The sequence below is a fragment of the Ruegeria sp. HKCCD9138 genome, assembly GCF_057220975.1.
This window is the reverse complement of the sequence record NZ_JBWVAZ010000007.1, coordinates 1-54,768: the sequence shown is the minus strand read 5'-3', so window position 1 is coordinate 54,768 and position 54,768 is coordinate 1. Positions and strand designations below refer to the sequence as shown.

Sequence of the window (54,768 nt, the reverse complement as noted above, 5' to 3'; positions counted from 1 at the left end):
TGAACGAGATAAGCAGTATCGAGCAGGCAGCGGCGCAGATTCAAAACGCAGAAACAATGCCGCACTCCATCGAGGCCGAGCAGCAGCTTCTGGGCGCGATCCTGACGAATAACGATCTGTATGACCGGGTGGCCTCGATCATCGGGGCCGAGCATTTTTTCGACCCGGTTCACGCCCGGATTTACGAGGTGGCGGCCGCACGCATCGCCAAGAATGCGCTGGCCTCACCCGTGACACTGAAATCCTTCATGGCCGAGGATGAGGGCCTGAAAGAGCTCGGCGGCCCGGCCTATCTGGTCAAACTGGCCGGTGCTTCGATCAGCGCCTTTGCGGTGCATGATTACGCCCAGATGATCTATGACCTCGCCATCCGTCGCGAGCTGATCCGATTAGGCCGGGACATTTCGGACAAGGCAGCTCGGGTCGATGTGTCGAGCGAACCCAAGGAACAGATTATCGAGGCCGAGCAGCAGCTTTATCAACTTTCCGAGCAGGGCCAGACCGAACAGGGTTTTCAATCCTTCCTCAAGGCGGTCACAGAAGCCGTCAACGTCACCAACGAGGCGTACCAGCGTGGTGGCGGCATGGCAGGGATATCCACCGGTCTGGCCGATCTCGATAAACAGTTGGGTGGCTTGCACCCGTCCGATCTGATCATTCTGGCGGGGCGTCCATCAATGGGTAAAACCTCGCTGGCGACCAACGTGGCGTTCAACGTGGCCAAAGCTTACAAGCGCGGCACAAAACCGGATGGTACTGAAGGCGCGATTGACGGAGGAGTTGTGGGCTTCTTCTCGTTGGAGATGAGCGCCGAGCAACTTGCAGGCCGCGTTCTGGCCGAAGCGTCCGAGATTTCGTCGCACAAAATCCGCCAGGGTGACATGACCGAGGCCGAGTTCCGACGTTTCGTCGATGCGGCCAAGGAATTGGAAGCCTGCCCCCTGTTCATCGACGACACCCCGGCCCTGCCAATCTCGCAACTGGCTGCCCGTGCGCGCCGGTTGAAACGCACACATGGGCTGGACCTTTTGGTGATCGACTACCTGCAGCTCTGCCGAGGTATGGCGGACAATCGCGTGAACGAGATCGCCGAGATATCGATGGGCATGAAGGCCATCGCCAAGGAGCTAAACATCCCGGTGATCGCGCTTTCCCAGCTGAGCCGTCAGGTCGAAAGCCGCGACGACAAGCGCCCGCAACTGTCCGACCTGCGGGAATCTGGATCGATCGAACAGGATGCCGACGTGGTAATGTTTGTGTTCCGCGAGGAATACTACAAGGAACGCGAAAAGCCGGGCGATCACGAGCTGGAGAAGATGGAAGAGTGGAAGCAGGCCATGGAGCGCCTGCATGGCAAGGCCGAGGTCATCGTCGGTAAGCAGCGTCACGGACCCATTGGCACGGTCGAGTTGTCGTTCGAAGCGCAATTCACCCGCTTTGGCAATCTGGTTAAACCGTGGCAGCAGGGCGGCCAGATCGAAAGTTACTGATCCGCAGATGCGATACGGACGGATGTTGCCCAAGCAGCATCGTGCAGTCGACCGTTTGGGTCGTGAACGATACAGCTTTCCGAACCTCTTTGACCCGCATGCGAATACAATAATACAACCCTTGCCAGATGTCGGTTAACCCCGTTTCAACCCGCTGATATTTGCCGATTTTCTAAGTTCTGAACCGGAAGCTGCCTACGAGGCGCACCAACCGGGAAAGAAATAGGGTATTCCCCCCTTGACCTGCGACGATCCAATGTCATGAACGACGCATGAGTACTGCACGATTAACGATCAATCTTCAGTCGCTTGCCCATAACTGGCGCGCGCTGGATGCCAAAACGAATGTCGAAACCGGCGCTGTGGTCAAGGCGGACGCCTATGGGCTGGGCGCCGGACCGGTATCCTGGACTCTGGCTGAAGAAGGCGTTCGCAAGTTCTTTGTCGCTGCGGCCGAAGAAGGGGTCGAAGTGCGAAAGGCACTGGGGCCGGGCCCGGATATTTTTGTTTTCTCGGGCCATATGGACGGCGACAACGAGCTGATATCCGACCATAGTTTGATCCCGTTGATCAACTCTCCGGAACAGTTTCAGCGTCACCGCGAGGCCCTGCCCGATCACCCCTTCGGTATCCAACTGGACAGCGGTATGAACCGGTTGGGGATGGAACCCACGGACTGGGCCGAACTGCGGGACTCTGCCTTATCGCTCAATCCAGTCGTGGCGATGTCGCATCTGGCCTGCTCGGACGAGCCAGACCATCCGATGAACCTGCAGCAGTTGCAGACCTTCCGGGGCATGACCGAAGGTCTTTCGATACCGCGGTCCTTGGCGGCAACGGGTGGAACGTTGCTGGGGCCCGAGTTCCATTTTGAATTCTGCCGACCGGGGATTGGCCTCTATGGTGGTCTGCCCTTTGCCGAGGCAAAGCCTGTCGTTACCGTCGATTTGCCCGTCATTCAGGTCCGTCAGGTCGAGGTGGGTGAAACCGTCGGATACGGCAACACCTGGACCGCTCGTCGCCCGTCCCGGATCGCGACCGTCTCGGCAGGCTATGCGGACGGGTTGCATCGCGCCATCGGAGGCGGCATCGATACCTTCGCGGGGGAATTGCCCTGCCCCGTCGTCGGTCGCATTTCGATGGACCTGATCACGGTCGACGTGACCGACCTGCCCGAAGACCCCGAGCGCCTGCGCATCCTGAACGGACATCAAACCGTCGATGACTTGGCCGAAGCCGCCGGCACGATCGGATATGAGATCCTGACCTCGATGGGCAGCCGATATTCGCGAGGCTACGTGGAATGAACCCAATCACCGCGCTGGGGGGGCTGGGCCGGGCCGTGCTGAACGCGTTTGCGTCGTTTGGCCGGGTGGCGTTGTTTGCCGTGGACGCAATCTCGCACATATTCCGCCCGCCGTTCTATCCGCGGGAAATCATGATCGCGCTGCTGAATATCGGCTGGCTGTCCCTGCCCGTCGTCGGCCTGACTGCCATCTTCACCGGCGGTGCGCTGGCCCTGCAAATCTACGCCGGGGGTGCGCGTTTCAATGCCGAGGCCGTTGTGCCCCAAATCGTCGCTATCGGCATGGTGCGCGAGCTTGGCCCCGTGCTGGTCGGCCTGATGATCGCGGCGCGCGTGACCTCCTCTATCGCGGCCGAGATCGCGACGATGAAAGTGACCGAACAAATCGACGCCTTGGTCACATTGTCGACCCATCCGATGAAATACCTGACCGCACCCCGCGTGCTTGCGGCCGTTCTGACAGTTCCGGCTCTGGTTGCGGTCGGCGACATCATCGGCATCGCCGGCGGGTACACGGTTGCAACGCAAAACCTGGGCTTCAACCCGGCGGCTTACCTGAAAAACACGGTCGACTTCCTTGAAATCCGGGACATCGTATCGTCGCTGGTCAAAGGTGCCGCCTTCGGCATGATCGCCGCCATCATGGGGTGCTATTACGGCATGACCTCAGGCCGCGGCGCGCAGGGTGTGGGGCGCGCCACCAAGGGCTCGGTCGAGGCTGCCGCCGTTCTGATCCTCGCCGCCAACTTCGTTCTGACAGGGGTGTTCTTCTCGCTATGATCCGGATGGAGAACGTACATAAAGCCTTTGACGACAACCATGTGCTGCAGGGCATGAATCTTGAAATCCCCAAGGGCACGTCGATGGTCATCATCGGTGGCTCGGGCACTGGGAAATCCGTGGCGTTGAAGTGTATCCTCGGCCTGATCAAACCCGACAGCGGAAAGATCTATGTGGACGGCAAGGATGCACAAAAAGGCGACCGGGATGCATTTCTGGCCCGATTTGGCATGCTGTTTCAGGGCGGTGCGTTGTTTGACTCACTCCCCATCTGGCAGAACGTCGCCTTCAGGCTGTTGCGCGGACCGCTGAAACGTCCCCCGGAGTACGCCCGCGAAATCGCCATCGACAAGCTGCGCCGCGTCGGTCTGAGGGCCAAGGTGGCCGATTTGTACCCATCGGAACTGTCGGGCGGTATGCAAAAACGCGTGGGCCTGGCCCGCGCCATCGCCGCCGACCCCGAGATCATTTTTTTCGATGAGCCCACCACCGGCCTCGACCCGATCATGTCCGGCGTCATCAACGACCTGATCCGCGAAATCGTGACCGAGATGGGCGCCACCGCCATGACCATCACCCACGACATGAGCTCGGTCCGCGCGATTGCCGACAACGTGGCGATGCTGCATGACGGCGTGATCCAGTGGACCGGGCCGGTTGAGCAGATGGATGCGTCGGGTGATCCCTATGTCGAGCAGTTCATCAGTGGGAGTGCTGAGGGGCCGATTGAGGCGGTGCGCTAAACTTTCCCCGCCTCGCGTTCATGCTTTATCTGGTCATATGCGCGCTTGGCGTAGTCACAACGCAACAGGTATTGTCCGGAATTTACAATAAAATCAGGGGTTTGGATGCGAATTGCATCAAACACTTGTCGAAGATGTGTGCCGGAAACTGGAATGTAGTCGGGATCTTCACCGGAAAACTTGTTGTAGAGGCGGCCACCAATCCATCCTGCTCTTTTTCTTGCGCGATCCGTTTCATATAGCCGGAAATGCAAAACACCGAAAAGCTGCTCTCGGTCAAACGGTAATCTGTCTGCTGCAGCACTCCCAGCAGAAAAGACAGCATTTAAGCCGTCAGTTCCCGCAGCAGCGATTCCTTTGCTCAACGCGGATGGGCCATTTACGATCTTTATTATAGGGTCAGACACTGCAATCTAAAGCTGATTAATTTATGAGTTACCTAAACTTACACTCAACTCAAGCGACCGCAACTCAGAACTTGCCGCAGATACCTGCACTCACTAAGTATTCAGTTGCCTTACCAAAATCTTGCACATGACCCTCCGCCTCGCCACCCTCTCGCTCCTGATCCTCTACCCCATCGCGTGGTTCGCCCCGCTGATGCGCGCGGGCCTGCTGCCGATCTTCGGCCTCAGCGAAATCAGCGTCATCACCGGGCTCCAATCGCTGTGGAAATCGGACGTCTTCCTGGCGCTGATCGTCACCGTCTTTGCCCTCTTCGCCCCTTACCTCAAAACCATCGGCACCGCGCTGATCCAGTGGAACCTTCTGGACGCCCGCGTTCAGCCCGCCCTGCACATTCTCGGCAAGCTCGCCATGGCCGACATCTTCCTGATCGCACTCTACATCACTCTGGCCAAGGGAATTTCCTACGCGACCATCGAAACTGCGTGGGGTCTTTACTTTTTCACGGCCTGCATTCTGGCGTCGATTGCACTGGGTTACATTACCGAAATGACATCCAGTTCACGAAATCCTCAGCCCTAATTGATTGAAAACATTTATCTGAGTATCATTTTTGTATTTCGAGCAGCAACGTTTTCGTAGTTACGGGTCCGTAGCGGATCGCTTTACCTGTTTGATCTGTCCTCCGCTTCGGCCCGGTGTGTATCGGTTTGAAAAGGAGTTCGACGACCATGGCCGCCCTCCACAGTGTTACCTTGCAATTCCAGAATGCTTTCCTGAAACTGACGTTTTTCCTTATTTGCGCGGCGGCGCTTTTTGCCGTGACCGCCACCCTGATGTCCGCGTTTGGTGTCCTGCCCTGGCTGTCCATACAGGCCGGTCTGGGCGGCGGAGCAACCATTGATGCGGGTATCTACGTTCAGACCGGCCTAACCGCGTTGATCCTGATGCTCGCCTTCTACCTGCCGTCCAACGCCCGGATGATGGCGCTGGAAAACGCACACCGCAAATTCACACTCAACATGCAGGATGTGGCCGAAGCCTATCAGGTTGCCCATGCCGCTGATCGCAGCGGTGCCTTTGCGCTGGCGTCCGAGTTCGATGCGGTCAAAGAGCGGATGGCCTATCTGCGCGACCATCCCGATCTCGAGGCGCTGGAACCCGAGGTGCTGGAACTTGCGGCACAGATGAGCCAGGTCAGTCAGGAGTTGGCGGAAACCTACGGCGAAGCCAAGGTCGCCCGTGCCCGTGCGTTCCTGCAACAGCGTCAGGAAGAGGTTGAGCGCTTCCAGAAACGGATCGAAGACGCACAAACCATTCAACACGAATTGCGCCAATGGACCCGCGACATCGAAATCGAGGAATCCATCGCCCGATCGCAACTCATTCGCCTGCGGGACGAACTGTTCGAACTGTTGCCCGAGTTGACAGCCCAACTGCAATCACCACCGGATGGAAGCGATCCGACCGCGTCCAGCGTCATCGCGATGACACCTCCGCGCGCCGCCGAATAGCTACGCGGCATCGGCGCGTCAGCGCCCGCTGGGATCGACGGCCCGTTCGGGCCCGAGATCGCAGCGCATATCGGCAGTGATGAAAGCCCGTAAGGGCTTGAAGAACTGCCAATCCTCGGGCACCAAGGGCCGCATGGCCAAGACTGTTTCGTTCTCATGCTCCGCCTGCGGCGCCTCTCACACCCGATGGTCCGGACGGTGCGACGCCTGTGGTGAGTGGAACACTATCATCCAAGACGTGCCCCTTTCTGCTGGTCCGGCAAGAAAATCGCTGGGTGGTAAGCGGGGCAAATCCCTCACGCTCACAGACCTTTCGACCGAAGAGACACCCCCGCCGCGTACACTTTGCGGGGTCGAGGAACTGGATCGCGTGCTTGGCGGTGGTCTCGTCCCGGCGTCGGCCCTGCTGGTTGGCGGAGACCCCGGCATCGGCAAATCCACCTTGCTGCTACAGGCCGCAGCCCGGTTTGCCCGCGCGGGTGTGAAAACCATCTATGTCTCGGGCGAGGAAGCCAGCGCGCAGGTGCGAATGCGCGCCCGCCGCTTGGGGCTTGAAGACGCCCCCGTGCAACTGGCCGCCGAAACCAACCTGCGCGACATCCTGACAACGCTCGAAACCGAAAAACCCGGTCTTGCCATCATCGACTCGATCCAGACCATGTGGGCAGACAATGTCGACAGCGCGCCGGGTTCCGTCAGTCAGGTCCGTGCGGCCGCGCACGAATTGACGACATTTGCCAAACGGCACGGCGTTTCCATCGTGATGGTCGGCCATGTCACCAAGGAAGGCCAGATCGCCGGCCCACGGGTTGTCGAGCATATGGTCGATACCGTCCTTTATTTCGAGGGCGAGCGCGGCCACCAGTTCCGCATCTTGCGCGCGGTCAAGAACCGCTTTGGCCCGGCGGACGAGATTGGTGTATTTGAGATGACCGGCAAGGGCTTGGCACAGGTTACGAACCCGTCCGCCCTCTTCCTGTCGGAACGCGGCACACCCAGCCCCGGCTCGGCGGTATTCGCGGGCATCGAAGGCACCCGCCCGGTATTGGTAGAGCTTCAGGCCCTTGTCGCGCCCTCGCCCCATTCCCAACCCCGCCGCACGGTCGTGGGATGGGACAGCGGACGGCTGGCGATGATCCTCGCCGTGCTCGAGGCGCGTTGCGGCATCCCGTTTGCGGGCCTCGATGTCTACCTGAACGTCGCCGGAGGCCTGAAGGTCAGCGAGCCTGCTGCGGACCTCGCGGTTGCCGCAGCACTGCTCAGCGCGCGCGAAGATACCGCCCTGCCTGCCGACACGGTCGTTTTCGGAGAAATCTCGCTATCTGGGGCACTTAGACCGGCTCCGCAGACCGAAAACAGGTTGAAAGAGGCGCAAAAACTTGGTTTCACAGCGGCAATTGCTCCGGCCGGAGGCAAAACCGGCACTGTGGCAGGTCTGACACTCACCCGACCCTCTGATTTGGTGGGGTTTGTTGGCGAAACCTTCGGAGCAGGTTAAAGTCGCGCCCTGAGGGGCAGAAACGAACAGGCGAGGGCCATGGAAGGTTTTACAATTATTGACGGGGTCGTTGCCCTGATCGTCGTGGTGTCGGGCATTCTCGCCTACTCTCGCGGCTTCATGCGCGAGGTTCTGGCCATCGCAGGCTGGGTCGCAGCCGCCGTTCTGGCCTTTATCTTCGCACCCCAGGTCGTTCCACTGGTCAAAGAAGTCCCGGTGGTTGGCGAATTCCTGCGCGACAGCTGTGAATTGTCCGTGATCACCGGCTTTGCCGCCGTGTTTGCCGTAGCACTTATCGTGGTCAGCATCTTTACCCCGCTCTTCTCATCGCTGGTGCAGCGCTCTGCCATTGGCGGGTTGGACCAAGCCCTGGGGTTCTTCTTTGGCGTTGCCCGCGGCATCCTTCTGGTGGCCATCGCCTTCTTTGTCTACGACACCGTGATGACCGGGCAGTCTTACACAATCGTTGACGAAAGCCGTTCGGCCAAAGTGTTCGAACAGTTCAGCAACAAAATCGAAGAGCAAAACCCCGAGGCCGCTTTGGGCTGGATTACCGCTCAGTACGAAGAACTGGTCGCCTCGTGCACCGCTGACAATGCGCCGGACGCCACGACGCCGGACACCACAAACGAGGAGTCTCAGGACGACTCGCAAGGTTGAGACCGCGACCTTTTCAGAGCCATTCGAAAGCCCGGCATTGCCCGGGCTTTTGCTTTAACGGGGACCGGAGCGTTCAGACAAACCCCTCTCCTCCGCAAACCGTGCAACGAATGGTTTTCAGTCCAAAACAACCGTCGCAGCGGCTGGAAACCGGTTTACCGTAAATATCCCTGCTCTTGACGACTTCCCCGGCGCCTTTGCAGATTTCACACGATGCCCGCCCTGCCCCGCGGCACCGATGGCATCGGCGTTTGGCCGGGGGTTCTTTTGGGGTGTTGGGCTTGTGTTCCCACATGGCTGTTTTCCACTCGCTACGCTACGGTGGACGATCAGCCACCATTCCGGCCATGACACCACACGCGGGCGGCCTTGTCATCAATTCCAACCCTCGTGCCCGTTTTTTGCCTGCGTCAAAAGGTAAATGTGATCCTTTGATGACAGGCGCGCGATTTGCCATTATGTGAAGGCCAAACCGCCACGGAATCGGAGCTGCCGATCTTGTTCTTTCTGTTCTCATGCGCCTGCGCCGCAATGATGACCGCCACTCTGGCACCAGGAACAGCAGCACCCGGGCACATTGCCCTGAGGATGCCGGGCAACCGGAACCGCTCGTCGGTCAAACCTCACGCCAAAACGTCATAGAATATTGGAGCCCCGTACATGTGTGGGATTTTGGGAATCGCAAGCCGGACACATGATGTGTTTGCGGAGATCTATGACGGGCTGCTGATGTTGCAGCACCGGGGTCAGGACGCTTCGGGCATCGTGACCTATAACGGAGAGTTCTTCCGCGAGAAGAAGGCAAATGGTCTGGTCAAGGATGTGTTCACCGCACAGGATGCCGAGGTGCTTCTGGGTCAGGTCGGCATCGGTCATGTCCGCTATCCCACCGCCGGATCACTCAGCGCGGCCGAGGCGCAGCCGTTTTTCGTGAATGCCCCGTATGGCATCTATCTTGTGCATAACGGCAATATCACCAATACCGCCGAACAGCGCGAGAAGGTCACCGGCAAATACAGCCGTCACCTTCGAACCACCTCGGATTCGGAAATTCTGTTGAATGTGCTGGCCGACAAAGTGGCAGACGCGATCAAGGTGAACGGCAATTCTGACCCAATCCGCAACATTTTTGCCGGTGTGAAAATGACGATGGAACGTGTTCAGGGTGCCTATTCGGTGATCTGTCTGGTGGCCGGTGTCGGCATGCTGGCTTTCCGCGACCCTTACGGCATCCGTCCCTTGTCCGTCGCCAAGCGCGCGATCGAAGGTGAAGGCGACGATTATGCCTTTGCCTCGGAAGACGTGGCCTTTGGTATCAACGGGTTTGACAAGATGCGCGACCTGCGCCCCGGCGAGGCGATCCTGATCGATCTGGACGGCAAAATGCACGAGTTCCAGGCGGTCGAAGGCCAACTGACCCCCTGCATTTTCGAGTATGTCTACCTGGCGCGCCCGGATTCGCTGCTGGATGGCGTGTCGGTCTACAAAACTCAGATGCGCATGGGTCAGACACTGGCCAAACAGATACAGGAATCGGGGCTGGACATCGACCGGATCATCCCCGTTCCCGACAGCGCCCGCCCGGTGGCGCTTGAGGCGGCCAAGATCACCGGCATTCCCTACCGTGAAGGTCTGGTCAAGAACCGCTATGTCGGGCGGACTTTCATCATGCCCGGTCAGGCCGAGCGGCAGAAATCCGTTCGCCGCAAACTGAACGCGGTTCCGCTGGAGTTCGAAGGCCACAATGTCCTGCTGATCGACGATTCGATCGTGCGCGGCAATACGATCAAGAAGATCGTGCAGATGTGTCGTGAAGCAGGTGCGAAAAAGGTTTATGTCGCCAGCGCCTCACCGCCGGTGAAATACCCCAATGTCTATGGCATCGATATGCCCACCAAGCATGAACTGATCGCCAACGGCAAAGAGATCGAAGAAATCCGCGAGGAACTGGGCGCGGATGCACTGTTTTATCAGAACCTTGACGATCTGATCTGGGCCGCCAAGGAAGGCAACCCTGAGATCGAGGCGTTTGACTGTTCCTGCTTTGACGGCAACTACATCACCGGCAGCGTCAGCGAAAACTATCTGGACAGCCTGGAGAACAGCAGCCGCGTCAGCAAAAAGCGGGAAGATATGCAGGTACCGGGCGGGTCATGGAACGCCGCCAAGCTGGCCTCAGGATAAGCGCTTCGGCGAACGTTTCGCGCCTTTCGCGAATCAGCTCGGCACTACCCAGAATTGTTTGTGAGTGTGACAACACTGCGTTGGCGAGTGCATCCAGCGGCGCCCGGTGAAAATCCGCCCACAACCCTTCGATGAACCTGCCGTAATTGCAAAGGTTTCTCCAAAACCGCCTCCGCGTGGTCTTTCGTGCCATGCCGTGTGAGCTTTTGTTCCCCTCGTCACTTTGATACCCGACGGGCTCAAATCACTCACCAAAAGGGGTCCGGGAATTTCCCGGACCGCAAAGAATGCCAAACGCTACGGTCAAAGTCACAGCGACCCAGAAGGGAGCGCTGAAAAAGAACTCAGTCTCTCTATTGGGCGTCTTTGGCCCCAAGGCAGAGATGCAGGCCCTGATGCGTTTGTCCTCGGGCCGTATCAAGAAGGTGAAACTGGGCAGCCGTGTAGCCTCGGGGACAGTGGTTGCCATCGATGAAGACGGTATCGTGCTGCGACAAAGCGGCCAGACCAAGCGCATGAGCATACCTGGTAGCTGATCCAGTCTTGACGCCCCGCGCATGGGCGTTCAAACCGCACTTATGACCGATCAGACCAAAATCGCCCTCATTACCGGGGCTTCACGCGGGTTGGGTGCTGCTCTGGCCGAAGCGCTGGCCCCCGACTACCACATCGTCGCCGTCGCCCGCACCACAGGCGGGCTGGAAGAGCTGGACGATCGCATTAAAGCCAAAGGTGGTTCGGCTACACTGGCACCAATGGACATTGCCGATCCGAACGCCATGGCAACACTGTGCCGCGGAATTCACGATCGCTGGGGCAAAGTGGATCTTTGGTTGCACACGGCCGTTCACACCTCGGCTCTGACGCCCGCGCATTTCGTCGATCCCAAGGAGTGGACCAAGGCGATCAACACCAACGCGACCGCAACCTCCGTGCTGATCCCTTATATCGCTCCTCTATTGGGAGACTCCGGCCACGCCGTGTTCTTTGACGATCCCAAAGCGGGAGAGAAGTTCTATGGCATCTATGGCGCAACCAAGGCCGCACAGATGGCGCTGGCGCGAAGCTGGGCGGCCGAGACGGAACGTACTGGCCCGCGTGTGTCCATCGTCGAGCCGGCGCCGATGCCCACAGCTGTCAGGGCTCGGTTCCACCCCGGTGAGGATCGGGAGGCCTTGACCAGCCCGGATGATGAGGCAAAGCGCATTATTTCGACGTTGTGAAAGAGGATGGCCCTGCGGGCCATGCCTCCGGCGGGGATATTTTTGGCCAGATGAAGCGGCGGATCAGGCGATGTGAACGCCGTTTCGGCCAGCCAGGTCGACAAAAAACTGCCAGGCCACCCGGCCCGAGCGCGCACCGCGTGTGGCCTGCCACTCGATAGCCTCGGCGCGCAGGGTTTCCGCATCGACGCTGACGCCATAGGCCGCGCAATAGCGATCGATCATCGCCAGGTATTCGTTCTGGTCGCAGGGATGGAAGCCCAGCCACAGACCGAAGCGGTCCGACAGCGAGACCTTCTCTTCTACCGCCTCGGACGGGTTGATGGCGCTGGAGCGTTCATTCTCGATCATGTCGCGCGGCATTAAATGGCGGCGGTTCGACGTGGCGTAGAAAACGACGTTTTCAGGCCGCCCTTCGATACCACCATCCAGCACTGCCTTGAGCGACTTGTAGTGCTGGTCGTCGTGGCTGAATGACAGGTCATCGCAGAACAGAATGAAACGGTGCGGGGCTTCGCGCAGGTGGTTCAGAAGCCGCGCGACCGAGGCCATGTCCTCGCGCTGTAACTCCACAAGCTTCAGGTCCGGATGATCAGCTTGCAACGTGCCGTGGACCGCCTTGACGAGGCTGGACTTTCCCATCCCGCGCGCGCCCCACAGAAGCGCGTTGTTGGCCTTGTATCCGGCCGCAAAGCGGCGCGTGTTATCGAGCAGGGTATCGCGCGAGCGGTTGATGCCCACCAGAAGGTCCAGATCGACCCGGTTGACAAGCGTGACCGGTTCCAGCCGATCCGGGTCAACATGCCATACAAACGCCGGCGCTGCGTTGAAATCCGGCGCAGCTAAAGGCGCGGGCGCCATGCGGTCCAGCGCATCGGCGATTCGGTTCAGGGCTTGATCGTCCATCGGCGTCTCCGGTCTTGTCTGGATGGGTTCAAACCATGTTCCATCCCGCGCAACAAGAGGCGGAAAAGAAAAAGGCGCACCACCAATTGGCGCGCCTGATCCAGTTTTTTCTACAGGTTACTTGCCGTTGTCGTGTTCATGCACCATCTCTTCGTCCGTTTCGGCTTCGTCGTCATAGTAGCCGTCCGCCCGCAATTGTTCTTCGCGTTTCTTCTCGACACGTGCGACCAGGAAGATCGAAACTTCGTAGAGACCGTACACAACCGTGAACAAGATGATCTGAGTGATGACATCCGGGGGCGTCACGACCGCTGCCAGAACCAGAATACCGATCACAGCGTACTTGCGCACTTCGCCCAAGCCCTGGGCGCTGACGAGGCCCGCTTTTCCCATGAGCGTCAGAAGAACCGGCAGTTGGAAGCAAAGGCCAAAGGCCACGATGAACTTGATCGTCAGGTTCAGATACTCCTGAGCCGAACCCTGGAACACCACGCTCAGCGGTGCTGTTGAGGCTCCCTCCACGACGGCCTCACCTTCCGTTCCGAACTGTTGGAAACCTAGGAAGAAGTCGTAGGCCAGCGGCGTCACAACATAAAAGGCAAAGCTGGCGCCCAACAGGAACATGAAGGGCGAAGCCAACATGAAAGGCAAGAACGCGTTCTTTTCCGAACGGTACAGACCCGGTGCAACAAACCGCCACATCTGCATTCCGATGTAGGGGAAGGCCAGTATGAAGCCGCCCAGAAGTGAGACCTTGATGGCGACAAAGAAACCTTCCTGAGGCGAGATGAATATCAACCCGCAATCCTGCCCCCGTTCGGTCAGAACCTCACACAACGGGTTGGTCAGGAAATTAAAAATCGGCGTCGCGACCGAAAAGCAGATGATCATTCCGATCAGAAAAGCCACCACGCTGTGGATCAACCGCGTGCGCAGCTCCGTCAAATGCTCGATCAACGGGGCCGAGGAATCTTCTATTTCGTCGGTCTTCGTCATGTTTTGCCTTCACTGTTCAGCGCGGCTTCGGCTTCTTCGGCTTTGGCCAGCGCTTCAGCAGCTTCCCTGGCCTTGCGCTCGGCTGCGGCGCGTGCGGTCGAGGCCTGGATTTTCTTGGCCTGTTCGGCCCGCTCGGCTGCCAGTTTACCGGTTTCGCTGTCAGGATCGAACTTGGTCGGGTCCATGCTTTTGGCCATGTCCTGCGCTGCCTGCTTCACGCCATCCATCGCCGTGTTCACAGGATTGGTAGCCGCGTTGAGACCTTTCTTGATCTCGTTCACGCCGGCCTCGTCCGCTGCTTCGTTCATGGCATTGCTGAATTCGCGCGCCATACCACGCGCCTTGCCGACCCAGCGACCGACATTGCGGAACAGCACTGGCAGGTCCTTCGGGCCTACCACGATCAACGCAACGATGCCGATGACCAGAAGCTCGGTCCAGCCCAGATCAAACATGGCCGATTAGACCTTGTCTTTGTCAGACTCGGGCGTGACGTCCTTGGCCAGCTCGGACGCGTCCTGTTCGATCTCTTCCGAGCCGTCCTTGACGCCTTTTTTGAACGCAGTGATGCCTTTGCCCACTTCGCCCATCAGTGAGCTGATCTTGCCACGGCCAAACAGCACCAGAACCACAACGGCGATCAGCAGAAGACCGGGAAGGCCGATATTGTTGAGCATGTCTCTTCTCCTTGTACAACGACGCAGCGCGCCGAGAATTTGATCTGGGACCGTGTTTACGCCCGGATACGGTTTGCCAAAAGGGACCCAGATCAAATTGACACCGAAAATTGATGGGTCGGCGCATTTTAACAGGTCTCGCTTTTTTCAACTGACAGGTTTATGTCAGTTGCTAGCCACTATAACGACCCTGTCTCAACAAAACAGGAGCGTGACATGACACAAATCGCAGAAACCGTAACCTTCAAACTTGCGGCCGACGTAACTGAGGAGGATTTCGTGAACATCATGAAGGGCACAGAAGCCTTTGTTCGAAATGCTCAGGGCTTTGTCTTCCGGCGCCTCAGTTCAGGTGAGGACGGGCTTTGGACCGACACGGTCATCTGGGCGGACATGGACAGTGCACAGGCTGCCGCAACCGCATTCCCGAAGCAGGAATTCGCCCCCGCCGTGATGGCCGCAATCGCACCCGATACAGTAACCATGCGACACGATGCGATCCATTGGACCATAGGAGCGTCATGACAAACAGGATATCCCATGCGCCGCACTGACCGGCTGTTCGATGTTATCCAGATCCTGCGCGACGGCAAACTGCACCGCGCGCAGGACATCGCGGACCGGCTCGAGGTTTCGGTCCGCACGATCTATCGCGACATGGATACCCTGGTGGCGTCTGGTGTTCCGGTCGAAGGTGAACGCGGCGTGGGTTACATGGTGCGCGAGCAGATCACCCTGCCCCCACTGAACCTGACCCCTGCCGAGCTCGAAGCGCTGAACCTCGGCATGGCAATTGTGGCCGAGGCCGCCGATGCCGACCTCAAGGCCGCTGCCGAGTCGCTGGCCGAAAAAATCGACGCTGTGTTGCCGACGCAGGTCGTGGCCGAGGCCGATGCGTGGAAATTCGCCGTCTATCCCTTTGCCGACGCCGCGCGCGGGCTGGCCCACATGGCCCCAATCCGCGCGGCGATCAAATCCCGACAGAAGCTGCGCTTGTCCTACCGACGCATTGATGGCGTGCTGACAGATCGCGTCATTCGCCCATTACACATGGAATACTGGGGGCGCGTCTGGACCCTGACCGCCTGGTGCGAGCAGCGTGACGCCTTCCGCGTCTTCCGCATAGACCTGATCGAAACGGTCACTCCGCTGCCGGAACTTTTCACCGACGAACCCGGCAAACGTCTGAGCGACTACGACCCACACGCCTGATCCGCCCTTCATCTGGCCAAAAATATCCCCGCCGGAGGCATGGCCCGGAACGGGCCATTCCACCTCACTTCAGGTAGGGCTCAGGATCGACCGATTCGAACCCTTTGCGCACTTCGAAATGAACATAGGCGTTGTCGCCACCCCGCAGCGCAGCAATGTTCTGCCCCCGCCGCACCCGGGTACCCTTTTTGACCTTGATGTCGTCGACATTGGCATAGACGGTCAGCAGGTCATTATTGTGCTTGACCACGATGATCGGCACCTGATCCGCATCGGCGGTGATCGCTGCTACTGTTCCGGCCTCCGCTGCCTTGACCGGTGTTCCGGGTGCGGCTGCGATGTCGATGCCTTCGTTCTTGCCCTTGTCATAGGTGCGAATGATCCGCCCCGATACGGGGAAAGCCAAGGCCGATGTCCCGCTGTTGGTCGGCGCCTCTGCCGTCACGTCCGGCGCCTCAGCCGCCGGTTCGATCTTCTCATCCGGCAAGGGCTGAGTTGCACTTGGCGGCGTAGGAGTCGGAGATCCCTGCCCCGGTTCCGTCACGTTCGTGGCCGCCGCGGGCGTAGCTGCGCTGGCAGGTTTCGGTGCGGGCTGGTTCTTGACCGGGATCAGCAAGTACTGATCTTCACGCACGGTGAAATCCGAGCCCAACCCATTCCATTCTGCAAGCGACTCGACCGAGACCTGATACAGGCGCGAGATTGTATAGGCAGTCTCGCCCCGCTTGACCTTGTGGCGGATCGGTTCGGGGCCCGAAGCGACCGGTGCCGGTGTCGGCGCTGCTGAAGGTTGCGCTGGCTGTAGCGTGGTCGTCTGGACCGAACCCGTATCCGGCGCTTCGTCGATCGCTGTTCCTGCGATTGTGGCAATATCCACGCTACCGGCGGCGGCGCCGACCGAACGTGGCAATGCCAGAACCTCTCCGTCGCGCAGCGAGTCATTGGGTTGCAACCCGTTGAACCGGGCCAGCTCGACCACAGGCAGGCCCACGCGGGCTGCAACGTCGCCGACAGTGTCACCTCGCCGTGCAACCACGACCTGATAATTCGGATAGGTGATCACCCCGCGCGCATCGGGCGCTGGTCGGCTTGCGGTAGCTGACTGAACGGCGTCTGTTGTGGAGAAGCCACCGACATTGCCGCGAAGATCATAATCAAACGGGCCTTCGCACCCCGCCAGAACCACAAGCGCGGCAACGGCTGTCATACAGCGGCGCATGGCTGAATTGGAAACTGCTCTCATTCTACTGTCCTCAACACCCGCCCCTGTTGTCCGGGGTTCTGGCGCATCCTGCAAATCCGTTTAAGCCCCATCCTTCCCGAGCCCCTCTAACAGAGGCACGAACCGAACAGGTAACAATTCGTCGTAGTCCAGACCTGTCTCGGTGCGCGTGACCCGGATCAGGGTCTGCACCGCATCGGACTGGCCTACAGGCAACACCATGATACCGCCGATTTTCAGCTGCGCCAAGAGCGGGCCCGGAGGATCTTCGGCAGCCGCCGTCACAATTATCCGATCAAACGGGGCCTGCTCGGGCAAGCCAAAGGACCCATCCGACAACATCGAGGTCACATTGGTCAATCCGAGGTCACGAAACAGCTGACTGGTTTCCTGCACCAGCCGTTTGTGGCGTTCCACCGTGTAAACCCGCCGTGCCAGCTTCGACAGGATCGCCGCCTGGTAGCCGGACCCGGTTCCGATTTCCAAAACGGTGTCCCGCGCCCGGACCTGCAACGCCTGGGTCATCAACCCCACGACCGACGGTTGGCTGATCGTTTGCCCGCAGGCAATCGGCAGCGGCGTATCCTCATAGGCGCGTTCTGCAAACAAGCCCCTGACGAAGAAGCCACGGTCGACCTGCTCCATCGCAGCCAACACGCGCGCATCCGTCACACCGCGCGACCGCAGTGCGAACAGGAACTGCATGGTTTTTTCTGGAGTCAGTCCCGTCATTCGATCATCTTCATTGCCTCAAGCGCATCATGCGCCGTCAGGTCGGCCCGCATCGGCGTGACCGAAATATAGCCTTCCAGATTGACCGCCGCATCGGTGCCCGGCGCGGTCGGATTGTGCTGATATCCGCCCTTGATCCATAAAAACCGCCGACCCGAGGGCGAGCTGTGCGGCTCGACCCCAAAATGGGTATCACGGCGATAACCCTGTGGCGCTACACGGGTCCCCAGCACCTCGTCCGCCGGGACGGGCGGGAAGTTGACATTGTAGAACAGGCGATAATCTACCTGCTCCTCCGGAGTTGCGTCCAGAATACGGCGTATCAAGTCAGCGCCAAACCGGGTTGCCGTCTCAAACGGGTCGTCCAAACCTAGGTTCCGAGGCCCGAAATACTGCGACAGGGCGATGGCCGGCACGCCTTGCAATGCTGCTTCCATTGCGCCCCCCAAGGTGCCGGAATACAGCGCATTTTCGGCAGAATTGTTACCACGGTTCACGCCCGACAATACCAGATCCGGACGTGCGTCTTTCATCACGTCATGCAGCCCCGCCAGCACGCAATCGGCGGGTGAACCTTCGGCTGCAAACCGGCGCTCGCCCAGCTTCGCCAGCATCATAGGGTGCGTATAGCTGATACAGTGACCGACGCCCGACTGTTCAAAGGCCGGCGCCACAACCCAGACTTCACCACCCGGCCCCGCCAGATCCTTGGCGATCGCCTCGAGCGCGATCAGCCCCGGCGCATTGATACCGTCATCGTTTGTCAGAAGAATTCGCATGCCCGATCCACCCCTGCCTTTCGCCCTTGATAGACCCGCCCCCGCGTTGCGGCAAGCAAAGGGCGCACGCAATCTGAGGCATTCGCGCACCACTTAGCCAGAAACTGCGTTTACCGGGTGTCAGGTGGGGAAGACGAAACACTTGTCGCGGCGAATGGTCAGCCACATGACCCGGCCCGGTTTCGGCACGAAGACGTTGGGAACGGTCGCCCTCAGGATCGAACAATCATAATCCATCCGGAACTCGACAAGACTCTCGTTGCCCAGAAAACGTGCCCGTTCCACTACGCCGCGCGCTGCGACGCCGTCGGTGGCCGTCGGCGACGGCCCCTTGCCGTTGCGGTCAAAATCCAGCCGCACATGTTGTGGGCGAAAAACAATTTCGACATCCGTTCCATCCGGATATCCGGGCGCCAAAAACTGTCCAAACGGCGTCTGCGCAAGCGCGCCGTTAACTTGCGCAGGCAAAACATTGATATCACTAAAGAATGAAACCGCTGCCTTATCCACTGGTCGGGTGTAAACGTTATATGGCGCACCTTGCTGCACGATCTTGCCACGTCGCATCAGGGCAATCTCATCCGCCATGCGCATCGCCTCTTCTGGTTCATGTGTGACCAGCAGGACCGCGGCATCTTCTTCCTTGAGAATGGCCAACGTTTCGTCGCGAATTCCGTCACGCAAACGGTTATCGAGACCCGAGAACGGCTCGTCCATCAGCATGATCCGCGGTCGCGGAGCCAGCGCGCGGGCCAGCGCAACGCGCTGTTGTTCACCCCCCGACAATTGATGCGGAAATCCGTCGATGAACCGCATCAGGTCAACCTTGGTCAGCAGTTCCTCAACGCGGGCGCGTTTCTGGTCCTTGCCGCCTTTCAGACCGAAGGCGACGTTGTCAGCAACGCTCAGATGCGGGAACAGGGCGAAATCCTGAAACATCAAACCGATCTCGCGCCGTTCGGGCGGAACGCGAAAGACGGTGTCACAGACCAGTTTACCGTCGACGTAGATCTCGCCCGAGCTCTGCATCTCGACGCCGGCAATCATCCGCAATGTAGTGGACTTTCCGCAGCCCGAAGGCCCCAGCAGGCAGGTGACCTGCCCCGCCTGCACTGTCAGCGAGACATCATCCACAACGGCGCGCCCTTCGAATCGAGCGACAAGATTGCGAATTTCAAGCCGCGGAGGCGTTGCGTTGCCTGTCACCGATGGACCCCATTGCCTTACCCGATCAATTCCATCGGGCTTGGGCGGGGATAGCAACCCCGCCCGCTGGACGCAAGGCGTCAGCAGCAGTTGGCCGAGGCGACCTCACCCCGTTCCACAAACGGACTATCCCCGCCGCAGCCTTCGAAAATTCCGTAATGAGTCGAGAAATCACCGATGAAGTCGAAATGCCGGGCAAAACGCGTGTTTTGCAACATCATCCATGTGTTGCCACAAACAGGAAAGACTTTGCCCGTCCGGATGGCGTGATGATCGTCCAGAACAAACTCATGTGGTGCGTGTGGAATCGTACCCTTGTAGATCACCGCCTGACCATAGTCCTCGCAAGCTGGTTCCAACGCGGGCAACTTGAACAACCTGTAGGTGGCTGAAATGAAGTTCAGCGGTGCAACCCGCTGTTCCAGAACAGGGTTTTCAATGGTCAGCGAACGATGCGAGACCCTGCGCGGATCGCCAAACCCTGCGGTGCGTGCCATCGAAAGGAAATCGTTCCAATACAGGGCACCCGACAGGCACTCGCCATACAGCACTTCATCTTCCGCCATGGCGCGCGGTATGCGACGATCTGCATAGACGTCCGAGAAATACATCTCTCCGCCATCCTTCAGCAATCGATGCGCACCCTCCAGCACGGCGGCCTTATCTGTGGCGAGGTTGATCACGCAATTCGACACTATGATATCGAAGGAGCCGGGTTGCAGGTCCAACTCGTCCAACTTTTCGATGTAGCCGTCGTGGAATTCGACATTGCTGGCCGAATGACCAAATGCCTGCGCATGATAGTCCCGATGCCTGCGAGCAACGTCCAGTTGCTCGGGCGTCATGTCCACGCCCACGACACGGCCGGTTTCACCGACCATGGCCGACAGCGCAAATACGTCCCGCCCCGCGCCGCAGCCCAGATCAAGGATGTGCATCCCCTCCAGATCCAGCGGAGCGATCAGACCGCAGCCATAGTAACGTGTCAACACATCATCATGAATTTGCGCCAGAATCTGCTTTAAGTGATCCGGCATGTCATCCGGTGTACAGCAGGCGTTTGTCTGCAAGTCCGCGCTGCCCTGCAACACCTCGCCATAGTAGTTCTGCACAGCTTCATGCTTCATCGGCTTGTTCCCCTGTCCATTGTCACAACGCAACTAGCGCCGCGGCAATGCCAGAGCAATCCCGCGCAAACAAACCTGACGCAAGCGTGAGGAGTTTTGCCTGCTTCAGCCCACCAATTCAAAATCGACACCGGCGCGCACGCGCCCGTTGACCTGAACCTCCAACCGGTGCGGGCCGGGTATCAACTTGAACGTAGTGGCATCACCTTTCAGCTTGTGGCGTTTGCTCAGCATCAGTGCGCCGTTCTTCAATGCGGTTTGTTTCAGTTTGTGCACTTTAGGTGAAATTTTTCCACCAGGGCGTTGAAAATGAATGATATAATCCACAAGCACAGGTTGCTCTCCGCTGCCCTTCAACGCGATGTCAAACACAAGCGCACCGCCGATCTTGGCCTCTCCATTCACCTGAATATCCGCCACCAGTTCGGCGTCCGGGTCATAGCCCAGCACCTTCATCGCGTCTGGATGGCCCGATTTCACCAGTCCCCGCAAGGCATGGGCGGTCATCCACTGAAGCTCATCATCGTTCTGGCGCCCAGCGTCCCGCCAGAGGTGCAACCGATCCAACACCACATCCGGGGCTTTCTTGGTTATGTCGTTCAGGTGATTTGCGACCGAACGGGTGACATATCGCGTGTCGTCGCCATGCAAACGGTCCAGTAACGGCAACGGATCTGTCAGGTCAAGCCCCACGGCCTGCCCCCAAGGCAACCGAGGGCGCGTTCCCTCGCTGACCAGACGTCGCACGTGATAGCTGGAGTGACCACACCAATCCTCCATCCGCTGCATGACCAGATCCGGATGGGTGTTCAGGAACGGACGGATCGCCCACTCCATCGAGAACCTCTGGGTCAGTTCTTCGAATACATCCAGCGCCAGCTCCGGATGGTTCAGGCCAACGGACACGACCCACTCGCCAAGCGGCGCAAAGATGAAATCACCGAAGTCGTCGTCGTTTTTGCTCGGGTCCAGCGGGGGCGGTAATGCCTGCAGGATCACTGGAGCAACCACTGGCAGTTCGCCCGGAATAGCTTTCTGCAGGCAGTCGGCAATCCATGACATCCGCTCTTTCAGTTCCAGTGTCGGCAATCGCGACATCACGGCAGATTCAAAGGAGTCTCTATCAAAATCCGGCTCAATATTCGCGAACAAACCGCTGAGGTAGCAAGTTTTTTCCGCGTTGAACAACTGATCTTTCAGAGAGAACCCTTGCGCCATGTTCACATCGTCAGATTGGTACCGCCGCCATCCAGCAGGATATTCTGCCCGACGATAAAGCCCGCATGTTGCGAACACAGAAAAGCGCAGGCCGCTCCGAATTCCTGTCGTGTGCCATAGCGGCGCGCGGGGATCGTGGCTTCGCGCTCCGCACGCGCTTCGTCCATAGAGATTCCCTTTTGGGCAGACACTCCGCTGTCCAAGGAAATCGCCCGGTCCGTTGCGTGGATTCCCGGCAATAGGTTGTTGATGGTGACACCGTGCGGCGCTACCTGCCGTGACGTTCCGGCGACATATCCGGTCAACCCGGTTCGCGCTGCGTTCGAAAGCCCCAGCACTGCGATTGGTGCACGGACGGACTGAGAGGTGATATTGACAACGCGACCCCAGCCTTTGTCCATCATTCCCGGCAACAGGGCTTTCATAAACGCAATCGGGGTCAGCATATTTGCATCCAGCGCCTTGATGAAATCCTCCCGCTCCCAATCCGACCACATTCCGGGTGGAGGTCCGCCGGCATTTGTCACAAGGATATCAACATCCTGCGCCGTATTTATGACCTTATCCTGACCCTCTGCCGTAGTCACGTCACAGGCCACCGTCTGCACATCAATATCGTATTCGGACCGCAGGCGCGCAGCCTCAGATTCCAATACTTCGGCGCCGCGCGCATTCATGACCAGATCAACACCTTCTTGGGCCAAGGCCTCGGCGCAACCCAGACCCAGACCTTTGCTGCTGGCACAAACCAACGCGCGTTTGCCGCGAATTCCCAGATCCATTCCGACCCTCCCTGTAAACACTGTGCCCACATCTAGCACCGGCGCATCCAAGAACGCCAGAATGGGTTCCATGGAAATGTCTGGCAATCAGTAGAAAAATTCCTCGCGCACGATCTTGCCGTCTGCGACGTGATAAACCCCCACTTCGCGCATGTCGAAACTCTCGCCGCTTTCCTTCATCGTACCCTGCACTTCGAAGATCACGGCGAACCGGTCGTCTCCGTGCATGAAAGGATCGCTGACCGTGCCTCCGGTAACTTCGGTGGAGTTTTCCCACCAGTCATGCTTGCCGCGGATTGCGTCCAGACCGTGCGCTTCGCGCCCCATGCCCTGCATATCCGCAGCTTCGACCGAGACGGCATCTGCTGCATATAGCTTGTCCAGATTGGCCTTGGCCCGGTTTTCACGGCAACCCGCCACCAACTCTTCGGCGATTTCTTTCAAATCCATTGATCCACTCCGAATTTTGTTCACTATATGTTCTTATTGCCACAGAGACGCGATTCGGAACAGCCCCTTTGTCTTGCCTCGGCTGGATTCCCCGCCTATACGCGCGCTCATGCTTGATACCTCGAACCAACCCACCTTGCCGCCCGAGATTGCCCGGCGCCGGACATTCGCCATCATCTCGCACCCGGATGCGGGCAAGACGACGCTGACCGAAAAGTTCCTTCTTTATGGGGGTGCCATTCAGATGGCCGGTCAGGTGCGCGCAAAGGGTGAAGCACGGCGCACACGTTCCGACTTCATGCAGATGGAGAAGGATCGGGGTATCTCGGTTTCCGCCTCGGCGATGTCGTTCGACTATGACAACTTCCGGTTCAATCTGGTGGATACGCCCGGCCACTCGGATTTCTCCGAGGATACCTATCGCACCCTGACCGCGGTGGACGCGGCGGTGATGGTGATCGACGGCGCGAAAGGTGTGGAAAGCCAGACGCAGAAATTGTTCGAGGTTTGCCGCCTGCGCGATCTGCCGATCCTGACCTTCTGTAACAAGATGGACCGCGAAAGCCGCGATACGTTCGAGATCATCGACGAAATTCAGGAAATGCTGGCCATTGACGTGACACCCGCAGCCTGGCCGATTGGTGTCGGTCGGGATTTCATCGGTTGCTATGACATGCTGCGCGACCGGTTGGAACTGATGGACCGCGCCGACCGAAACAAGGTGGCCGAGAGCGTTGAGATCAACGGGCTGGACGACCCCAAGCTGGCCGAGCACGTGCCCGCGCATCTTCTGGACAAGCTGCTGGAAGAGGTCGAGATGGCGCGCGAACTGCTGCCCAAGCTCGACCCGCAAGCGGTGCTTGAGGGGCATATGACCCCGATCTGGTTCGGCTCGGCGATTAACTCGTTCGGCGTGAAAGAACTGATGGAGGGCATCGGTGCTTACGGTCCTCAACCGCAGGTTCAGTCTGCACAGCCGCGGCAGATCGCGCCGGACGAAAAGAAAGTGGCAGGCTTTGTCTTCAAGGTGCAGGCCAATATGGACCCCAAGCACCGTGACAGGGTGGCCTTTGTCCGTATGGCGTCCGGCCACTTCAAGCGCGGCATGAAACTTACGCATGTGCGGTCCAAAAAGCCGATGGCGATTTCGAACCCTGTTCTGTTCCTCGCATCTGACCGGGAACTGGCCGACGAGGCCTGGGCCGGAGACATCATCGGCATCCCGAACCACGGCCAGCTGCGTATCGGCGATACCCTGACCGAGGGCGAAGCGCTGCGCGTGACCGGCATCCCTTCCTTCGCGCCGGAACTGCTGCAGGGCGTCCGCGCGGGCGATCCGATGAAAGCAAAGCATCTGGAAAAGGCCCTGATGCAATTTGCCGAGGAAGGCGCGGCCAAAGTGTTCAAACCCTCTATCGGCTCGGGCTTTATCGTGGGCGTCGTGGGCGCCCTGCAATTCGAAGTGCTCGCCAGCCGGATCGAGATGGAATATGGCTTGCCCGTGCGGTTCGAAGCCTCCCAATTCACCAGCGCCCGCTGGGTCAGCGGTGACAAGGCCGAGGTTGACAAATTCGTCAACGCCAACAAACAGCATATCGCCCACGATCATGACGGCGACATCGTCTATTTGACGCGCCTGCAATGGGACATCGACCGCGTCGTCCGCGATTACCCCGAGCTGAACCTGACCGCGACGAAAGAGATGATGACTTAAGCCGCTTTCCGGCCCAATGGAAGGAAACCAAAGGCAGCATATGGCGCAAGATCGACCGACATGGGGCGTAGTATCCACGATCCGCGCGCCAGCCGAGGAAATTCTTCGGTTCGCTGCCTACCACCTGGAGCTGGATGCTTCGCGCCTCTATCTGCATCTGGACGAGCCTAATCCTCAGGCCGAACGCGCGTTGAAGAACCACCCCAGGGTCGCGCTTTGGGTCTGCGATCAGGCCTTCTGGCAAAGCAGAAATCGCGAAAGGCCGGATACGCATCAGCAGCGCCAATCTGCAAACGCGACCTACGTCTATCGCCGCACCAATATGGATTGGCTGACTCACATAGATGTCGATGAGTTCCTTTGGTCCTCAGCCCCCATCGCTGAGCTGTTGCACGCAATCGACCTGGACATTCCAGCAGTGCGCATGCGCCCGATCGAGGCGATGGCCGGTGAGGAAGACCTCTACAAAGCCTATATTCCCAAAGGCCCGGACCGACACGCGCTGATCGAAACGCTCTATCCGAATTTCGGCCCTTTTCTCACCGGAGGCTTCCTCAGCCACACGCGCGGAAAACTGTTTGTGCGCTCTGGCCTGCCAAACATCAGCGACCGCATTCACAGCCTGTTTCAGAACAATCAACCGCTGGTCACAAACACCGAGATCCCCGAGATCGAGCTATGCCACAGGCACGCTCCGACGTGGGAGCATTGGCTGGTCCATTATCGGTTCCGCATGGCGCACGGCTCGTACAAACCGGGCCTCAGCCCCAATGTCCCGCGTGAGCGTGGTGGCTTGAACAAACACGAACTACTTAGTTGGATCGAGGCCGAAGAAGGCCTGGACGGATTGCGCGCATTTTATGATGAGATCAGCGGAGGTGCCCCAGATGCGCGCCAACGTTTGCAGGAAAACGCCCAAATCCTCTACAGACCACTGGATTTGGAGCGAATAGTTTCGAAACACTTCCCCGGAACCCTCTGAATTGTTGCACAGAATCCCGCCTTCATGCGGTGTGCCTCAGGTTAACGCGAGTTCATTTGACCCTGTCCTACGTTTTTGTTATGTCCGCGTTCAGCCGAAACGCGCATGGTGCGCATGGCCATCCGGGCCCGGCATGATACAGACGCGCGGGCCAGGTCAAGTGTCCGCAAAAACCGGACATACATGACAAAATTCAACGAATTGAACCTGAACCCGAAGGTCCTCAAAGCCATTGAGGAAGCTGGCTATGAAACTCCGACCCCGATCCAGGAAGGCGCCATCCCACCGGCGCTTGAGGGTCGTGATGTTCTGGGCATCGCCCAGACCGGAACCGGCAAAACCGCCAGCTTTACCCTGCCGATGATCACATTGCTGGCCCGGGGACGTGCCCGCGCGCGGATGCCGCGCTCTCTGGTGTTGTGCCCAACGCGGGAACTGGCCGCGCAGGTGGCCGAGAATTTCGACACATACGCCAAAAATGTGAAACTGACCAAAGCGCTGTTGATCGGCGGTGTCAGCTTCAAGGAACAGGACGCCCTGATCGACCGTGGCGTTGACGTGCTGATCGCCACTCCAGGCCGTCTGCTGGACCATTTCGAGCGCGGCAAGCTGCTGTTGACCGGTGTGCAGATCATGGTCGTGGACGAAGCCGACCGGATGCTTGATATGGGTTTTATTCCCGATATCGAACGCATCTTCTCGCTGACGCCCTTCACCCGCCAGACCCTCTTCTTCTCGGCCACAATGGCGTCTGAGATCGAGCGGATAACCGACACCTTCCTCTCTGCCCCTGCCCGGATCGAAGTTGCCCGTCAGGCCACCGCCTCCGAGACAATCGAACAGGGCGTCGTCATCTTCAAAGGCGGGCGCCGCGACCGCGAGGCCAGTGCAAAACGCAAGGTTCTGCGCGCGTTGATCGATGCCGAGGGTGACAAATGCACCAACGCCATCATCTTCTGCAACCGCAAGACGGACGTGGACATCTGCGCCAAGTCGCTGAAGAAATACGGCTACAACGCCGCCGCAATTCACGGTGATCTGGACCAATCGCGGCGGACGAAAACGCTGGACGGGTTCCGCGATGGAACTCTGCGCTTGCTGGTCGCCTCGGATGTGGCCGCACGCGGACTGGATATTCCCTCGGTCAGCCATGTGTTCAACTTCGACGTGCCGGGCCATGCCGAGGACTACGTGCATCGCATTGGACGCACGGGTCGTGCAGGGCGCGAAGGTAAGGCTGTCACGATCTGTTCGGGCCGCGATGAGAAGGCTTTGGACGCGATCGAAAAACTGATCCAGAAAGAGATTCCGCGCATCGAAAACCCGGTCAAGGAAGAGCCCAAGGCCGAGAAACCCTCGCCTGAGAAAAGGTCCAAATCTGCGGACAGTAAAAAGGGTGAGAGTAAAAAGGACCGGGAGCCCAAAAAGGATCGGGAACCAAAGGGGCGTGGCCGTCGCGAAGAAAGCGGCCCTGCGGTCGTCGGCATGGGCGATCACTTGCCCAGTTTTATCGCGCTCAGCTTTGAAGAACGTCGTGCTGGCTAGATTGTCAGCACCAGCGCCAAAATCGAAATTCCCAGCAATGACATCCCGGCAATCTCTCGCCGGGTGATGGTCTCGCGGAAAAACAGGATCGAAGCGAGCAGGCTCAGGATCAGTTCCACCTGCCCCAACGCTTTGACATAGGCCGCGTTCTGCAGGGTGAATGCCAGAAACCAGCAGAACGAGCCGCCCAGGCTTGTCAGCCCCACAAAAACGCCGGTACTGCGTGTGTCCCACACCGCACGCAACTCGTCCCGGTCACGCCACATGAGCCACAAAGCCATGCTGAGAAACTGGAACGTCACGACAGCCGCAAGCGTGACCAGTGCCCGAAACCACGCCTCCAGATCACCCAATTGCAGCGACGCACCCCGATAGCTGACTGCGGAAAACGCAAACAATACGCCCGAGCCCAAGCCCAGTTGCGATGCGCGGTTGGTCAGATTCCGCCACCATTTCCCATCACCACCCGGCGTTTTCGACAGCAACAGCACTGCCACCAAACCAAGTATGATCGCCCCGAGCGCACCGGTCGATACACTGTCGCCCAGAACGACGAACCCGACGATTGCGGTCTGGATCACCTCGGTCTTCTTGAACGTGATTCCAACGGCAAAGTTACGCTGCTTGAACAATGCGACGACGCACACTGTTGCCAAGATCTGCGCCGTACCGCCAATAACAACATAAAGCCAGAATGGCGCAGTCAGCGGCGGCAGCGATTGCCCGGTCCAAAGGGCCGCGACCAGCCCGACAAGGGCCAGAGGCATGGAATAAGCAAATCGCGCGAATGTGGCGCCAGCCGCCGACAGCTTCGCACTGCTGAGCGATTTCTGCAGCATGAAGCGCACCGTCTGAAACGAGGCGGCGGCGACCGTGACGGGAATCCACAAACTCATGGATTCCCTTCTGTCCTCAAATCAGGGCTTTGGCCAGAGTGGATGCGCCACCGGGTCTTTTGCCCGCAAAAAATATTCGCGGAAAATCTGCACGTATGAACGATAGACGTAAGCCTCGTTACAGGCCAGATAGCGATCCTTTCCGGTGCGGTATAGCGCAGGCAGGCGATACCAGGGAGCAGCCGGGTTCATGTGATGAACGACGTGCAGGTTGTTATTCAGAAACAGAAAAGCCAATGGGCCGCGGTCTTCGATAATAACCGTTCTGGCACGGGATTTTTCATGCGCGCGATGTTCCAGGAACGTGCGGATCTTGATGACTGCCAGCCCGATATAAGCGGACAGGACAAACGCCCATATTGGCATCGGGGATTGTGAAACGATCCACAATACCGCAACAACCCCAGGCAAATGCAGCGCCCACGCCAACAGAATTGCGCGGTCCCCTCGCAATGCACCGCGCAATTCTTCCCGCATAAAGGCCAACTGCCCAATGGCAGGGCCCAGAACGATGCGGCCCAGCAAGGTATTGTTGGCGAAGAAAAGGCGCCTTTGCCATTGGGACAAGGAATCCCAGATCTTCGGGTCCAGATAGTTGGATTCCGGGTCGTCATAGGGGTCGGTCAGGTTGGCATCCTGATGATGGGCCAAATGCAGATCCCGAAAGCGGTTGTAGGGAATGAACAATGTCAGAGGTAGCGCCATCAGCGCCTCATTCAGCCATTTGGCCCGGAACGGATGCCCGTGCAGAACTTCGTGCGTCAGCGACGAATGCAGCGCCGCAATTACTCCCATGAACGGTACCGCCAGCCATAAGGACCAGGCGGCCAGCCAGAACACGATCACAAGCCACGCCGCATAGCACGCGGCAATCAGGCCAAAGGTACCCCATTCGGGCGAGTTGGGTGTTGTCGGTTCAGCCATGACGTCCCCACGAAATTCCCGCCCAAATCCGCTCGTAGACGATATAAAGTGACAGGCCGATAGCGGTGTTCACCACGGCCAGGACTCCGCCCACTGCGGCAGAGCCTGTTGCGATCAGACCGACAAGCGTCATTGTTGCCAGCCCCATCACGTTCCAAACGATTGCTTTCACGACCGATCTTCGTCGCGTTTCCATTCCGGACCCCATTTTTTTGTTGTTATTCAAGCGTTACCGGTTGGTGCTGATGTTGGGAATTCTGAATATGATTAACAAAACTCATCGAATGTGATATTTGTCATCACATGCATGATAAAATCGACAAACTCGACCGCGCTGCCCGATTTCGCCACCGGCTGGCCCGCGCCATGGAGGAAGGCGGCGTCAGCCAGAGCGCGCTTGCCCGCAATATTGGTGTCGACCGGTCCACGGTGTCGCAATTGTTGACCGACGATGGCGCGCGGCTGCCGAATGCACATGTCGTCGGCAGTTGCGCCTCGGCCCTTGGCGTGTCGGCTGATTGGTTGCTCAGCCTGTCCAACCGACCGGAAAGCGCGGCCGAGCTGCTGGCCAGTTCGCTTACCATGACCGAAGCCCCCCGCGCGCTGGTGGATGAACGGATATTCGAGTGGCATCAGGAAGCCGCCGGGTACAAAATCCGCTACGTTCCGGCGACTCTGCCTGATATGCTAAAAACCCGCGCTGTTCTGGAATGGGAGTATGCCCCGCATCTTGGCCGCACTGCGGATCAGGCAATTGGGGCTTCGGCAGACAGGCTGATGTGGATGCGAAGCGCACAATCCGACTACGAAATTGCGATGCCGCTTTACGAGATCCACAGCTTTGCGCAAGCGACAGGGTATTACGACGGCCTGCCACAGCACGTGCGGCTGGAGCAGATCGACCACCTGCTGGATCTTTGCGAACAGCTCTATCCGCGTCTGCGCATCTACTTGTTCGACGCAAAGCGCCTGTATTCCGCGCCGATGACGATCTTTGGCCCTCTGATGTGCGTGTTTTATGCAGGCAGTCACTACATGGCATTTCGCGACCGTGATCGTATCGAGGTTTTTACCCGTCAATTCGATAACTTAGTGCGCGAAGCTGACGTGACTGCTCGTAGTTTTCCAGCGCATCTCCGACATCTGCGCGAGGGGCTTGTCACAAGTTCCGGCAGCGCGTGATGCGAGGAAACGATTCCTGTAGTATAGTCATTCTGCGCGAACCTTCGGGCATTCCGATCTAGATGGAGGATGACAGGAATGGACGCTCTAAAGACCGCTGAATACGCACGTGCCCTTTATGCCGCCCATGGTGACAGGGCCGAGGCGGAAGCCGCGCAAAAAATGCGCGAATGCGAAGCCGCCGGAAACACTCAGGAAGCACAGGACTGGCAGGCGGTGCGTAGCGCCATACGCCAGATTCGTGGCCCCAATCAGGGCTGACGCCAACGCAAGCACTTATACTTTGGGGTCAGGGTTGACGGTATGGCCATCCACCGCGATGACTTGCCCTGACACCAGCCGTGCGGCGTCTGACGCAAGAAAAACGGCCATATTGGCGATGTCCCGCCCTTCGACAAAACTGCCCATGGACGTACCCGAGGCATATCCTTCGTATACCTGATCGCGGGTCATGCCCTTGGCCGCGGCCTCGCGTTGCAGTACGCCCTCCATGCGCGGTCCTTCGACGGCGCCGGGACATATCACGTTGCAGCGCACTCCGTGAGGACCAAGCTCCATCGCAAGGGTCTTGCCAAGGCCGACCATGCCCCATTTCGCCGCTGCATAGGGCGCGCGATTCGGATACCCGAACTGACCCGCTGTCGATGACGTAATCAGCACCACACCGCTGCCCTGCCGCTTCATCATTGGGGCCGCGTATTTCGAGCACAAAAACGCGCCTTCCAGATTGACGGAAAGGCATGTACGCCAGTCGCTTAGCGCCACGTCTTCAATCAATGCAGTGGGCCCGGCGACTCCCGCATTGGCGCACAGGACATCCAGACCGCCCCAATCCACTTTAATCCGGGCGAACATTCCGGCAACGGCGGCTTCGTCCGACACGTCCAGCTCGGATTTCTGCCAGTGCGCCGGACATTTCGCCAGGGCGGCTTTGTCAATATCCGCAACCCAGACCTGCGCCCCTGAGGTATCAAATGCGTCTGCCATCGCCCGACCGACACCAGAGGCGCCGGCCGTGATCAAAACCCGGCCACTCACGATGGTTTCCGAATAGATGCCCCGGCACCGTCCGGATAGGGCAACCCGGCCTGCGCCTCGGCGATTCGTGCCATCGCAACCTCGATCTCGGCCGACGGAGCGCTCGGACGCCGCGTTTCAAGCCCGACATGCAGCATGAAGCTTTCACAGGTTGCCAGCAGCGTGTCGCCTTCATACATGCTGTGGAACAGGTGCAGCTTCTTGCCCTGCCCCAACATCATCTGGGTGCGGATATCGATCTTCGACCCGGCATGGGCTTCGCCCACATAACGGATGTGGTTTTCGGCCGTGAAATAGCTGCCGCCCGACGCGATATAGTCCGCATCACAGCCGATGATTTCCATGAACCGGTCATTGGCTAACGAGAACGCTTCAAGATATTTCGCCTCATTCATGTGACCGTTGTAATCGGTCCAATCCAGCGGCACCGCGCGCGAAACTGTCAGGATCGGCTGGCTCAGATCAGCCTGGTCCAGCGTCGGCAACGCGGCGGATTTCAACACGGCGTCATGCTGGTTCAGCACCGCGCCCGCGCCGTAGTTTTGCGCCTTGAGTGCACGCATCATGCCGACAAGATTATTGTCACGGATACGCTCCAGCTCGCGGATGGAATACATCCCCGACTGCGCATCAGACTGATCGGCGATCATGTCCACCAGCTCGTCGGTGAACTCTGGCACATCCATCAGCTTGGTCCAGGGCCATTGCAGCGCCGGACCGAACTGCGCCATGAAATGCCGCATTCCGGCCTCGCCACCGGCAACACGATAGGTTTCGAACAGCCCCATCTGCGCCCATCGGATGCCAAAGCCCATGCGGATCGCCTCGTCTATTTCCTCGGTTGTGGCGATGCCATCCTTCACAAGCCAAAGCGCCTCACGCCAGACCGCCTCGAGGAACCGGTCCGCGATATGTGCGTCGATCTCTTTCTTGATGTGCAGCGGGAAAAACCCGACTGAAGTCAGCAGGTCCTTGGCTCGCTCGATGGTTCCCGGCGCGTTCTTGTCGGTCGGCACCAGCTCAATCAGCGGCAACAGGTAGACCGGGTTGAACGGGTGAGTCACCACGATCTGCTCTGGCCGCAGCGCACCTTCCTGCAGCTCGGAAGGTTTGAAACCGCTGGTCGAAGAACCGATGATCGCATCCGGACCACATGCCTCTTGCAGATTTTTGTAAACCCTAAGTTTCAGATCCAACCGTTCCGGCACGCTTTCCTGAATCCACGTGGCCCCCTGTACGACCTCGGCCATGTCGTCGTGGAACGACAAGCCCCCCTCGGGTGGCAATGGCACATCGCTCAGCCCCGGCAGCGAACGCCGCGCGTTGTCCAGAACCTCACCAATCTTGCGCTCGGCCTCGGGATCCGGATCGAACACCCGCACATTCCAGCCATTGAGCAGGAACCGAGCGGCCCAACCACCACCGATAACCCCGCCACCAATGATCGCTGCAGTTTTCATTTTAATCGACCCATTGATTTCGCCGTTCTTCATCTTTTTCAAAATACTCCGGGGGTTTGGGGGCTGGCCCCCAAGCCTGATCCTTCTTCACTTCGCCGCCGGTGGCCGTTTCACCAGCCCCAGCTTCTCACGCACTTCCTGCGGCCCGATCACCTTTGCCCCCATGTTTTCGATAATCGTGCCCGCACGTTCGACCAGTTGCCAGTTTTCAGCCAGAACGCCCTTATCCAGCCACAGGTTGTCCTCGAGGCCCACGCGCACATTGCCACCCGCCAGCACTGTGGCCGCCACATAAGCCATCTGGTTACGGCCAAGCGAGAACGCGCTGAACGTCCAGTCGTCGGGCACATTGTTCACCATCGCCATGAAGGTGTTCAGATCATCCGGCGCACCCCACGGTACACCCATGCAAAGCTGCACCAGCGCGTTGGGCTCCAGAATACCTTCTTTCACCAACTGTTTGGCAAACCACAGATGGCCAGTGTCAAATGCCTCGATCTCGGGCTTCACACCCATGTCGGTCATCATTTGCCCCATCGCCCGCAACGCACCGGGGGTGTTCGTCATGACGTAGTCGGCCTCGGCAAAGTTCATGGTGCCGCAGTCCAGAGTGCAGATTTCGGGCAAGCACTCCGCAATGTGCGACACACGTTCCGACGCACCGATCATGTCGGTCCCGGCCTCGTTCACCGGGAACGGGCTCTCGACACCACCGAACACGATGTCCCCGCCCATGCCCGCAGTCAGGTTCAGCACGACGTCGACATCGGCCTCACGAATACGGTCCGTCACCTCGCGATACAGATCCAGACTGCGGCTGGGCGCCCCGGTTTCAGGATCGCGCACGTGACAATGCACCACAGCCGCGCCGGCCTTGGCGGCGGCAATCGCACTGTCGGCGATTTGCTGCGGCGAGCGCGGAACATGCGGGCTTCGATCCTGTGTTCCGCCCGAGCCGGTGACGGCACAGGTGATGAAGACTTCGCGGTTCATTTCCAGAGGCATGACGTTTTCCCCAAGTTATACCCGGTTCCGAGCTGAGTTTTCCCCAGGCTTCTCCCCGGATTCCGATTTGCTTTCTCACCCGACTCTGGCGCAGCCTTGTGAAAACAACTTTCCAAGATGCGAATCGAACTTGATGAAATCCGCAAAAAACATACTTCAGCCCGAACATCGCGCCCTGAAAACGGCTGTGCTGGTGCTGGACGAATGCAACACGCTCAGCTTTGCATCGGCCGTTGACCCGATGCGCGCGGCCAACCGCTTGGCGGATCGGCCCGCTTTCGATTGGGACTACGTCACAGCCGGGTCCGAACCCGCAATGCTGACCAGCGCACTCAGTGTTCCCGGCATTCCGTTGGCCCGACTGGACGGCTGCGACCTGATGATCGTGATTGCCGGATTTCAACTGGCCCGCCACGCAACCCCCAGCCTGCTGGCAGGCTTGCGTCGCATCGCGGCAACCGGGGCGACCATGGCGGGTATTGATGGCGGCCCCTGGCTTCTGGCCGAGGCCGGATTGCTGGACGGGCACGCTGCCACGACCCATTGGGAAGACCTGGACAATTTCGCCGCCCGCTTCCCCGATGTGATGGTGCGACCGGACCGTTTCACCGTCTCGGATGGACGATTGACCTCTGGGGGCGCGATTCCAGCGATCGAGATGATGCTGCACGTCATCGCCGCCCGTCATGGGGCTGGATTTGCGGCCCGTGTGTCGGGCTTGTTCCTCTACGATGGGGCTCCCGAACGCTCGAAACCACAAAGCCGCACCGGGGCGCCGCACCGACACACCGCTCTGACAGCACGCGCCAATTCGCTGATGGAAACCTCGCTGGACGACCCCCTGCCCCTGGCCCATATCGCAGACCGGCTGGGCACCAGCCCCCGCACCCTGCAACAACAGTTCCGCCTGCGCCTGAACACCACACCGCAGGATCACTATCTGCAACTGCGCCTGGCCGAGGCCCGCCGCCTGGTCACCGACACCGACATGCCGCTGATGGACGTGGCGCTGGCCACGGGCTTCGCTTCACAATCCAGCTTTGCGCGCGCCTTTCGCACTGCGCATGGCTTGTCAGCCCGCGACCTGAGGCAGGACCGAACCCAACCTACACATCACTAAAGCTTCATCTGGCCAAAAATATCCCGGGGGAGTCGCCAAAGGCGACGGGGGCAGAGCCCCCTTCCCTCAGTACGGCATCGGATACGCCCGATGGACCGCATTGATTTCAGCCAGAACGTCTTCCGGCAGCACCAAATCCAATCCATCCAGAATGTGCTCCAACTGGCCCACATTTGTCGCTCCAAATATGGTCGAGATCATAAAGCGTCGGCTGCGACACCAGGCCAGCGACATATGCACGGGGTCCAGCACGTGGCGGTCGGCCACCTCCAGATAGGCCGCCACCGCGTCGAATACCCGCGCCGTCTTGCGCCCGCCCATCTGCGGCACCAGCGACATCCGTGAACCTTCGGGGACAGCTCCGCCCTGATATTTCCCGGTCAGAAACCCGGCGGCCAGCGGGGAGAATGCCAGCAGACCGACATCCTCGAACAAGCACAGCTCGGCCAGATCCGTATCGAACAGGCGGCACAAAAGGGAGTATTCGTTCTGGATCGACGCTACCCGCGGCCCGCCCGTCTCCTCCGACAGTCGCAGCCATTGCGCCGTCCCCCACGCGCTTTCATTAGACAGGCCGAATGCGCGGATGTTGCCCTTGTCGACCTGCGCCTGCAGGGCCTCAAGACAGCCTTGCATCTCGGCCAGAACCTCGTCCTTGTTTCCTCCCGTCGGCGCATACTCCCAATTCTTCCGAAACATATAGCTTCCGCGATTGGGCCAGTGAAACTGATAGAGGTCGATGCAATCCGTCTGCAAACGGCGCAGCGAGCCTTCGATCGCTTCGGGGATCGTTTCTCTGGAAATCGGCGCTCCGCCACGGGCGTGTACAAATCCCTCGCCGGAATGTTTGGTGGCCAGCACGTAATCGCTGCGGCGCGACGGGTTGGCGGCGTTCCAGTTTCCCAGAATCTCTTCGGTGCGCCCAATCGTCTCTTTCGAGACCGGATTCACCGGATACATTTCCGCCGCGTCGACAAAATTGATCCCTGCCGCAAGCGCCATGTCCATCTGTCGATGCGCTTCGACTTCAGAGGTCTGGGTTCCGAAAGTCATTGTCCCAAGGCACATATCCGACACCAAAATACCGGTGCGGCCCAATGGCTTTTTTGTCATAAAATCATCTCCTGAAAAAGTTGCGACCGGTCAGGCTTCGGCCTTTTTCTCCCACCGCCCTGATTCCTCGGACCAATACTGCGCTGAGCACCCGGCAGAGGTCAGTGCCTTCCACTGACCGCGCGCGTGCTGAACGGCCATCTGATCGTTTCCGTCAAACAGAATGCACACCCGCTCCAGCGCGGTAACTTCATCCGGTTCGACAGACGCCCCATCAACGGCCATGACACAAGACGGATCGTTGGCGGCGTGCGCGTCGGTCGTCAATAAAATGGGCTGCGCCGCATCGTGCGGGCCACCGGCGCGACCGTGAGGCAGAAACCCGTCGTCGGACCCAAGCCACAGCTTTTCGTCCAGCCAGTCCATCCGTGCGGGATCTGTGCCCCGCACGGCAATCCGCCACCCGGCCTGCTGCGCCTTGCCCAACAGCACCGGCAAGGTGTGCTCCAGCGGCTGACGGGTCAGGTGGTAGAAATAGACGGCGCCCATGTGCCTACTCGAAATTGTCCTGCACGAACCGGCTGAGCGCGCGCACGCCCCAGCCAGTCGCCCCCTTGGGCGCATATGAGGTTTCCGACGACACCGAGGCAACGCCTGCGATATCCAGGTGAATCCAAGGCGTTTCCTCTTTGACAAATCGCTGAAGGAACTGTGCCGCAGTAATCGAGCCCGCAGGCCGTCCGCCCACATTTTTCATATCCGCGATCCGCGATTTCAGCAGCTCATCATACGCCTTACCCAAAGGCAGGCGCCACGCGCCCTCATCCTCGGCCTTGGCCGATTTCAGGAAGGCACCGCAGAACGTGTCATTGTTCGAAAACACACCGGCGTTCTCATGCCCCAGACCGATGATGATCGCGCCCGTCAGGGTCGCCAGGTCGATCATCCCTACCGGTTTGAAGCGTTCCTGCGCGTACCACATCACATCACACAGAACCAAACGGCCCTCGGCATCGGTGTTGATGATCTCGACCGTGTCACCTTTCATCGACTTGACCACATCTCCGGGGCGCGAGGCATTGCCCGATGGCATGTTCTCGACCAACCCAACCAGGCCCACGACATTCGCCTTGGCCTTGCGCATGGCCAGCGCGCGCATGGTACCCGCAACGACGCCAGCGCCGCCCATGTCCATGGTCATGTCTTCCATGCCCGCTGCCGGTTTCAGCGAGATACCACCGGTATCGAACACCACGCCCTTACCGACCAGCGCCAATGGCGCGTCGTCCTTGTCGCCACCGTTCCACTGCATCACCACAACCTTTGAGGGGCTGTCCGAGCCCTGCCCGACGCTCAGAAGCGTCCGCATGCCCAATTCGGCGAGCTTGTCTTCTTCCAGGACTTCAACCGCGAGCCCCAGTTCCTGCATCTCGGACAGGCGGTTGGCAAACTCGGTCGTGGTCAGCACGTTGGCGGGCTCATTGGTCAGGTCGCGCGTGATGCGCACGCCGTCGGCAACGGCATAGAGCGGCGCAAAGGCCGCTTCCGCCTCGTCCGGCTTGTTGTGACAGACGGTAATCTCGCCCGTCGGGTCCGATTCCTTGGTCTTGTGCACGTCAAAATCATAGCTGCGCAGAACCATCCCCAAGATCAGATCCTCAGTTCGGTTCTGATTTCCGGCCATCACCAGTACAGATTTGCCCGCAGCCAGCTTGCCAAGCTTCGCCCCGCCCTTTCGAGCATCATCCTGATCGGGACGACGGGGCAGTACCAGCACATCCAGCGCTTCGGCCGCCATACCGCCCGGCCAGGCAAGCGAGATAACCTCGCCCGTCTTGACCTTTTCGAACCTTTCACTCTCGATCAGCCGTGCCACGGCACCACGCGTCAAGCGATTGGCCCGGCGCACCGCGGGCCCCATTTTGCCGTCTTCGGTAACGACGATGACCACACGCCCTTCGGCTTGCGCCATCAGGTCAAGGTCAAACGGTTGAAAACGGACGGGGACGAGACTGCTCATGAGGTTCTCCTGGAAAAAACTTTGCACAAGACCTAGCCCGCGCCGCCGCAGTTGACCAGATAGCAGTTTTCCCCGCACCGCAATTACACTATGGTCGCCCGAAAATAACCGACGGGTACCAGGGGGCAGTGAAGTGACAAAGTTCGGCAAGCAAAGGCCAGCATGCCGGGGCACGGTTCGGGTGAATCCCGATCACCACCGTATACCGAGGGTGCCTGCGTGATCCTCGACCGCTATTTCGCCCGCCGTTTCATTCAAAGCTTTGTCGTGATCGGCGCTATTTTTCTGACGTTGATGATGCTGATCGACCTGATTGAGCAGGCCCGCCGCTTTGAAGAAGCGAATCTGTCGTTCGGGCAGTTGTTGCAATTGACGCTGCTGAATACGCCGGCAGCCATCAGCGAGATTCTGCCCCTTTTGATGATCCTGTCGACGATCGCGCTGTTTGTCGGCCTGGCCCGAAGTTCGGAGCTGGTGGTCACGCGTGCCATTGGCCGGTCCGGCATCCGTGCCCTGGTCGCTCCGGTCACATTGGCGCTGTTGATTGGAGCGTTGGCCGTGGGCTTGCTCAACCCTTTTGCCGCCGCCACGTCCGAAGAATATCAGCGCCTTTCAGACAGCTATCGCAACAACGGCATTTCAACCCTGTCCATCAGCCGCGAAGGATTGTGGCTGCGTCAGGGTTCGGCTTCAGGGCAGTCGGTCATACATGCCCTGGGCACGCTGAACGGAGACAAGTTCGGCTTGCGCGACGTAACGATCACTACGTTTTCGCCAGACGGCAAACCGATCGAGCAAATCCTTGCGGACCACGCTCAGTTGGAAAACGGTCACTGGGCCCTGCGTCAGGCCAAGGTCTGGACTTTGCAGAACGACCTGAACCCTGAAACGAATGCAATAACCCACGAAGTCCTGAACCTGCCCACGACGCTGACGCGCAACCGGATTCTCGACACCTTGGGCCAGCAGGATTCCGTGTCAGTCTATGACCTGCCGCAGTTGATCCGAGATCTGCGAGAGGCGGGTTTTTCCACAAAACAATATGAGGTTTGGCTACAGGTGCAGCTGGCGCGTCCCTTCTTTCTTGTCTCGATGGTGCTGATCGGCGCTGCTTTTACCATGCGCCACGTGCGGTTTGGCGGGACCAGTATCGCCGTTCTGTCCGCAGTTCTGTTGGGCTTTGCAATCTACTTCGTCCGCAATTTCGCGCAAATCCTTGGTGAAAACGGCCAGTTGCCAATCTTCGTATCAGCCTGGGCCCCGCCCTTTGCGGCAGTTCTTCTGTCTCTGGGCCTCTTGCTGCATGCGGAGGATGGCTGATGCGGCCAATCCTTTCACTTCTCCTGTCCACCACTTTGATCCTTTCGCTTCCGGCGGCGGCAGCGGCCCAATCCGCGGCGGGTGGCGCAAATCCGGATCAATCGGCAACGCAACAGGACGAACCCGCACTGCTGGTGGCTGACCGTATCTTCATCACGCCCGACCGCGAACTTGTGGCCGAAGGCAATGTCGAAGCCTTTCAGGGTGACGTCAAACTGACGGCCAGCAAGGTCGTATATGACCGGGAAACCGGAGAATTGACGCTGACCGGGCCAATACGCATTGATCAGGGCGGCCGAACCACCCTGCTGGCCGATACCGCCCAGTTGGACAGCGGCATTCAGAACGGCCTGCTGACCGGTGCGCGAATGGTGTTTGACCAGCAGGTTCAGGTCGCCTCGGTGCAGGCCAACCGTGCGGCGGGGCGTTATACGCAATTCAGCAAGGTTGCGGCCACCTCGTGCCATGTATGCGCAAATGGAAGGCCGCCGCTTTGGCAGATACGGGCGCGCAAAGTGACCCATGATCAACTTGAGCGCCAACTGTATTTCGAAGGCGCGCAGTTTCTCATCCGTGATGTGCCGGTTTTCTATTTTCCTGCCCTTCGCCTGCCCGATCCAACGCTAGAGCGGGCGACCGGGTTCCTGGTGCCTTCCATTCGCACAACGTCGCAATTGGGCACCGGAGTACAGGTTCCGTATTTCATCAAACTGGGCGATCACAAAGACCTGACCCTGACGCCGTATGTGTCGCCGAACACCCGGACCCTGGGCTACCGCTATCGCCAGGCCTTCAAGTATGGTCGCATCGAGTTCGAAGGCGCTTTTACACGCGACGACCTGCAACTGGATCAGGACCGGGGTTATTTCTTTGCCAACGGTTGGTTCAACCTGAAGAACGATTACCGACTGACCTTCAACATCCAGACCGCCTCGGACGATGCATATCTCGCCGATTACGGATTGCCCGACTATGATCGGTTGCGCAGCGAAATCGCGTTGGAGCGGATCAAGCGCGATACGGCTTTCAAAACCGGGTTTATCCACTACAAAACGCTGCGCGACAGTGAACAGCAGGACGAAATCCCATCGCGCGTATTCGACCTGAACTATCGAAAACGCTTTTTTCCCAGCGGGCTGGGTGGCGAAGTTCAGCTGGCCTTTATCGGTCACGCCCACGAACGCACCAGCGATCAGGACATCATCGGCCGCGATGTTGCACGGGCGACATTTGATGCCGAATGGCTACGCAGTTGGACCTTTGCCACGGGCATCAGGGCTGATGCGCAGATCGGAGCCTCGGTCGATACGTTCGACATCACGAACGACAGCACCTATCCGAACAGCATCACCCGCTCGACGCCGCGCGCCGCGTTGACTTTGCGCTACCCCATGTTGCGTCGCGAACAATCAGGCGCGACGCAAATTCTGGAACCGATCGCGCAGGTCGGCTGGACCCACGTGTCGGACACGGATGTCCCGAACGACGAGAGTACATTTCAGGAGTTCGACCAGGGCAACCTTCTGTCCCTGTCGCGCTTTCCCGCCGAAGATCGCCGCGAAGACGGGACGACCGCGGTATTTGGCCTGAACTGGTCGCGATTTGACACATCTGGATGGCGCGCGCGGGCAACGATCGGTCAAGTGTTCCGCACAACCGCCGACCCCGATTTCACGCTGACATCCGGATTGCAGGGCACCGCGTCCGACATCTTGCTGGCCGGTCAGCTGGACAATGGCAAGGGCCTGTCTCTGGCGGCGCGTGGGCTGCTGGACGACGATCTCAGCTTTAGCTCGGCCGAAATCCGAACGGCCTGGTCGAAAGATGCAACCCTGCTGACTGGCAGCTATGTCTGGCAAGAGCCTGATCCGGCAATCAGCCCCGGCGACAAAATCTCGGAACTCTGGTTGACCGGGCGTCACCGCATCGATCAGAACTGGCTGACAAGCGCCTTCGCACGCTATGATCTGGCCGAATCCGAACCCATCCGGTTCGGCGTCGGTGTGACGTACAGTAACGAATGCGTCCAGGTTAACATGTCCGTAAGGCGGCGCTTTACCTCGACATCAAGTATTGAGCCTTCGACGGAAATCGGCTTTACCGTTGCCCTGACAGGGTATTCCGTCGAAAGCGGTGGTAAGAAGTACAAGAAAACATGCAGCTGATCTCAGGATTCACCAAATTACTCCGTTCTGTCTGGTGCAAACCGGCCCTCCCGGCACTGGCCGCCGCTTTGATCGTCGGGGCGCCGCCACATGCCGGCGCGCAAAGCCTGTTTTCTCCGGCCATTCGGGTCAATCAGGACATCGTCACCTGGTACGAACTACAGCAACGGCAACAGTTTCTTGAGATCCTCGGTGTTCCCGGCAGCTCGGAAGCAGAGGTTCGGCAGGCCCTGATTGACGATCGTCTGCGCAAACAGGCCATGCGCGAAGCCGGTATTCAGGCCGCACCCGAAGACGTTCAGACCGGAATCGATGAATTTGCCGCGCGCGGACAACTGAGTACCGATCAATTTCTTCAGATACTCGGCGAGGCGGGAATCGACCCTGAAACCGTTCGTGATTTCGTTGCCGATCAGATGTCGTGGCGGGATTACGTCTCGGCACGTTTTATCTCGCAGGCACGACCGACCGAAGAAGAGATTGACCGCGCCATGGGACAGGGTGGCGGCGGCGGGCTGCAAGTTCTGCTATCCGAGCTCATCATTCCTGTCACTCCGCAAACCCTCGCGCAAGCCGATGCCCTGGCGCAGGAGATTTCACAGGTAGAAGGCCAGGAGGCGTTTTCAGCAGCAGCAACGCAATACTCGGGCGCTGTTACCCGCGAGAATGGCGGGCGCCTCGATTGGCTGCCAATCACAAACCTGCCTCCCGCACTGCAACCAGTTATTCTGGGTCTGAAGAATGGCGAGATCACCGAGCCAATAACCTTGCCCAACGCCGTGGCATTGTTCCAGATGCGCGGAATTCGTGAGGTCTCGACCGGTGCGCCCCAATACTCCAAGATTGACTACGCGGTCTACTACTTGCCCGGAGGCCGCAGCGCCGAAACGCTGGCGACAGCAGCCCGGCTGAAAGAAGAAATCGATACCTGTGACGACCTCTACGGTATTGCCAAAGATCAGCCGCCCGAGGTGCTGGACCGTGTCTCAGCCGCGCCCTCAGAGATTCCGCGCGACATCGCGCTGGAGCTGGCAAAGCTCGACCCGAATGAGGTCTCCACCACTCTGACGCGCAACAACGGGCAGACGCTTGTGTTCCTGATGATGTGCAACCGCACGCGCGATCTGGGTGAAGATACGTCCCGCGTGGATGTTGCAAACGCCCTGACGCAGCAACGTCTGCAAGCCTTCGCTGAAAGCCTGCTGGAGCAGCTGAGGGCAGACGCCGTCATTATCGAGCAATGACCGCCCCCATTGCGCTCAGTTGCGGTGAACCGGCCGGCATAGGACCCGAAATCGCGGCCAAGGCCTGGGACGCGCTGCGCGACACTTGTCCTTTCGTCTATATCGGTGACGCCTCGCATCTGCCCAAGGGAACCCCCGTGGCCGAATTGGCGGACATCTCTCAGGCGCGGGCTGCCAGCACTTCTGCCTTGCCGGTTTTGCATAGGGATTTCCCTGCCTCCAATGTTCCCGGGCACCCAGACCCCGCCAATGCACCGTCGGTCATTGCAGCCATCGAACAAGGCGTGCAGATGGTGAAATCCGGCGCTGCCTCGGCACTCTGTACCGCGCCCATCCACAAAAAGGCACTGATTGACGGCGCCAGCTTCGCCTATCCCGGCCATACCGAGTTTCTGGCGGCCCTGGCCGAACGCAACCGGGTGGTCATGATGCTGGCCAGCGACCAGTTGCGCGTGGTGCCCGCCACGATCCATATACCACTGTGCGAAGTCGCAACGACACTGACGCCGGAACTGTTGCGGGAAACCATTGAGATCACCGCCCACGGACTGCGCGCCCAATTTGGAATAGCACAGCCGCGCATCGCCGTCGCAGGCCTCAACCCGCATGCCGGTGAAGGCGGCAAAATGGGAACCGAGGAGCTGGACTGGATCGCGCCACTGCTGGCTGACCTCAACCCCAGCGGTTATACGGTCACCGGCCCGCACCCGGCCGACACGCTGTTCCACGCTGCCGCTCGCGCCCGTTATGATTCAGCGATTGCGATGTACCACGATCAGGCGCTGATCCCGATCAAGACACTGGATTTTGACCGGGGCGTGAATGTGACGCTGGGCCTGCCCTTCATTCGCACCTCACCCGACCACGGAACCGCACTGGATATTGCCGGTCAGAATGTCGCCAACCCAACCAGCCTGATCGAAGCCCTGAAACTGGCGCAGCGCATGGCCCAAAGCGGCTGATGCTTCACCTGGCCGAAAATATCCCTGCCGGAGGCAAGAAATCTCTGGCGCGCCCCGTTCGTTCCGCGCCACGGTAGACCAATCATGAGCGCCATCGACACCCTCCCGCCGTTGCGCGAAGTCATCGCAACTCACCAGCTTTCAGCACGCAAATCGCTGGGGCAGAACTTTCTGCTGGACCTGAACCTGACTGCCAAGATCGCGCGGCAGGCGGGCGACCTGACGGAATGCGACGTGCTGGAAATCGGCCCCGGTCCCGGTGGCCTGACTCGCGGTCTGTTGTCCGAAGGCGCGCGCAAAGTTGTAGCGGTCGAAAAAGACACGCGTTGCATCGCCGCACTGAACGATATCGCTGCTGCCTATCCCGGTCGGCTCGAGGTGATCAACGGTGACGCGCTGGAACTTGACCCGCTGGCGCATTTGACGCCACCTATCCGCGTCGCCGCCAACCTGCCCTACAACGTGGGCACCGAGCTTCTGGTCCGCTGGTTGACCCCGCCCGAATGGCCCTCGTTCTGGCAGAGCCTGACACTGATGTTTCAACGCGAAGTGGCCGAGCGCATCACGGCCCATCCGGGCAGCAAGGCCTATGGTCGCCTCGCCATCCTCGCCCAATGGCGGGCCGAGGCGCGCATTGCCATGTCGCTGCCCCCCGGCGCATTCACGCCTCCGCCCAAGGTTTCCAGCGCCGTGGTCCACCTGACCGCCCTGCCAGAACCGCGCTATCCGGCCGACGCAGCTACCCTGTCGCGTGTGGTGGCAGCGGCCTTCAACCAGCGCCGCAAAATGCTGCGCGCCTCGCTGAAAGGTGTCGCGCCAGATATCGAAGACCGTCTGATCGCAGCTGGGATCAAGCCCACAGAACGCGCCGAACAGGTTCCGTTGGAGGCGTTCTGCGCGCTCGCCCGCGAAATTCGCAACCCCTGACATCAAGCGAAGAAAAAACCCCGGCGACTGGGCCAGGGCTCCTTGTCTTCAAATACATGATGTGGAGCGACTATTCCGCCGCCTCCGGTGCGTCGCCGTTGTCGGCAGCCGGCTCCGGCGCGGGTTTGGGTTTGCGGGCACGGGGTTTGCGCGCAGGCTTTTCCTTCCGCTCCGGTGCTTCGGACGCCGCCGCAGAGGCATTGTCCTTGCTTTCAGGGGTTTCGACCAGACCACTTTCCGGCGCCTCGGCCGGAGCGTCAAAGCTCATGACATCCGGTTGCGGTGCTTCGGCCAGATCTGCCTGACGTGCTGCTTCGCGTTCCTGACGCTCGGCGCGTTCACGGTCACGCTCGGCCTGACGTTCGCGGTTCTGCCGCTCCTGTTCTTCTCGGCGGGCTTCGATCTCGCGCTGTGCCTCGCTCAGCATCCGCAGGTAGTGTTCGGCGTGCTGCTGAAAGTTCTCGGCGGCCACACGGTCATTGGAGAGCTGAGCGTCGCGCGCCAACTGATTGTACTTGTCAATGATCTGCTGCGGTGTGCCACGCACTTTGCCCTCGGGGCCCGAGCTGTCAAAAACCCGGTTTACGACGTTGCCGCCAGAAGGACGATTGCGGTTGTTCTTGGCCCGCGAGCGGGATTTGGAGGATCTCATCTTATTTTACGTCAGCCTTGTCATTCGCTGTCGATCAACCCGTACCTTACGCTGCTCAGAGGCTTGTCCCGTAACGTGTCATCGACTTTTTTGGGCTTGGCGTCAGGGGTGCGCTGAAGCAGCGTCAACCTCGCCGACTAATCCTGAGTAAACATGTCCTGCGCGCGCAGACAAGGGGTTTGTCAGAAATTTCGCAGCTTTTTTACAATTACCGGCGTTTTTCAGCCGCAGAATCGCGCATTATCCAGGCATTTTGGCACCCACGACCCGGTCCCGGCCATCGAGATCGTGGATTACGCGAATATTCGACAATCCAGCCGCATCGAACAAAGCTGAGACATCCGAAGCTTGTTTCGGCCCGATCTCAACCAGAATACGCCCGCCCGGGACCAGAAAATCAGGGGCAGCGGACGCGATTTGGCGATACGCACCCAGTCCATCGCCTTCATCCGTCAGGGCCAATCGCGGCTCATGCTCGCGCACTTCAGGGGACAGTTCGTCCATCTCGGAAACCGAGATATATGGTGGATTAGAAACAATAAGGTCAAATTTCCCATCAATGTTTCCAAACCAATTTGACTGGAGAATCTCGGTCCGAGTCTGCACCTGATGCTGCACCGCATTGGCGCTGGCTTGCAGACATGCGGCCTCGCTCAGATCAACTCCAACGCCTGAGGCACTGGTGCGTTCGGCCAGCAGAGTGATCAGGATGCAGCCCGAACCCACTCCCAGATCCAAAACGTGATCGAATGGCTCACTAAGCGCTGCTTCAATCAGAGCTTCGGTCTCGGGTCGCGGATCAAGCACGTCTCCGCTGACACGAAAACGACGGCCGTAGAACTCCCGCTCGCCCAACAGATGCGAAACCGGCACCCGAATGGCGCGCAGCGAGACCAACTGGTCGTAACGTTCTGCGATATCCAGCGGTAGTTCTTCCGGCGCAATCAAGGTCACGCGGCTGGCTTCAACGCGGGCGGCATGGGCCAGCAAAAGGCGCGCATCGCGAGCCGGATCGGGCACACCCGCCGCCCGCAGGCGTGCTGTGGCCGCAACCATTGCCTGTGCCGCTGTCTGCGCCCCGGTCATTGAGACATCTCGGCCAGTAAGCGTGCCTGATCGTCAGCGGTCAGCGCGTCGATTACTTCGTCCAGATCGCCCTGCATCACCTGATCCAGCTTATAGAGCGTCAGGTTGATACGGTGGTCCGTCATCCGGCCCTGCGGGAAATTATAGGTCCTGATCCGCTCGGACCGGTCGCCCGAGCCGACCTGGCTGGCGCGATCCGCGGAACGCTCGCTGTCGATCCGCTGCCGCTCCAGATCATAAAGCCGCGTTTTAAGAACCTGCATCGCGATCTCGCGGTTGCGGTGCTGAGACTTTTCCGAGCTGGTGACCACGATACCGCTGGGCAGGTGCGTGATCCGAACAGCCGAATCCGTCGTGTTCACGTGCTGCCCACCCGCACCCGAGCTGCGCATCGTGTCGATGCGAATATCATTCGCGTCGATCTGGATATCAACGTCCTCCGCCTCGGGCAGCACAGCCACAGTGGCCGCCGAGGTATGAATCCGCCCGCCGCTTTCCGTCTCGGGCACGCGCTGCACCCGATGCACACCGGACTCGTATTTCATCCGGGCAAAGACATTGTCGCCCTTGATATGGGCCACAACCTCTTTGATGCCGCCCAGGTCCGAGGCCTGTTCCTCGATAATCTCGAACTGCCAGCCATGAGCCTCAGCATAGCGCTGATACATACGAAGCAGATCACCGGCAAACAGCGCCGCCTCGTCGCCTCCGGTTCCGGGCCGGATTTCGAGCATCGCCGGACGCGCATCGGCCGCGTCTTTGGGCAGCAACGCCAGTTGCAGCGCATGCTCGGCCTCGGGGATACGCGCCTGTAACTGCGGTATTTCTTCCTCGGCCAGTTCCTTCATGTCCGGATCGGCCAGCATCGCCTCGGCCTCGGCCAGATCGGCCACCAGCTGTCTCCAGGCGGTGATCTGATCGACCACCGGCTTGAGGTCCGAGTATTCCTTGGCCAATGCCGCGATATCCCCGCCCGAGGCGCCATCGGCCATGGCCGCTTCGAGGTACTGGAATCGCTGAGTTATCTGTTCAAGGCGTTCTTCGGGGATCATCACGGCGGTGTCTATCATCCGGGGGCTTTGGTCAAGGGGCTGCATCGTGCTAAGCTTAGAGCCATGAAACGGATTGTGCTTGCTCTGACCCTGTGTGCATCCCCTGCCTTGGCCGATGTAATTGGCCCCGGCGGCAAGGTTCAGGATTGCTATTGTACCGACCAATCCGGGTCACGCGTCGAGTTGGGAGAGATGATTTGCCTGCAAGTCGACGGCCGCATGTTCATGGCGCAGTGTCAGATGTCGCTGAACGTACCGATGTGGCGTGAGGTGCAGGAAGGGTGCTTGTCCTCAGGGTTGCAACAAGACAAGCCACCCTTCGACACGATCCCGGTTCACCCCAAAATCTGACCGCCCAAACCGCAGCCTTGCATGAATACGCAGGATATCTCCGTCCTGCTGCGCAGTTGTGTAGTCCGGAAATCCCAATACGGGCGTACGTGTGACATAAGTGATCATTCCCTCCGCCACAGATCCCGCAACAACTTTGGTCCGCGCGGTGTCACGCGCGATCGCATCCAAACGAGCCAATCCGCCTGGACCGGTTTCGACGACGCGTAGAACGCCGCCTTTCATATCCCGGTCCACATCGCCAACTGGCGCGACATGCCAACGGTCAGGGTTGGATGGGGTCAGCCGAACATAGGCGCCGAGTGACACCAGCAGCCCCACCAGCAGCAATGGAATGATCATCTTCATCCTGTTCTCATACTTTTGGGAAAAGTACCGCGAACAATGAATGGCACAACCCACCGAGCCGCTTATCGCGACGTCACTCCAGGCAGAATGCACAAAAGCTCGAATAACAGGTTTGCCGCAGTCAACGCTGTGTTTCCCGAGGGATCATAGGGTGGAGACACCTCGACCAGATCGCAGCCCACCACGTTCATCCCCGCCAGTGCATGGATCAACTGCAGCGCCTGAGGCGTTGTTAATCCACCAATTTCGGGCGTTCCGGTACCCGGTGCGTAAGCCGGGTCCAGGCTGTCGATGTCATATGAAACATAGATCGGATGGTCCTCAACCGTTTTGCGGATTTGCGAGCCGATCTCGGTCAGGTTTTGCTGCCACAGATCCCACGCGGGAAACTGACGGAATCCCCAGGTCTGGGCCTCGGTAAAATCGCTGGCGGCATAGCCCGAGCCGCGGATACCGATCTGGAAAGTCTTGTCGGGAACGATCAGCCCTTCCTCGTAGGCGCGACGGAAGACAGTGCCGTGGGTCTCACGCTCACCGAACATTTCGTCATTGACGTCGGCATGGGCATCGACATGCACAAGTGCGACCGGGCCGTGCTTGGCGGCAATCGCGCGCAGGATCGGCAGTGTAATAGAGTGATCCCCACCCATGGCAACCGGGATCACACCCTGCGCCAGAATACCGTCATAGCTATTCTTGATGATCTTCAGACTGTCTGCCAGCGAGAACGTATTTATCGCCAGATCGCCAATATCCGCGATTTGCAGGCTGTCAAAAGGTGCAGCGAACGTCGCCATATTGTAGGGCCGGATCATAGCGCTTTCGCTGCGGATCTGTTTTGGCCCGAACCGCGTCCCCGACCGCCACGAGGTGCCGATGTCCATCGGAACCCCCAGAACTGCCACGTCAAGCCCATCAAGCGAAGACGCCTGCGGCAAACGCATAAACGTGTTCGGCCCGGAAAACCGCGCAAGGTCGTTACCGCTGATCGGTTGATTGTAGTCTGTCATGCGTGTTGTTCTCCCATCCGGCCCGTTGGGTCTGCAAATACCGGAAGTATGGCTAACCAAAAGTTAATGCCTTGCGCAAAAACCCCTAAATCAGCTTGTTCCACCCCAACAAGCAGATGATCTGCGTTGCCACATGCGCCCCGGCAATCGCCGTCGCGCCCGATGTGTCAAACGGGGGTGAGACCTCGACGACGTCGCCCCCCTTGATGTTGATCCCGGCGATGTCCCGCAGGATGATCTGCGCCTGAATCGAACTCAGCCCGCCCCAAACGGGCGTACCGGTGCCGGGCGCAAAAGCCGGGTCCAGCCCATCGATGTCGAAGCTCAGATAAACCGGGCTGTCGCCCAATATGCCTTTGATCTTTTGGGCCACGGCGGCCGGGCCGGATTCGTAAACCTCGCGGGCGTCGATGATGTTGACGCCCAGCGTATCCTCGTTTGTTGTACGAATGCCCACCTGAACGGATCGCTTCGGGTCGACGATCCCCGATTTCACGGCCTTGTAGAACATTGTCCCGTGATCCACACGGGACATGTCGTCATCGGCCCATGTGTCCGTATGCGCATCGAACTGCAGCAAAGACATCGGCCCATATTTCTCGGCATAAGCCTTGAGGATCGGGAAGCTGATATAGTGATCCCCACCCAAGGCGACAGAAGCCACATCAGCCGCCAGAATGGTTCGGATATGATCAGTCAGTGTATCCGGAAAGGCCGGGATATTGGCGTAGTCATAGGCCATGTCACCGTAGTCCACGATTGCCAGTTCGCTGAGCGCGTCAAAGGGCCAGCCGTATGGCGCATCGGGCGACTGCAGCGCGCTGGCCTCGCGGATGGCGCGAGGACCCAGCCGAGTGCCGGGACGGTTGGTAACCGCCTGATCGAACGGCACACCGGTCACCGCAATGTCGACGCCTTTGAGATCCTTTGTATAGAGACGGCGCAGGAACGACGTCGCACCACCAAAGGTATTCTCATTAGACAGACCTTTAAGATCCGGGTTGGTGAACGCCTCGTCCACCTGGTTCTTTGCATCTTCCAATGCCATATCGGGTTTTCTTCCTTCCAAAGTTCCCGATGGGCTGGCGACGCGCGTTAACGTCAAGCCACAGGCAGCGCCTTTTCCACGATTTTCGCAAAAAAGGATGCACCCACCGGCGCGATTTCATCGTTGAAGTTGTATTTCGGGTGGTGCAGGCCCGCGCCCTCGCCCTGCCCCAAGAACAAGTAGGCACCGGGCCGTACCTGCAGCATGTAGGAAAAGTCCTCGGCCCCCATTTCGCGACCGGAATTGGCACTAACGCGTTCAGCACCCGAAACCTCGCGGGCAACGTCGGCGGCGAAAGCAACCTTTTCAGCGTCGTTGACCGTGGCAGGATAGCTCACTTGATATTCAAGCCGCGCCTCGACCCCGTAAGAGGTGGCCTGCCCCTGCACGATTTGCTCCATCCGTTCCATAACCATTTTCTGAACGGCAGGGTCGAAAGTGCGCACCGTGCCGTTGATATACGCCGTGTCCGGGATCACGTTGTTCACCGTTCCCGTATGTATCTGCGTAACCGACACCACCAGATCGTCCAGCGCGTAGTGATTGCGGCTGACGATGGTCTGCATCGCCTGTGCAATACCACAAGCCGCCATCACCGGATCACGGGTTTCATGCGGCATGGCGCCATGGCCGCCGACGCCCTGAATATGCACCTCGAACGTGTCGACGGCCGCCATGATCGGGCCCGGCGTCGTGTAGAACGTACCCTCTTCAAACCCGGGCGCATTGTGCAGCGCATAGACCTGGGAAATGTCGAACCGATCCATGACACCTTCTTCAACCATCACCCCGGCGCCGCCACCTTCTTCCTCGGCGGGCTGAAAGATGAGCGCGACCCGGCCCCTGAAATTCCGCGTTTCCGCCAGATAGCGTGCGGCACCCAGCAGCATCGTGGTGTGCCCGTCATGACCGCAGGCATGCATCTTGCCCGGGTTCTTCGAGGCATAGCCGACGCCGGTCTCTTCCGGAATCGGTAGCGCGTCCATATCTGCGCGCAGACCGATCGTCGGACCTTCTCCCTGCCCGTTGATGATGGCGACGATTCCCGTCTTGGCAATTCCCTCGTGCAGTTCATCCACTCCGAACTCGCGCAAACGCTCAGCCACAAAGGCCGAGGTCTCGTAGCATTCGAACTCCAGTTCGGGGATCGAATGCAGGTGCTGGCGCCATTCGGTCATATCGGCGGTGAATTCAGCAATGCGGTTGACGACGGGCATCTGGGGTGGACTCCTGATCCAAGCTGCGAGATGGATGCATCTGACACCGGAATAAGGGGCTTCGCAATGGTTGAAAATCCGCTGATCCATGACTCGGACGCCGGGATCGAGCGTTTACTGGAAATCATGCGCCGTCTGCGCGACCCGGAAACGGGCTGCCCATGGGACATCGAACAGGATTTCGCCACCATCGCACCCTATACGATCGAAGAAGCCTACGAGGTCGCCGACGCCATTGAACGGCAGGCGTGGGACGAGTTGAAGGGCGAACTGGGCGATTTGCTGTTCCAGTCGGTGTTTCACGCCCAAATGGCCGAGGAAGCGGGGCATTTCGCTTTTCAGGACGTGGTGCGCTCCATGTCGGACAAGATGGTCGCCCGTCATCCACATGTATTCGGCGACGAATCCCGCGATAAATCCGCCGATCAGCAAACCGTGGATTGGGAGGCCATCAAGGCCGCAGAACGCACCGGCAAAGAACAAAAAGGTGCGCTGGATGGGGTGGCATCCAACCTGCCCGCCCTGTTGCGCGCCTATAAGCTGCAAAAACGCGCGGCACGGGTGGGCTTCGACTGGCCCGACGCCAGCCACGTACTTGCCAAGATCACCGAAGAGGCCGCGGAACTGGAAGAGGCACGCGACAGCAAGGACGCAGATGCGCTGGAAGATGAATTCGGGGACCTGCTGTTCGTGATGGTCAATCTGGGGCGTCATCTGGGCATCGAACCCGAAGCCGCCCTGCGACGCACCAACGCCAAATTCACCCGCAGGTTCGGAAAGGTCGAGGCGCGGCTGGCGGAACGCGGCAGAACACCCGTGCAGAGCGATCTGGCCGAGATGGACGCGCTGTGGGATGAGGTCAAAAACGAAGAGCATCGGGCCAACGGCAAACTCCCGCCTGTGGATGCCGCGACCGGCGCCTAAAACCACTGGACAACGCGGGCCGCTCTTGTCAGTGTCCGCCCTTCAATACCCCGGAGGGCAGCCATGGCACCGCGCAAAATCATCATCGACACCGACCCCGGGCAGGACGACGCCGTCGCCATTCTGCTGGCGCTGGCAAGCCCCGAAGAGATCGAAGTTCTGGGTATCACAGCTGTTGCCGGAAACGTGCCGCTGGAGTTGACCGCCAAGAACGCCCGTATAGTCTGCGAACTGGCCGGGCACAGCCACATTCCTGTCTATGCCGGGTGTGACCGCCCGCTGAAACGGCCCTTGGTGACCGCCGAGCATGTACACGGAAAAACGGGTCTGGACGGACCCGTTCTGCCCGATCCGGAAATGCCGCTGGCTGATGGCCACGCCGCCGATTTCATCGTCGACACATTGCGCGCGCATGAACCGGGAACGGTAACGCTCTGCCCATTGGGCCCTCTGACCAATATTGCGACGGCCTTTGAAAAAGCGCCCGACATCATCGACCGGGTTCAGGAAATCGTGCTGATGGGCGGGGCGTATTTTGAGGTCGGCAACATCACACCCGCTGCCGAGTTCAACATTTACGTCGATCCGGAAGCGGCAGATATTGTTTTCAAATCCGGCGTTCATATCGTGGTGATGCCGCTGGACGTTACTCATGATGCGTTGGTCACGAAACAGCGCAACGATGCCTTCCGCGCACTGAACTCAAAAGTCGGTCATGCAGTGGCCGAAATGACGGATTTTTTTGAGCGGTTCGACAAGGAAAAATACGGCTCCGAAGGTGCCCCGCTGCATGATCCCTGCGTGACCGCGTACCTGATCCGGCCGGACCTGTTCGAGGGTCGCCATATCAACGTGCAAATCGAAACACAGTCCGAACTGACCATGGGAATGACCGTCGCAGACTGGTGGCGGGTCACCGATCACCCTCCGAATGCCATATTCATGGGCGAGATAGACGCGGATGGCTTTTTTGCCCTGCTCACCGAGCGGTTGGCGAAACTATGAGTGCTGCGCTCCGCCTTGCCCGCCCCGAGGACCTGGACCGTCTGATGACTCTGGTTTCAGCCTTTCATGTCGAAGCAGGTATCGAGCAGGATGCCGATCAAAGGCGCGAAGCCCTGCTGCCGCTTCTCGAAGGCATCCCTCATGGATGCGTTTATCTGATCGGCCCCGGCCGTGCCCCGCTGGGATACATCATTCTGACTTTCGGCTGGTCGGTCGAATTCGGGGGCATGGATGGGTTTGTGGACGAGATTTACATCCGCCCGGCCGTGCGTGGCCGCGGCATCGCAACCGAAGTTCTGCAAGAGCTCCCCAAAGCCCTTGCCGAGGCGGGGCTGACCGCCCTGCATCTTGAAGTCGACCGCACCAACGAGGCAGCCCAGAAGCTATATTTTCGTTCAGGTTTCAAGCCCCGCGAACGCTACATGCTGATGAGCAGAACGCTTTAGCGGGACTCTCCGCGGAAAATCAGATCCGGATTGTACATCCCCCTGACCGGGTCATCCTGAGAAACTTCTGCTCCTGTGATCGGATAGGTGTCGGGTCCTGCACAAGCGGCCAGGAAACTGATTGAGAGTGCTGAAATCGTCAGAAGGATCTTTGATACAGACATTGTAGCCCCCTTACTGCAATGTCCGGAGTATAGGCTACGTGTGTCGCGTTTCTTAGGTACAAGTTCACACATAACGATCTTTATGATGATCGCATCATGACATTTAGGCCTGCTAGGACCGATGAAATCAGGTGTTCTGAATAAAAAACAGCCGGTTAACGGCACTCTCCGGTTTTATCGGACGCCAGCGCCATTTCGAAGAACAGAAGATGGTCTTTGGCAACCTCGGGGATATCGGAATAAGCATCACGCAACTTGAAGCCCAAAGACAGGTATAAGCGAGTCGCAGCTTCAAGGGGCTTGCCCGTGTCCATTCGGATATAGCCATACCCGTCATCACGGCACTGTTCGATCAGCGCCAGCATGATGGCGCACCCCGCCCCGGTCCCGCGCGCTTTGTCGTTGACAAAGACCCGTTTGATTTCGGCAACACCGGGTTCCAGCGCGTGAAACATACCGCAGCCGACCGCCTGCCCGTCCAGCATAGCCAACCGGGCGCCGCCACAAGGCGGGGTATGTTCTGTCTCAACAGCCTCCATCAGGCGCTTATATTTTTCGTACGGATAGACAGTCTCGACAATCTGTGCCGACCTGTCGTCCAGCGACAACAGGAAATCCCGATATTCCCAACACAAACGCCGAACCGCATCGAAGTGGTCCGGCGCCTTGGGTTCTATGATCTTCAGCAAATGGCGATCCTCAAACAGCAACCGAGGATCACCTTAGCACCACGCACATCACATGCGAAGGATCGCCTTGCCTGCGTATTCCGCAACCTCACCGAGGCTTTCTTCGATG

General features: G+C 59.2%; 59 protein-coding genes (1 of these 59 only partly in view). 28 read left to right on the top strand and 31 right to left on the bottom strand.

Annotated elements, in window-relative coordinates; genetic code table 11:
• From AC2TEL_RS13225 to AC2TEL_RS13210, 4 genes are all read left to right on the top strand, one after another.
• Positions 1–1,490 carry the 3' portion of a replicative DNA helicase gene (locus AC2TEL_RS13225; protein ID WP_480904395.1) on the top strand. Its footprint begins 1 nt before the window's first position, so the window shows 1,490 of its 1,491 coding nt (coding positions 2–1,491); the start codon is cut by the window's left edge — 2 of its three bases fall inside, at positions 1–2; the stop codon is at positions 1,488–1,490.
• A 272-nt stretch (positions 1,491–1,762) separates the two neighbouring features.
• Complete coding sequence (gene alr, locus AC2TEL_RS13220; RefSeq protein ID WP_480904392.1) at positions 1,763–2,797, top strand: alanine racemase; 1,035 nt, start codon at positions 1,763–1,765, stop codon at positions 2,795–2,797.
• On the top strand, positions 2,794–3,576 hold the full coding sequence (locus tag AC2TEL_RS13215) for an MlaE family ABC transporter permease (protein ID WP_480840075.1): 783 nt from the start codon (positions 2,794–2,796) through the stop codon (positions 3,574–3,576). The genes alr and AC2TEL_RS13215 overlap by 4 nt, the downstream gene beginning before the upstream one ends.
• On the top strand, positions 3,573–4,319 hold the full coding sequence (locus tag AC2TEL_RS13210) for an ABC transporter ATP-binding protein (protein ID WP_480840076.1): 747 nt from the start codon (positions 3,573–3,575) through the stop codon (positions 4,317–4,319). Before AC2TEL_RS13215 ends, AC2TEL_RS13210 begins: the two co-directional genes overlap by 4 nt.
• Here the strand turns inward: AC2TEL_RS13210 and AC2TEL_RS13205 are convergent.
• The gene (locus AC2TEL_RS13205) at positions 4,316–4,684 is read right to left on the bottom strand and encodes a hypothetical protein (RefSeq protein ID WP_480840078.1); all 369 of its coding nucleotides are present in this window, start codon (positions 4,682–4,684) and stop codon (positions 4,316–4,318) included. The two genes, AC2TEL_RS13210 and AC2TEL_RS13205, sit on opposite strands and share 4 nt — an antisense overlap.
• Positions 4,685–4,853: 169 nt before the next feature.
• Here AC2TEL_RS13205 and AC2TEL_RS13200 point away from each other — a divergent pair, with 169 nt between their 5' ends.
• The 7 genes from AC2TEL_RS13200 to AC2TEL_RS13170 all read left to right on the top strand — a co-directional run bounded on the left by AC2TEL_RS13200 (position 4,854) and on the right by AC2TEL_RS13170 (position 11,803).
• Entirely contained in the window at positions 4,854–5,306 is a 453-nt protein-coding gene (locus AC2TEL_RS13200; RefSeq protein WP_480904389.1) for a paraquat-inducible protein A, read from the top strand.
• 149 nt (positions 5,307–5,455) lie between these two features.
• Positions 5,456–6,238 (top strand): kinetochore Spc7 family protein, encoded by a 783-nt coding sequence (locus AC2TEL_RS13195; RefSeq protein ID WP_480904386.1) that lies wholly within the window; start codon positions 5,456–5,458, stop codon positions 6,236–6,238.
• A 133-nt stretch (positions 6,239–6,371) separates the two neighbouring features.
• Positions 6,372–7,736: a DNA repair protein RadA gene (gene radA / locus AC2TEL_RS13190; RefSeq protein WP_480904384.1), complete on the top strand. Its 1,365-nt coding sequence runs from the start codon at positions 6,372–6,374 to the stop codon at positions 7,734–7,736.
• Positions 7,737–7,775: 39 nt separating this feature from the next.
• Positions 7,776–8,396, top strand: a complete 621-nt coding sequence (locus tag AC2TEL_RS13185; RefSeq protein ID WP_480904381.1) for a CvpA family protein — start codon at positions 7,776–7,778, stop codon at positions 8,394–8,396.
• Between the two features lie 660 nt (positions 8,397–9,056).
• On the top strand, positions 9,057–10,580 hold the full coding sequence (gene purF / locus AC2TEL_RS13180; protein WP_480840087.1) for an amidophosphoribosyltransferase: 1,524 nt from the start codon (positions 9,057–9,059) through the stop codon (positions 10,578–10,580).
• A gap of 287 nt (positions 10,581–10,867) precedes the next feature.
• Complete coding sequence (locus AC2TEL_RS13175) at positions 10,868–11,116, top strand: hypothetical protein (RefSeq protein WP_480840089.1); 249 nt, start codon at positions 10,868–10,870, stop codon at positions 11,114–11,116.
• Positions 11,117–11,158: 42 nt separating this feature from the next.
• Complete coding sequence (locus AC2TEL_RS13170) at positions 11,159–11,803, top strand: SDR family NAD(P)-dependent oxidoreductase (protein ID WP_480904378.1); 645 nt, start codon at positions 11,159–11,161, stop codon at positions 11,801–11,803.
• Positions 11,804–11,866: 63 nt separating this feature from the next.
• On the opposite strand, the gene AC2TEL_RS13165 is transcribed toward AC2TEL_RS13170, so the two are convergent.
• The 4 genes from AC2TEL_RS13165 to AC2TEL_RS13150 form a co-directional block, all read right to left on the bottom strand.
• Positions 11,867–12,709, bottom strand: a complete 843-nt coding sequence (locus tag AC2TEL_RS13165) for an ATP-binding protein (RefSeq protein WP_480904376.1) — start codon at positions 12,707–12,709, stop codon at positions 11,867–11,869.
• Positions 12,710–12,826: 117 nt separating this feature from the next.
• Positions 12,827–13,705 carry a twin-arginine translocase subunit TatC gene (tatC, locus tag AC2TEL_RS13160; RefSeq protein ID WP_480904373.1) on the bottom strand — a complete coding sequence of 293 codons (879 nt, stop codon included), beginning with the start codon at positions 13,703–13,705 and terminating at the stop codon, positions 12,827–12,829.
• On the bottom strand, positions 13,702–14,160 hold the full coding sequence (tatB, locus tag AC2TEL_RS13155) for a Sec-independent protein translocase protein TatB (protein ID WP_480840096.1): 459 nt from the start codon (positions 14,158–14,160) through the stop codon (positions 13,702–13,704). Before tatB ends, tatC begins: the two co-directional genes overlap by 4 nt.
• A gap of 6 nt (positions 14,161–14,166) precedes the next feature.
• Positions 14,167–14,382, bottom strand: coding sequence for a twin-arginine translocase TatA/TatE family subunit (locus AC2TEL_RS13150; RefSeq protein WP_480840097.1), 216 nt, complete (start codon positions 14,380–14,382; stop codon positions 14,167–14,169).
• A gap of 216 nt (positions 14,383–14,598) precedes the next feature.
• Between AC2TEL_RS13150 and AC2TEL_RS13145 the strand changes: the two genes are divergently transcribed.
• Both AC2TEL_RS13145 and AC2TEL_RS13140 read left to right on the top strand, forming a co-directional pair.
• A complete protein-coding gene (locus tag AC2TEL_RS13145) occupies positions 14,599–14,907 on the top strand; it encodes a hypothetical protein (protein WP_480840099.1) in 309 nt (102 codons plus the stop codon).
• Between the two features lie 15 nt (positions 14,908–14,922).
• The gene (locus AC2TEL_RS13140) at positions 14,923–15,594 is read left to right on the top strand and encodes a helix-turn-helix transcriptional regulator (RefSeq protein WP_480840101.1); all 672 of its coding nucleotides are present in this window, start codon (positions 14,923–14,925) and stop codon (positions 15,592–15,594) included.
• Positions 15,595–15,658: 64 nt separating this feature from the next.
• Here AC2TEL_RS13140 and AC2TEL_RS13135 read toward each other — a convergent pair whose 3' ends face one another.
• The 8 genes from AC2TEL_RS13135 to AC2TEL_RS13100 all read right to left on the bottom strand — a co-directional run bounded on the left by AC2TEL_RS13135 (position 15,659) and on the right by AC2TEL_RS13100 (position 23,110).
• On the bottom strand, positions 15,659–16,837 hold the full coding sequence (locus AC2TEL_RS13135) for a peptidoglycan DD-metalloendopeptidase family protein (protein WP_480904369.1): 1,179 nt from the start codon (positions 16,835–16,837) through the stop codon (positions 15,659–15,661).
• A 60-nt stretch (positions 16,838–16,897) separates the two neighbouring features.
• A complete protein-coding gene (locus tag AC2TEL_RS13130) occupies positions 16,898–17,548 on the bottom strand; it encodes a protein-L-isoaspartate(D-aspartate) O-methyltransferase (RefSeq protein ID WP_480840105.1) in 651 nt (216 codons plus the stop codon).
• Positions 17,545–18,327 carry a 5'/3'-nucleotidase SurE gene (gene surE, locus AC2TEL_RS13125; RefSeq protein ID WP_480904366.1) on the bottom strand — a complete coding sequence of 261 codons (783 nt, stop codon included), beginning with the start codon at positions 18,325–18,327 and terminating at the stop codon, positions 17,545–17,547. Before surE ends, AC2TEL_RS13130 begins: the two co-directional genes overlap by 4 nt.
• 120 nt (positions 18,328–18,447) lie before the next feature.
• On the bottom strand, positions 18,448–19,533 hold the full coding sequence (locus tag AC2TEL_RS13120; RefSeq protein WP_480840108.1) for an ABC transporter ATP-binding protein: 1,086 nt from the start codon (positions 19,531–19,533) through the stop codon (positions 18,448–18,450).
• A gap of 80 nt (positions 19,534–19,613) precedes the next feature.
• The gene (locus AC2TEL_RS13115; RefSeq protein ID WP_480904363.1) at positions 19,614–20,660 is read right to left on the bottom strand and encodes a methyltransferase domain-containing protein; all 1,047 of its coding nucleotides are present in this window, start codon (positions 20,658–20,660) and stop codon (positions 19,614–19,616) included.
• 105 nt (positions 20,661–20,765) lie between these two features.
• The gene (locus AC2TEL_RS13110) at positions 20,766–21,878 is read right to left on the bottom strand and encodes a hypothetical protein (protein WP_480904360.1); all 1,113 of its coding nucleotides are present in this window, start codon (positions 21,876–21,878) and stop codon (positions 20,766–20,768) included.
• A gap of 2 nt (positions 21,879–21,880) precedes the next feature.
• Positions 21,881–22,660: an SDR family oxidoreductase gene (locus AC2TEL_RS13105; RefSeq protein ID WP_480840249.1), complete on the bottom strand. Its 780-nt coding sequence runs from the start codon at positions 22,658–22,660 to the stop codon at positions 21,881–21,883.
• An 87-nt stretch (positions 22,661–22,747) separates the two neighbouring features.
• Positions 22,748–23,110: a SnoaL-like domain-containing protein gene (locus AC2TEL_RS13100; RefSeq protein WP_480840113.1), complete on the bottom strand. Its 363-nt coding sequence runs from the start codon at positions 23,108–23,110 to the stop codon at positions 22,748–22,750.
• 109 nt (positions 23,111–23,219) lie between these two features.
• Between AC2TEL_RS13100 and AC2TEL_RS13095 the strand changes: the two genes are divergently transcribed.
• From AC2TEL_RS13095 to AC2TEL_RS13085, 3 genes are all read left to right on the top strand, one after another.
• Positions 23,220–24,824: a peptide chain release factor 3 gene (locus AC2TEL_RS13095; RefSeq protein ID WP_480904357.1), complete on the top strand. Its 1,605-nt coding sequence runs from the start codon at positions 23,220–23,222 to the stop codon at positions 24,822–24,824.
• A 40-nt stretch (positions 24,825–24,864) separates the two neighbouring features.
• Positions 24,865–25,806, top strand: a complete 942-nt coding sequence (locus AC2TEL_RS13090) for a glycosyltransferase family 2 protein (RefSeq protein ID WP_480904355.1) — start codon at positions 24,865–24,867, stop codon at positions 25,804–25,806.
• Positions 25,807–25,989: 183 nt separating this feature from the next.
• A complete protein-coding gene (locus AC2TEL_RS13085) occupies positions 25,990–27,351 on the top strand; it encodes a DEAD/DEAH box helicase (protein WP_480904352.1) in 1,362 nt (453 codons plus the stop codon).
• Here AC2TEL_RS13085 and AC2TEL_RS13080 read toward each other — a convergent pair.
• From AC2TEL_RS13080 to AC2TEL_RS13070, 3 genes are read right to left on the bottom strand one after another with little or no spacing between them, the layout of a single operon-like run.
• Positions 27,348–28,247, bottom strand: coding sequence for an EamA family transporter (locus tag AC2TEL_RS13080; protein ID WP_480840121.1), 900 nt, complete (start codon positions 28,245–28,247; stop codon positions 27,348–27,350). The two genes, AC2TEL_RS13085 and AC2TEL_RS13080, sit on opposite strands and share 4 nt — an antisense overlap.
• 21 nt (positions 28,248–28,268) lie before the next feature.
• Positions 28,269–29,171 (bottom strand): fatty acid desaturase, encoded by a 903-nt coding sequence (locus AC2TEL_RS13075; RefSeq protein ID WP_480840123.1) that lies wholly within the window; start codon positions 29,169–29,171, stop codon positions 28,269–28,271.
• Complete coding sequence (locus AC2TEL_RS13070) at positions 29,164–29,367, bottom strand: DUF2061 domain-containing protein (protein WP_480840125.1); 204 nt, start codon at positions 29,365–29,367, stop codon at positions 29,164–29,166. Before AC2TEL_RS13070 ends, AC2TEL_RS13075 begins: the two co-directional genes overlap by 8 nt.
• Before the next feature lie 107 nt (positions 29,368–29,474).
• On the opposite strand from AC2TEL_RS13070, the gene AC2TEL_RS13065 reads away from it, so the two are divergent.
• Positions 29,475–30,353 (top strand): helix-turn-helix domain-containing protein, encoded by an 879-nt coding sequence (locus AC2TEL_RS13065; RefSeq protein ID WP_480840126.1) that lies wholly within the window; start codon positions 29,475–29,477, stop codon positions 30,351–30,353.
• A 78-nt stretch (positions 30,354–30,431) separates the two neighbouring features.
• Positions 30,432–30,614 carry a hypothetical protein gene (locus tag AC2TEL_RS13060; RefSeq protein WP_480840128.1) on the top strand — a complete coding sequence of 61 codons (183 nt, stop codon included), beginning with the start codon at positions 30,432–30,434 and terminating at the stop codon, positions 30,612–30,614.
• 15 nt (positions 30,615–30,629) lie between these two features.
• Here AC2TEL_RS13060 and AC2TEL_RS13055 read toward each other — a convergent pair whose 3' ends face one another.
• The 3 genes from AC2TEL_RS13055 to bcoG all read right to left on the bottom strand — a co-directional run bounded on the left by AC2TEL_RS13055 (position 30,630) and on the right by bcoG (position 33,856).
• Positions 30,630–31,391, bottom strand: a complete 762-nt coding sequence (locus AC2TEL_RS13055) for an SDR family oxidoreductase (protein WP_480904349.1) — start codon at positions 31,389–31,391, stop codon at positions 30,630–30,632.
• Positions 31,388–32,851 carry a carnitine 3-dehydrogenase gene (locus AC2TEL_RS13050; RefSeq protein ID WP_480840131.1) on the bottom strand — a complete coding sequence of 488 codons (1,464 nt, stop codon included), beginning with the start codon at positions 32,849–32,851 and terminating at the stop codon, positions 31,388–31,390. The genes AC2TEL_RS13055 and AC2TEL_RS13050 overlap by 4 nt, the downstream gene beginning before the upstream one ends.
• A gap of 87 nt (positions 32,852–32,938) precedes the next feature.
• The gene (gene bcoG / locus AC2TEL_RS13045) at positions 32,939–33,856 is read right to left on the bottom strand and encodes a 3-dehydrocarnitine:acetyl-CoA trimethylamine transferase BcoG (RefSeq protein ID WP_480904346.1); all 918 of its coding nucleotides are present in this window, start codon (positions 33,854–33,856) and stop codon (positions 32,939–32,941) included.
• A 133-nt stretch (positions 33,857–33,989) separates the two neighbouring features.
• Here bcoG and AC2TEL_RS13040 point away from each other — a divergent pair, with 133 nt between their 5' ends.
• Positions 33,990–34,976 (top strand): GlxA family transcriptional regulator, encoded by a 987-nt coding sequence (locus AC2TEL_RS13040; RefSeq protein WP_480840135.1) that lies wholly within the window; start codon positions 33,990–33,992, stop codon positions 34,974–34,976.
• Between the two features lie 66 nt (positions 34,977–35,042).
• Here AC2TEL_RS13040 and AC2TEL_RS13035 read toward each other — a convergent pair whose 3' ends face one another.
• The 3 genes from AC2TEL_RS13035 to AC2TEL_RS13025 are packed head-to-tail and all read right to left on the bottom strand — an operon-like array spanning position 35,043 to position 38,049.
• A complete protein-coding gene (locus AC2TEL_RS13035; protein ID WP_480840137.1) occupies positions 35,043–36,089 on the bottom strand; it encodes an aldo/keto reductase in 1,047 nt (348 codons plus the stop codon).
• A 30-nt stretch (positions 36,090–36,119) separates the two neighbouring features.
• A complete protein-coding gene (locus AC2TEL_RS13030; RefSeq protein WP_480840139.1) occupies positions 36,120–36,578 on the bottom strand; it encodes a DNA polymerase III subunit chi in 459 nt (152 codons plus the stop codon).
• Positions 36,579–36,582: 4 nt separating this feature from the next.
• Positions 36,583–38,049, bottom strand: a complete 1,467-nt coding sequence (locus tag AC2TEL_RS13025; RefSeq protein WP_480904344.1) for a leucyl aminopeptidase — start codon at positions 38,047–38,049, stop codon at positions 36,583–36,585.
• A 219-nt stretch (positions 38,050–38,268) separates the two neighbouring features.
• Here AC2TEL_RS13025 and lptG point away from each other — a divergent pair, with 219 nt between their 5' ends.
• The 5 genes from lptG to rsmA all read left to right on the top strand — a co-directional run bounded on the left by lptG (position 38,269) and on the right by rsmA (position 44,667).
• Positions 38,269–39,369: an LPS export ABC transporter permease LptG gene (gene lptG, locus AC2TEL_RS13020; RefSeq protein ID WP_480904633.1), complete on the top strand. Its 1,101-nt coding sequence runs from the start codon at positions 38,269–38,271 to the stop codon at positions 39,367–39,369.
• The gene (locus AC2TEL_RS13015; RefSeq protein WP_480904341.1) at positions 39,369–41,534 is read left to right on the top strand and encodes an LPS-assembly protein LptD; all 2,166 of its coding nucleotides are present in this window, start codon (positions 39,369–39,371) and stop codon (positions 41,532–41,534) included. Before lptG ends, AC2TEL_RS13015 begins: the two co-directional genes overlap by 1 nt.
• Complete coding sequence (locus tag AC2TEL_RS13010; RefSeq protein ID WP_480904339.1) at positions 41,525–42,778, top strand: peptidylprolyl isomerase; 1,254 nt, start codon at positions 41,525–41,527, stop codon at positions 42,776–42,778. The genes AC2TEL_RS13015 and AC2TEL_RS13010 overlap by 10 nt, the downstream gene beginning before the upstream one ends.
• The gene (gene pdxA / locus AC2TEL_RS13005; protein WP_480904336.1) at positions 42,775–43,740 is read left to right on the top strand and encodes a 4-hydroxythreonine-4-phosphate dehydrogenase PdxA; all 966 of its coding nucleotides are present in this window, start codon (positions 42,775–42,777) and stop codon (positions 43,738–43,740) included. The genes AC2TEL_RS13010 and pdxA overlap by 4 nt, the downstream gene beginning before the upstream one ends.
• Before the next feature lie 84 nt (positions 43,741–43,824).
• Positions 43,825–44,667: a 16S rRNA (adenine(1518)-N(6)/adenine(1519)-N(6))-dimethyltransferase RsmA gene (rsmA, locus tag AC2TEL_RS13000; protein ID WP_480904333.1), complete on the top strand. Its 843-nt coding sequence runs from the start codon at positions 43,825–43,827 to the stop codon at positions 44,665–44,667.
• Positions 44,668–44,737: 70 nt separating this feature from the next.
• Here rsmA and AC2TEL_RS12995 read toward each other — a convergent pair whose 3' ends face one another.
• From AC2TEL_RS12995 to prfA, 3 genes are all read right to left on the bottom strand, one after another.
• Positions 44,738–45,319, bottom strand: a complete 582-nt coding sequence (locus AC2TEL_RS12995) for a DUF4167 domain-containing protein (RefSeq protein WP_480904330.1) — start codon at positions 45,317–45,319, stop codon at positions 44,738–44,740.
• Between the two features lie 240 nt (positions 45,320–45,559).
• Complete coding sequence (prmC, locus tag AC2TEL_RS12990; protein WP_480904327.1) at positions 45,560–46,405, bottom strand: peptide chain release factor N(5)-glutamine methyltransferase; 846 nt, start codon at positions 46,403–46,405, stop codon at positions 45,560–45,562.
• Entirely contained in the window at positions 46,402–47,457 is a 1,056-nt protein-coding gene (gene prfA / locus AC2TEL_RS12985; RefSeq protein WP_480840251.1) for a peptide chain release factor 1, read from the bottom strand. Before prfA ends, prmC begins: the two co-directional genes overlap by 4 nt.
• 63 nt (positions 47,458–47,520) lie before the next feature.
• Here prfA and AC2TEL_RS12980 point away from each other — a divergent pair, with 63 nt between their 5' ends.
• A complete protein-coding gene (locus tag AC2TEL_RS12980; RefSeq protein WP_480840155.1) occupies positions 47,521–47,808 on the top strand; it encodes a hypothetical protein in 288 nt (95 codons plus the stop codon).
• Here the strand turns inward: AC2TEL_RS12980 and AC2TEL_RS12975 are convergent.
• The 4 genes from AC2TEL_RS12975 to AC2TEL_RS12960 form a co-directional block, all read right to left on the bottom strand.
• Positions 47,749–48,156: a DUF1499 domain-containing protein gene (locus AC2TEL_RS12975; protein WP_480904324.1), complete on the bottom strand. Its 408-nt coding sequence runs from the start codon at positions 48,154–48,156 to the stop codon at positions 47,749–47,751. The two genes, AC2TEL_RS12980 and AC2TEL_RS12975, sit on opposite strands and share 60 nt — an antisense overlap.
• Positions 48,157–48,218: 62 nt before the next feature.
• Positions 48,219–49,166 (bottom strand): agmatinase, encoded by a 948-nt coding sequence (gene speB, locus AC2TEL_RS12970; RefSeq protein ID WP_480904322.1) that lies wholly within the window; start codon positions 49,164–49,166, stop codon positions 48,219–48,221.
• Between the two features lie 85 nt (positions 49,167–49,251).
• Positions 49,252–50,214 (bottom strand): agmatinase, encoded by a 963-nt coding sequence (gene speB, locus AC2TEL_RS12965; RefSeq protein WP_480840161.1) that lies wholly within the window; start codon positions 50,212–50,214, stop codon positions 49,252–49,254.
• 53 nt (positions 50,215–50,267) lie between these two features.
• On the bottom strand, positions 50,268–51,431 hold the full coding sequence (locus AC2TEL_RS12960; protein WP_480904319.1) for a M20 aminoacylase family protein: 1,164 nt from the start codon (positions 51,429–51,431) through the stop codon (positions 50,268–50,270).
• Between the two features lie 66 nt (positions 51,432–51,497).
• Here AC2TEL_RS12960 and mazG point away from each other — a divergent pair, with 66 nt between their 5' ends.
• The 3 genes from mazG (at position 51,498) to AC2TEL_RS12945 (ending at position 53,806) form a co-directional block, all read left to right on the top strand.
• Complete coding sequence (gene mazG, locus AC2TEL_RS12955) at positions 51,498–52,355, top strand: nucleoside triphosphate pyrophosphohydrolase (RefSeq protein WP_480904316.1); 858 nt, start codon at positions 51,498–51,500, stop codon at positions 52,353–52,355.
• 63 nt (positions 52,356–52,418) lie between these two features.
• A complete protein-coding gene (locus AC2TEL_RS12950) occupies positions 52,419–53,360 on the top strand; it encodes a nucleoside hydrolase (protein ID WP_480840166.1) in 942 nt (313 codons plus the stop codon).
• Positions 53,357–53,806: a GNAT family N-acetyltransferase gene (locus tag AC2TEL_RS12945; RefSeq protein WP_480840168.1), complete on the top strand. Its 450-nt coding sequence runs from the start codon at positions 53,357–53,359 to the stop codon at positions 53,804–53,806. The genes AC2TEL_RS12950 and AC2TEL_RS12945 overlap by 4 nt, the downstream gene beginning before the upstream one ends.
• Here AC2TEL_RS12945 and AC2TEL_RS12940 read toward each other — a convergent pair.
• The gene (locus AC2TEL_RS12940) at positions 53,803–53,970 is read right to left on the bottom strand and encodes a hypothetical protein (RefSeq protein ID WP_480840170.1); all 168 of its coding nucleotides are present in this window, start codon (positions 53,968–53,970) and stop codon (positions 53,803–53,805) included. The two genes, AC2TEL_RS12945 and AC2TEL_RS12940, sit on opposite strands and share 4 nt — an antisense overlap.
• Positions 53,971–54,125: 155 nt before the next feature.
• On the bottom strand, positions 54,126–54,659 hold the full coding sequence (locus tag AC2TEL_RS12935) for a GNAT family N-acetyltransferase (protein ID WP_480840172.1): 534 nt from the start codon (positions 54,657–54,659) through the stop codon (positions 54,126–54,128).
• Positions 54,660–54,768: the final 109 nt, after the last annotated feature.

Bases quoted from the DNA above. Each gene is read 5' to 3' on its own strand.
- mazG (WP_480904316.1), top strand. From the start codon at position 51,498: ATGGTTGAAAATCCGCTGATCCATGACTCGGACGCCGGGATCGAGCGT.
- surE (WP_480904366.1), bottom strand. From the start codon at position 18,327: ATGCGAATTCTTCTGACAAACGATGACGGTATCAATGCGCCGGGGCTG.
- AC2TEL_RS13060 (WP_480840128.1), top strand. From the start codon at position 30,432: ATGGACGCTCTAAAGACCGCTGAATACGCACGTGCCCTTTATGCCGCC.
- AC2TEL_RS12975 (WP_480904324.1), bottom strand. From the start codon at position 48,156: ATGAAGATGATCATTCCATTGCTGCTGGTGGGGCTGCTGGTGTCACTC.
- tatC (WP_480904373.1), bottom strand. From the start codon at position 13,705: ATGACGAAGACCGACGAAATAGAAGATTCCTCGGCCCCGTTGATCGAG.
- pdxA (WP_480904336.1), top strand. From the start codon at position 42,775: ATGACCGCCCCCATTGCGCTCAGTTGCGGTGAACCGGCCGGCATAGGA.
- AC2TEL_RS13185 (WP_480904381.1), top strand. From the start codon at position 7,776: ATGGAAGGTTTTACAATTATTGACGGGGTCGTTGCCCTGATCGTCGTG.
- speB (WP_480904322.1), bottom strand. From the start codon at position 49,166: ATGACAGACTACAATCAACCGATCAGCGGTAACGACCTTGCGCGGTTT.
- AC2TEL_RS13010 (WP_480904339.1), top strand. From the start codon at position 41,525: ATGCAGCTGATCTCAGGATTCACCAAATTACTCCGTTCTGTCTGGTGC.
- AC2TEL_RS13085 (WP_480904352.1), top strand. From the start codon at position 25,990: ATGACAAAATTCAACGAATTGAACCTGAACCCGAAGGTCCTCAAAGCC.
- prmC (WP_480904327.1), bottom strand. From the start codon at position 46,405: ATGACCGGGGCGCAGACAGCGGCACAGGCAATGGTTGCGGCCACAGCA.
- AC2TEL_RS13130 (WP_480840105.1), bottom strand. From the start codon at position 17,548: ATGACGGGACTGACTCCAGAAAAAACCATGCAGTTCCTGTTCGCACTG.
- AC2TEL_RS13030 (WP_480840139.1), bottom strand. From the start codon at position 36,578: ATGGGCGCCGTCTATTTCTACCACCTGACCCGTCAGCCGCTGGAGCAC.
- AC2TEL_RS13150 (WP_480840097.1), bottom strand. From the start codon at position 14,382: ATGCTCAACAATATCGGCCTTCCCGGTCTTCTGCTGATCGCCGTTGTG.
- AC2TEL_RS13195 (WP_480904386.1), top strand. From the start codon at position 5,456: ATGGCCGCCCTCCACAGTGTTACCTTGCAATTCCAGAATGCTTTCCTG.
- AC2TEL_RS13080 (WP_480840121.1), bottom strand. From the start codon at position 28,247: ATGAGTTTGTGGATTCCCGTCACGGTCGCCGCCGCCTCGTTTCAGACG.
- AC2TEL_RS13210 (WP_480840076.1), top strand. From the start codon at position 3,573: ATGATCCGGATGGAGAACGTACATAAAGCCTTTGACGACAACCATGTG.
- AC2TEL_RS13065 (WP_480840126.1), top strand. From the start codon at position 29,475: ATGCATGATAAAATCGACAAACTCGACCGCGCTGCCCGATTTCGCCAC.
- AC2TEL_RS13025 (WP_480904344.1), bottom strand. From the start codon at position 38,049: ATGAGCAGTCTCGTCCCCGTCCGTTTTCAACCGTTTGACCTTGACCTG.
- AC2TEL_RS12940 (WP_480840170.1), bottom strand. From the start codon at position 53,970: ATGTCTGTATCAAAGATCCTTCTGACGATTTCAGCACTCTCAATCAGT.
- AC2TEL_RS13110 (WP_480904360.1), bottom strand. From the start codon at position 21,878: ATGGCGCAAGGGTTCTCTCTGAAAGATCAGTTGTTCAACGCGGAAAAA.
- AC2TEL_RS13165 (WP_480904376.1), bottom strand. From the start codon at position 12,709: ATGGACGATCAAGCCCTGAACCGAATCGCCGATGCGCTGGACCGCATG.
- AC2TEL_RS13015 (WP_480904341.1), top strand. From the start codon at position 39,369: ATGCGGCCAATCCTTTCACTTCTCCTGTCCACCACTTTGATCCTTTCG.
- AC2TEL_RS12945 (WP_480840168.1), top strand. From the start codon at position 53,357: ATGAGTGCTGCGCTCCGCCTTGCCCGCCCCGAGGACCTGGACCGTCTG.
- AC2TEL_RS13170 (WP_480904378.1), top strand. From the start codon at position 11,159: ATGACCGATCAGACCAAAATCGCCCTCATTACCGGGGCTTCACGCGGG.
- AC2TEL_RS12980 (WP_480840155.1), top strand. From the start codon at position 47,521: ATGAAACGGATTGTGCTTGCTCTGACCCTGTGTGCATCCCCTGCCTTG.
- AC2TEL_RS13105 (WP_480840249.1), bottom strand. From the start codon at position 22,660: ATGGATCTGGGAATTCGCGGCAAACGCGCGTTGGTTTGTGCCAGCAGC.
- prfA (WP_480840251.1), bottom strand. From the start codon at position 47,457: ATGATCCCCGAAGAACGCCTTGAACAGATAACTCAGCGATTCCAGTAC.
- AC2TEL_RS13175 (WP_480840089.1), top strand. From the start codon at position 10,868: ATGCCAAACGCTACGGTCAAAGTCACAGCGACCCAGAAGGGAGCGCTG.
- AC2TEL_RS13050 (WP_480840131.1), bottom strand. From the start codon at position 32,851: ATGAAAACTGCAGCGATCATTGGTGGCGGGGTTATCGGTGGTGGTTGG.
- AC2TEL_RS13075 (WP_480840123.1), bottom strand. From the start codon at position 29,171: ATGGCTGAACCGACAACACCCAACTCGCCCGAATGGGGTACCTTTGGC.
- AC2TEL_RS13140 (WP_480840101.1), top strand. From the start codon at position 14,923: ATGCGCCGCACTGACCGGCTGTTCGATGTTATCCAGATCCTGCGCGAC.
- AC2TEL_RS13095 (WP_480904357.1), top strand. From the start codon at position 23,220: ATGCTTGATACCTCGAACCAACCCACCTTGCCGCCCGAGATTGCCCGG.
- AC2TEL_RS13115 (WP_480904363.1), bottom strand. From the start codon at position 20,660: ATGAAGCATGAAGCTGTGCAGAACTACTATGGCGAGGTGTTGCAGGGC.
- AC2TEL_RS13090 (WP_480904355.1), top strand. From the start codon at position 24,865: ATGGCGCAAGATCGACCGACATGGGGCGTAGTATCCACGATCCGCGCG.
- alr (WP_480904392.1), top strand. From the start codon at position 1,763: ATGAGTACTGCACGATTAACGATCAATCTTCAGTCGCTTGCCCATAAC.
- purF (WP_480840087.1), top strand. From the start codon at position 9,057: ATGTGTGGGATTTTGGGAATCGCAAGCCGGACACATGATGTGTTTGCG.
- AC2TEL_RS13040 (WP_480840135.1), top strand. From the start codon at position 33,990: ATGAAATCCGCAAAAAACATACTTCAGCCCGAACATCGCGCCCTGAAA.
- rsmA (WP_480904333.1), top strand. From the start codon at position 43,825: ATGAGCGCCATCGACACCCTCCCGCCGTTGCGCGAAGTCATCGCAACT.
- AC2TEL_RS12995 (WP_480904330.1), bottom strand. From the start codon at position 45,319: ATGAGATCCTCCAAATCCCGCTCGCGGGCCAAGAACAACCGCAATCGT.
- AC2TEL_RS13135 (WP_480904369.1), bottom strand. From the start codon at position 16,837: ATGAGAGCAGTTTCCAATTCAGCCATGCGCCGCTGTATGACAGCCGTT.
- AC2TEL_RS13035 (WP_480840137.1), bottom strand. From the start codon at position 36,089: ATGACAAAAAAGCCATTGGGCCGCACCGGTATTTTGGTGTCGGATATG.
- bcoG (WP_480904346.1), bottom strand. From the start codon at position 33,856: ATGCCTCTGGAAATGAACCGCGAAGTCTTCATCACCTGTGCCGTCACC.
- radA (WP_480904384.1), top strand. From the start codon at position 6,372: ATGGCCAAGACTGTTTCGTTCTCATGCTCCGCCTGCGGCGCCTCTCAC.
- AC2TEL_RS13070 (WP_480840125.1), bottom strand. From the start codon at position 29,367: ATGGAAACGCGACGAAGATCGGTCGTGAAAGCAATCGTTTGGAACGTG.
- AC2TEL_RS13200 (WP_480904389.1), top strand. From the start codon at position 4,854: ATGACCCTCCGCCTCGCCACCCTCTCGCTCCTGATCCTCTACCCCATC.
- AC2TEL_RS13145 (WP_480840099.1), top strand. From the start codon at position 14,599: ATGACACAAATCGCAGAAACCGTAACCTTCAAACTTGCGGCCGACGTA.
- AC2TEL_RS13215 (WP_480840075.1), top strand. From the start codon at position 2,794: ATGAACCCAATCACCGCGCTGGGGGGGCTGGGCCGGGCCGTGCTGAAC.
- speB (WP_480840161.1), bottom strand. From the start codon at position 50,214: ATGGCATTGGAAGATGCAAAGAACCAGGTGGACGAGGCGTTCACCAAC.
- AC2TEL_RS13100 (WP_480840113.1), bottom strand. From the start codon at position 23,110: ATGGATTTGAAAGAAATCGCCGAAGAGTTGGTGGCGGGTTGCCGTGAA.
- AC2TEL_RS12950 (WP_480840166.1), top strand. From the start codon at position 52,419: ATGGCACCGCGCAAAATCATCATCGACACCGACCCCGGGCAGGACGAC.
- tatB (WP_480840096.1), bottom strand. From the start codon at position 14,160: ATGTTTGATCTGGGCTGGACCGAGCTTCTGGTCATCGGCATCGTTGCG.
- AC2TEL_RS12960 (WP_480904319.1), bottom strand. From the start codon at position 51,431: ATGCCCGTCGTCAACCGCATTGCTGAATTCACCGCCGATATGACCGAA.